General features: G+C 64.0%; 51 protein-coding genes and 1 pseudogene (2 of these 52 cut by a window edge). 25 read left to right on the plus strand and 27 right to left on the minus strand.

The window, feature by feature from the left end; translation table 11 throughout:
• Both ACFWYE_RS22565 and ACFWYE_RS22570 read left to right on the plus strand, forming a co-directional pair.
• Positions 1 to 766, plus strand: the 3' portion of a protein-coding gene (locus tag ACFWYE_RS22565) for a CocE/NonD family hydrolase (RefSeq protein WP_379114429.1). 1,079 nt of this gene lie to the left of the window's left edge; only the last 766 of its 1,845 coding nucleotides appear in the window; the start codon falls outside the window, past its left edge; its stop codon occupies positions 764 to 766.
• Between the two features lie 38 nt (positions 767 to 804).
• Positions 805 to 1,752 carry an amidohydrolase family protein gene (locus ACFWYE_RS22570; protein ID WP_379114431.1) on the plus strand — a complete coding sequence of 316 codons (948 nt, stop codon included), beginning with the start codon at positions 805 to 807 and terminating at the stop codon, positions 1,750 to 1,752.
• A 43-nt stretch (positions 1,753 to 1,795) separates the two neighbouring features.
• Here ACFWYE_RS22570 and ACFWYE_RS22575 read toward each other — a convergent pair whose 3' ends face one another.
• From ACFWYE_RS22575 to ACFWYE_RS22590, 4 genes are all read right to left on the minus strand, one after another.
• Complete coding sequence (locus ACFWYE_RS22575; RefSeq protein ID WP_379114433.1) at positions 1,796 to 2,185, minus strand: VOC family protein; 390 nt, start codon at positions 2,183 to 2,185, stop codon at positions 1,796 to 1,798.
• A 109-nt stretch (positions 2,186 to 2,294) separates the two neighbouring features.
• On the minus strand, positions 2,295 to 3,302 hold the full coding sequence (locus ACFWYE_RS22580) for a magnesium and cobalt transport protein CorA (RefSeq protein ID WP_379063131.1): 1,008 nt from the start codon (positions 3,300 to 3,302) through the stop codon (positions 2,295 to 2,297).
• A gap of 140 nt (positions 3,303 to 3,442) precedes the next feature.
• On the minus strand, positions 3,443 to 4,168 hold the full coding sequence (phoU, locus tag ACFWYE_RS22585) for a phosphate signaling complex protein PhoU (protein WP_379063133.1): 726 nt from the start codon (positions 4,166 to 4,168) through the stop codon (positions 3,443 to 3,445).
• A gap of 117 nt (positions 4,169 to 4,285) precedes the next feature.
• Entirely contained in the window at positions 4,286 to 5,548 is a 1,263-nt protein-coding gene (locus tag ACFWYE_RS22590) for an ATP-binding protein (RefSeq protein WP_379114435.1), read from the minus strand.
• 264 nt (positions 5,549 to 5,812) lie between these two features.
• Here ACFWYE_RS22590 and ppk2 point away from each other — a divergent pair, with 264 nt between their 5' ends.
• The 3 genes from ppk2 to ACFWYE_RS22605 all read left to right on the plus strand — a co-directional run bounded on the left by ppk2 (position 5,813) and on the right by ACFWYE_RS22605 (position 9,705).
• Complete coding sequence (ppk2, locus tag ACFWYE_RS22595; RefSeq protein ID WP_379114437.1) at positions 5,813 to 6,724, plus strand: polyphosphate kinase 2; 912 nt, start codon at positions 5,813 to 5,815, stop codon at positions 6,722 to 6,724.
• A gap of 308 nt (positions 6,725 to 7,032) precedes the next feature.
• Entirely contained in the window at positions 7,033 to 8,745 is a 1,713-nt protein-coding gene (locus ACFWYE_RS22600) for a peptidoglycan D,D-transpeptidase FtsI family protein (protein WP_379063139.1), read from the plus strand.
• Positions 8,746 to 8,901: 156 nt separating this feature from the next.
• The gene (locus ACFWYE_RS22605; RefSeq protein WP_379114570.1) at positions 8,902 to 9,705 is read left to right on the plus strand and encodes a transporter substrate-binding domain-containing protein; all 804 of its coding nucleotides are present in this window, start codon (positions 8,902 to 8,904) and stop codon (positions 9,703 to 9,705) included.
• A 23-nt stretch (positions 9,706 to 9,728) separates the two neighbouring features.
• On the opposite strand, the gene ACFWYE_RS22610 is transcribed toward ACFWYE_RS22605, so the two are convergent.
• A complete protein-coding gene (locus ACFWYE_RS22610; RefSeq protein WP_379114439.1) occupies positions 9,729 to 10,142 on the minus strand; it encodes a tellurite resistance TerB family protein in 414 nt (137 codons plus the stop codon).
• 204 nt (positions 10,143 to 10,346) lie between these two features.
• Between ACFWYE_RS22610 and ACFWYE_RS22615 the strand changes: the two genes are divergently transcribed.
• Positions 10,347 to 10,805: a pyridoxamine 5'-phosphate oxidase family protein gene (locus tag ACFWYE_RS22615; protein WP_379114441.1), complete on the plus strand. Its 459-nt coding sequence runs from the start codon at positions 10,347 to 10,349 to the stop codon at positions 10,803 to 10,805.
• 99 nt (positions 10,806 to 10,904) lie between these two features.
• On the opposite strand, the gene ACFWYE_RS22620 is transcribed toward ACFWYE_RS22615, so the two are convergent.
• Both ACFWYE_RS22620 and ACFWYE_RS22625 read right to left on the minus strand, forming a co-directional pair.
• A complete protein-coding gene (locus tag ACFWYE_RS22620; protein WP_379063147.1) occupies positions 10,905 to 11,117 on the minus strand; it encodes a hypothetical protein in 213 nt (70 codons plus the stop codon).
• Positions 11,114 to 13,498: an FdhF/YdeP family oxidoreductase gene (locus ACFWYE_RS22625; RefSeq protein ID WP_379114443.1), complete on the minus strand. Its 2,385-nt coding sequence runs from the start codon at positions 13,496 to 13,498 to the stop codon at positions 11,114 to 11,116. The genes ACFWYE_RS22620 and ACFWYE_RS22625 overlap by 4 nt, the downstream gene beginning before the upstream one ends.
• 360 nt (positions 13,499 to 13,858) lie before the next feature.
• On the opposite strand from ACFWYE_RS22625, the gene ACFWYE_RS22630 reads away from it, so the two are divergent.
• Entirely contained in the window at positions 13,859 to 14,935 is a 1,077-nt protein-coding gene (locus ACFWYE_RS22630; protein ID WP_379114445.1) for a D-alanine--D-alanine ligase family protein, read from the plus strand.
• Between the two features lie 13 nt (positions 14,936 to 14,948).
• Here ACFWYE_RS22630 and ACFWYE_RS22635 read toward each other — a convergent pair whose 3' ends face one another.
• The 6 genes and pseudogenes from ACFWYE_RS22635 to ACFWYE_RS22660 all read right to left on the minus strand — a co-directional run bounded on the left by ACFWYE_RS22635 (position 14,949) and on the right by ACFWYE_RS22660 (position 19,593).
• Positions 14,949 to 15,950 (minus strand): NADP-dependent oxidoreductase, encoded by a 1,002-nt coding sequence (locus tag ACFWYE_RS22635; RefSeq protein WP_379114446.1) that lies wholly within the window; start codon positions 15,948 to 15,950, stop codon positions 14,949 to 14,951.
• A 98-nt stretch (positions 15,951 to 16,048) separates the two neighbouring features.
• Entirely contained in the window at positions 16,049 to 17,236 is a 1,188-nt protein-coding gene (arsK, locus tag ACFWYE_RS22640; protein ID WP_379114572.1) for an arsenite efflux MFS transporter ArsK, read from the minus strand.
• Positions 17,233 to 17,643, minus strand: a complete 411-nt coding sequence (gene arsC, locus ACFWYE_RS22645) for an arsenate reductase (glutaredoxin) (protein WP_379114448.1) — start codon at positions 17,641 to 17,643, stop codon at positions 17,233 to 17,235. The genes arsK and arsC overlap by 4 nt, the downstream gene beginning before the upstream one ends.
• Positions 17,640 to 18,700 (minus strand): annotated as a pseudogene (gene arsB, locus ACFWYE_RS22650) (ACR3 family arsenite efflux transporter). Before arsB ends, arsC begins: the two are co-directional and overlap by 4 nt.
• Before the next feature lie 3 nt (positions 18,701 to 18,703).
• Positions 18,704 to 19,243, minus strand: a complete 540-nt coding sequence (locus ACFWYE_RS22655; protein ID WP_379114450.1) for an arsenate reductase ArsC — start codon at positions 19,241 to 19,243, stop codon at positions 18,704 to 18,706.
• On the minus strand, positions 19,240 to 19,593 hold the full coding sequence (locus tag ACFWYE_RS22660; protein WP_379063164.1) for an ArsR/SmtB family transcription factor: 354 nt from the start codon (positions 19,591 to 19,593) through the stop codon (positions 19,240 to 19,242). Before ACFWYE_RS22660 ends, ACFWYE_RS22655 begins: the two co-directional genes overlap by 4 nt.
• 42 nt (positions 19,594 to 19,635) lie before the next feature.
• Here ACFWYE_RS22660 and ACFWYE_RS22665 point away from each other — a divergent pair, with 42 nt between their 5' ends.
• Positions 19,636 to 20,154: a DUF6428 family protein gene (locus ACFWYE_RS22665; protein WP_379063166.1), complete on the plus strand. Its 519-nt coding sequence runs from the start codon at positions 19,636 to 19,638 to the stop codon at positions 20,152 to 20,154.
• A 191-nt stretch (positions 20,155 to 20,345) separates the two neighbouring features.
• Positions 20,346 to 21,998: a lysine--tRNA ligase gene (locus tag ACFWYE_RS22670; protein ID WP_379063168.1), complete on the plus strand. Its 1,653-nt coding sequence runs from the start codon at positions 20,346 to 20,348 to the stop codon at positions 21,996 to 21,998.
• On the opposite strand, the gene ACFWYE_RS22675 is transcribed toward ACFWYE_RS22670, so the two are convergent.
• The gene (locus tag ACFWYE_RS22675) at positions 21,961 to 23,025 is read right to left on the minus strand and encodes a thermonuclease family protein (RefSeq protein ID WP_379114451.1); all 1,065 of its coding nucleotides are present in this window, start codon (positions 23,023 to 23,025) and stop codon (positions 21,961 to 21,963) included. The genes ACFWYE_RS22670 and ACFWYE_RS22675 overlap by 38 nt on opposite strands.
• A 9-nt stretch (positions 23,026 to 23,034) precedes the next feature.
• The gene (locus tag ACFWYE_RS22680) at positions 23,035 to 23,679 is read right to left on the minus strand and encodes a helix-turn-helix transcriptional regulator (protein WP_379063171.1); all 645 of its coding nucleotides are present in this window, start codon (positions 23,677 to 23,679) and stop codon (positions 23,035 to 23,037) included.
• Between the two features lie 173 nt (positions 23,680 to 23,852).
• Here ACFWYE_RS22680 and ACFWYE_RS22685 point away from each other — a divergent pair, with 173 nt between their 5' ends.
• From ACFWYE_RS22685 to ACFWYE_RS22705, 5 genes are all read left to right on the plus strand, one after another.
• Entirely contained in the window at positions 23,853 to 24,908 is a 1,056-nt protein-coding gene (locus tag ACFWYE_RS22685; protein ID WP_379073183.1) for a helix-turn-helix domain-containing protein, read from the plus strand.
• An 89-nt stretch (positions 24,909 to 24,997) separates the two neighbouring features.
• The gene (locus ACFWYE_RS22690) at positions 24,998 to 26,092 is read left to right on the plus strand and encodes an efflux RND transporter periplasmic adaptor subunit (protein ID WP_379114453.1); all 1,095 of its coding nucleotides are present in this window, start codon (positions 24,998 to 25,000) and stop codon (positions 26,090 to 26,092) included.
• Positions 26,089 to 26,787, plus strand: a complete 699-nt coding sequence (locus ACFWYE_RS22695; protein ID WP_379114455.1) for an ABC transporter ATP-binding protein — start codon at positions 26,089 to 26,091, stop codon at positions 26,785 to 26,787. The genes ACFWYE_RS22690 and ACFWYE_RS22695 overlap by 4 nt, the downstream gene beginning before the upstream one ends.
• A complete protein-coding gene (locus ACFWYE_RS22700) occupies positions 26,784 to 27,926 on the plus strand; it encodes an ABC transporter permease (protein ID WP_379114457.1) in 1,143 nt (380 codons plus the stop codon). The genes ACFWYE_RS22695 and ACFWYE_RS22700 overlap by 4 nt, the downstream gene beginning before the upstream one ends.
• Positions 27,927 to 27,931: 5 nt before the next feature.
• Complete coding sequence (locus ACFWYE_RS22705; RefSeq protein WP_379114459.1) at positions 27,932 to 29,131, plus strand: ABC transporter permease; 1,200 nt, start codon at positions 27,932 to 27,934, stop codon at positions 29,129 to 29,131.
• 21 nt (positions 29,132 to 29,152) lie between these two features.
• Here the strand turns inward: ACFWYE_RS22705 and ACFWYE_RS22710 are convergent, their stop codons facing one another.
• The gene (locus ACFWYE_RS22710) at positions 29,153 to 30,076 is read right to left on the minus strand and encodes a sterol desaturase family protein (RefSeq protein ID WP_379114460.1); all 924 of its coding nucleotides are present in this window, start codon (positions 30,074 to 30,076) and stop codon (positions 29,153 to 29,155) included.
• Between the two features lie 255 nt (positions 30,077 to 30,331).
• On the opposite strand from ACFWYE_RS22710, the gene ACFWYE_RS22715 reads away from it, so the two are divergent.
• Entirely contained in the window at positions 30,332 to 30,916 is a 585-nt protein-coding gene (locus ACFWYE_RS22715; RefSeq protein WP_379114462.1) for a winged helix-turn-helix domain-containing protein, read from the plus strand.
• Between the two features lie 11 nt (positions 30,917 to 30,927).
• Positions 30,928 to 31,737, plus strand: a complete 810-nt coding sequence (locus ACFWYE_RS22720) for an SRPBCC domain-containing protein (protein WP_379114463.1) — start codon at positions 30,928 to 30,930, stop codon at positions 31,735 to 31,737.
• Between the two features lie 57 nt (positions 31,738 to 31,794).
• On the opposite strand, the gene ACFWYE_RS22725 is transcribed toward ACFWYE_RS22720, so the two are convergent.
• The 7 genes from ACFWYE_RS22725 to ACFWYE_RS22755 all read right to left on the minus strand — a co-directional run bounded on the left by ACFWYE_RS22725 (position 31,795) and on the right by ACFWYE_RS22755 (position 40,391).
• Positions 31,795 to 32,337, minus strand: a complete 543-nt coding sequence (locus ACFWYE_RS22725) for a thioesterase family protein (protein WP_379114465.1) — start codon at positions 32,335 to 32,337, stop codon at positions 31,795 to 31,797.
• A 153-nt stretch (positions 32,338 to 32,490) separates the two neighbouring features.
• A complete protein-coding gene (locus ACFWYE_RS22730) occupies positions 32,491 to 34,710 on the minus strand; it encodes a 3-hydroxyacyl-CoA dehydrogenase NAD-binding domain-containing protein (RefSeq protein WP_379114467.1) in 2,220 nt (739 codons plus the stop codon).
• A 22-nt stretch (positions 34,711 to 34,732) separates the two neighbouring features.
• Complete coding sequence (locus tag ACFWYE_RS22735; protein ID WP_379114469.1) at positions 34,733 to 35,941, minus strand: acetyl-CoA C-acetyltransferase; 1,209 nt, start codon at positions 35,939 to 35,941, stop codon at positions 34,733 to 34,735.
• A 101-nt stretch (positions 35,942 to 36,042) separates the two neighbouring features.
• The gene (locus tag ACFWYE_RS22740) at positions 36,043 to 37,215 is read right to left on the minus strand and encodes an acyl-CoA dehydrogenase family protein (RefSeq protein ID WP_379114471.1); all 1,173 of its coding nucleotides are present in this window, start codon (positions 37,213 to 37,215) and stop codon (positions 36,043 to 36,045) included.
• Positions 37,216 to 37,285: 70 nt separating this feature from the next.
• On the minus strand, positions 37,286 to 39,082 hold the full coding sequence (locus ACFWYE_RS22745) for an acyl-CoA dehydrogenase C-terminal domain-containing protein (RefSeq protein ID WP_379114473.1): 1,797 nt from the start codon (positions 39,080 to 39,082) through the stop codon (positions 37,286 to 37,288).
• A gap of 216 nt (positions 39,083 to 39,298) precedes the next feature.
• Positions 39,299 to 39,793: a hypothetical protein gene (locus ACFWYE_RS22750; RefSeq protein ID WP_379114475.1), complete on the minus strand. Its 495-nt coding sequence runs from the start codon at positions 39,791 to 39,793 to the stop codon at positions 39,299 to 39,301.
• Positions 39,794 to 39,923: 130 nt separating this feature from the next.
• Positions 39,924 to 40,391 (minus strand): MerR family DNA-binding transcriptional regulator, encoded by a 468-nt coding sequence (locus ACFWYE_RS22755; protein WP_379114476.1) that lies wholly within the window; start codon positions 40,389 to 40,391, stop codon positions 39,924 to 39,926.
• Positions 40,392 to 40,843: 452 nt separating this feature from the next.
• Here ACFWYE_RS22755 and ACFWYE_RS22760 point away from each other — a divergent pair, with 452 nt between their 5' ends.
• Entirely contained in the window at positions 40,844 to 44,566 is a 3,723-nt protein-coding gene (locus ACFWYE_RS22760) for a peptidoglycan-binding protein (RefSeq protein WP_379114478.1), read from the plus strand.
• Between the two features lie 82 nt (positions 44,567 to 44,648).
• Here ACFWYE_RS22760 and ACFWYE_RS22765 read toward each other — a convergent pair whose 3' ends face one another.
• From ACFWYE_RS22765 to ACFWYE_RS22775, 3 genes are all read right to left on the minus strand, one after another.
• Complete coding sequence (locus ACFWYE_RS22765; RefSeq protein ID WP_379114480.1) at positions 44,649 to 45,602, minus strand: isoaspartyl peptidase/L-asparaginase family protein; 954 nt, start codon at positions 45,600 to 45,602, stop codon at positions 44,649 to 44,651.
• A gap of 332 nt (positions 45,603 to 45,934) precedes the next feature.
• Positions 45,935 to 47,515 carry an ABC transporter substrate-binding protein gene (locus ACFWYE_RS22770; protein WP_379114482.1) on the minus strand — a complete coding sequence of 527 codons (1,581 nt, stop codon included), beginning with the start codon at positions 47,513 to 47,515 and terminating at the stop codon, positions 45,935 to 45,937.
• Between the two features lie 59 nt (positions 47,516 to 47,574).
• The gene (locus ACFWYE_RS22775) at positions 47,575 to 48,147 is read right to left on the minus strand and encodes a MarR family winged helix-turn-helix transcriptional regulator (RefSeq protein ID WP_379114484.1); all 573 of its coding nucleotides are present in this window, start codon (positions 48,145 to 48,147) and stop codon (positions 47,575 to 47,577) included.
• A 197-nt stretch (positions 48,148 to 48,344) separates the two neighbouring features.
• Here ACFWYE_RS22775 and ACFWYE_RS22780 point away from each other — a divergent pair, with 197 nt between their 5' ends.
• The 8 genes from ACFWYE_RS22780 (at position 48,345) to ACFWYE_RS22815 (ending at position 56,030) form a co-directional block, all read left to right on the plus strand.
• Positions 48,345 to 49,046 (plus strand): creatininase family protein, encoded by a 702-nt coding sequence (locus tag ACFWYE_RS22780; RefSeq protein WP_379114486.1) that lies wholly within the window; start codon positions 48,345 to 48,347, stop codon positions 49,044 to 49,046.
• 133 nt (positions 49,047 to 49,179) lie between these two features.
• On the plus strand, positions 49,180 to 50,151 hold the full coding sequence (locus ACFWYE_RS22785; protein ID WP_379114487.1) for an ABC transporter permease: 972 nt from the start codon (positions 49,180 to 49,182) through the stop codon (positions 50,149 to 50,151).
• Position 50,152: 1 nt separating this feature from the next.
• Positions 50,153 to 51,067 (plus strand): ABC transporter permease, encoded by a 915-nt coding sequence (locus ACFWYE_RS22790; protein WP_379063213.1) that lies wholly within the window; start codon positions 50,153 to 50,155, stop codon positions 51,065 to 51,067.
• The gene (locus ACFWYE_RS22795; protein ID WP_379114489.1) at positions 51,064 to 52,749 is read left to right on the plus strand and encodes a dipeptide ABC transporter ATP-binding protein; all 1,686 of its coding nucleotides are present in this window, start codon (positions 51,064 to 51,066) and stop codon (positions 52,747 to 52,749) included. The genes ACFWYE_RS22790 and ACFWYE_RS22795 overlap by 4 nt, the downstream gene beginning before the upstream one ends.
• Before the next feature lie 358 nt (positions 52,750 to 53,107).
• Entirely contained in the window at positions 53,108 to 54,031 is a 924-nt protein-coding gene (locus ACFWYE_RS22800) for a sulfite exporter TauE/SafE family protein (protein WP_379063217.1), read from the plus strand.
• On the plus strand, positions 54,031 to 54,879 hold the full coding sequence (locus ACFWYE_RS22805; protein ID WP_379114491.1) for a TIGR02186 family protein: 849 nt from the start codon (positions 54,031 to 54,033) through the stop codon (positions 54,877 to 54,879). The genes ACFWYE_RS22800 and ACFWYE_RS22805 overlap by 1 nt, the downstream gene beginning before the upstream one ends.
• 5 nt (positions 54,880 to 54,884) lie before the next feature.
• Positions 54,885 to 55,547: a hypothetical protein gene (locus ACFWYE_RS22810; RefSeq protein ID WP_379114492.1), complete on the plus strand. Its 663-nt coding sequence runs from the start codon at positions 54,885 to 54,887 to the stop codon at positions 55,545 to 55,547.
• Between the two features lie 132 nt (positions 55,548 to 55,679).
• Positions 55,680 to 56,030, plus strand: a complete 351-nt coding sequence (locus tag ACFWYE_RS22815) for a DUF2200 domain-containing protein (protein WP_379114493.1) — start codon at positions 55,680 to 55,682, stop codon at positions 56,028 to 56,030.
• Between the two features lie 81 nt (positions 56,031 to 56,111).
• Here ACFWYE_RS22815 and ACFWYE_RS22820 read toward each other — a convergent pair whose 3' ends face one another.
• Positions 56,112 to 56,626, minus strand: partial view of a VOC family protein gene (locus tag ACFWYE_RS22820; protein ID WP_379114494.1) — the 3' portion only. 1,003 nt of this gene lie beyond the right edge of the window; only the last 515 of its 1,518 coding nucleotides appear in the window; its start codon lies off the right edge, out of view; the stop codon is at positions 56,112 to 56,114.

Raw genomic sequence — 56,626 nt, forward strand, 5'->3', positions numbered from 1 at the left:
CAACGGGCTCGACGCCGACAAGCCGGTGCGCATCTTCGTCATGGGCGCCAATCGCTGGCGCGAGGCGGACAGCTGGCCGCCGGCGGAAGCCGAGACCGTTGCGTTCTACCTGCACAGCCGGGGCCAGGCCAACACCCGCTTCGGCAATGGCAGCCTGACGACAGGCAAGCCCGAGGGAGAACAGACCGCCGACCAATATCGCTACGACCCTGCCGATCCGGTGCCGAGCCTTGGCGGACATTCGTGCTGTTCGCCCGACAGCGCGCCGATCGGTCCTGCCGATCAGGCGAGCGTCGAGGACCGTGCGGACGTGCTTTATTACGCAACGCCGCCGCTGGAGCAGGACATGGAGGTGACGGGGCCGGTCAGTGTCGAACTCCATGCCAGCTCGTCGGCCGTCGACACGGATTTCACCGCCAAGCTTGTCGATATCCATCCCGACGGCAAGGCTTACAACCTGGCCAATGGCATCATCCGCGCCAGCATGCGCGACTCGCTCGAGCGCCGTACGCCGCTCGAACCCGGCAAGGTCACCCGATACACGATCGACCTCGGTCCGACATCAGCGGTGTTCCAGCGCGGCCATCGCATCGCGCTCGAAATCTCCAGCTCCAATTTCCCGCATTACGACCGCAACCTGAACAACGGAACGCTCGACGGTACAGGAACTCCCGTGGTGGCCGAGCAGCGCGTCCTGCACGACGCCGCCAATCCGTCGCGGCTGCTGCTCTCCGTCATGCCGAAACCGATCACCGCGGCGCAGTAAGGCGTTTCGCAACAGCCATTCAACAGGATGATCAGACCATGCGAATAGATGTGCACGCCCATGCCTGGAGCAGCGACTATCTGGACCTGCTCGAGGGTTTCGGCAGAAGCGAAGTCGCTGCCTACCGGCAGCTCGGCGCCGGCGTGACGGACAACGAGCTCGCCGCCCGCTTCGCCATGCTCGATGCCGTCGGCATCGACCTGCAGGTGCTGACGGCCACGCCGCTGTCGCCGCATTTCGGGGACGAGGCAACCGCCGTCACGGCGGCACGGCAGATCAACGACGAATATGCCGCGCTGGTCAGGCGCCATCCCGACCGGTTCCGGGCGATCGCCTCGCTGCCCCTGCCCCATATCGACGCCTCGCTCGCCGAGCTCGACCGGGCGATCTCGCAACTCGGCATGCTGGGTGCCTGCATCACGACCTCGGTGCTCGGCCGTTCGATCGCCGACGAGATGTTCGAGCCGCTCTACCGCGAGCTCGACCGCCGGCAGAGCGTGCTGTCGGTCCACCCTGCCGGCCACGGCGCGCATTCGCCGCTGATCACGGAACATCAGCTGACCTGGTCGATCGGCGCGCCGGTCGAAGACACGGTCGCCGCCATGCACCTGATCCTCAAGGGCATCCCCAGCCGCTTCCCCGGCATCAAGATCATCATCCCGCATTTCGGCGGGCTGCTGCCGATGACGATGGAAAGGATCGACCAGCATGTCGCGTGGGAAGCACCACAGACCCCGGAGAAGCCGAGCTTGGCCGCCCAGCGCCTGTGGTACGACACGGTCGGACACGACCACGTGCCGGCGCTGCGGGCGGCGGTCGACACCTTCGGCGCCGAGCGGCTGCTGTTCGGCACCGACTTCCCCTTCCAGCCCGGCGCATTCTTCGCAACGAGCGTCGACTACATCAAGCGGGCGGGACTGCCGGAACGAGACGTGGAAACGATCCTCGACCGGAATGCGGCTGAGCTTTTGGGAATAAGGCAGTAGGGCAATAGGGCAGTAGGTGGTGCGCCACTACTCCCCTACTGCCTTACTCCGCCACGAACTCGACCTTGATCCGGTCCGGATCCTCGACGAACAGGGCGTAATAATCCTTGCCGCCATTGGCGAACGGATATTTCTCGTCATAGAGGCTGGGGATGTCGTGTTCGATGCAATACCGCCTGAGCGCATCGACGGCATCCCTGCCCTTGACCTTGAAGGCGAGATGATTCAGCCCGACGCCGCAGCGATGGTACCGGCGCTGCCGATGTTTTTCGGCGACCTGCACGAAGGTCAGATAGGCATCGTCTCCGTTGCCGAGGGTGAAACCGTCGTCCCAATGACCCGTTTCCTCATAGCCGATCCTGGCCAGGATGTTGGCCCAGAACGCATGCGACGCCGCAAGGTCCGAGACGTAGATTTCGACGTGGTGAAGCATTGGGGTCCCTAGGAGGCAGTCGGCAATCGGCAGTCGGACGTAAACCAGCAAACGGGGGAGATGACGCAGCCGTTGTTACCCGACTGCCGACTGCCTGCTCCCCTCTCGTTCACAGCCACCCATTCTTCCTGAAGCGCCAGTAGAGGAAGACGCAGATGCCGGCGATGGCGGCCAGCACCGTCGGGTAGCCATATTCCATCTTCAGTTCCGGCATGTCGGTGAAGTTCATGCCGTAGATGCCGGCGAAGGCCGTGGGCACCGCCAGGATGGCGGCCCATGAGGCGAGTTTCTTCGAGATCGCCGTCTCCTGGCTCTGGCCGACCAGCAGGCTGGCCTCGAAGGCGAAGGCCAGCACCTCGCGCAGGGAATCGATCTTCTCCTGCACGGTGCGGATGTGGTCGGTGACATCGCGAAACAGCGGATGCATGTCGGCATCGATCTGCGGCAGTTCGGAGCTGGTCAGCCGGCGGCAGACCTCGACCAGGGGAAGTGCGGCGTTGCGCAGCCGCAGAAGGTCGCGGCGCAGCATGTAGAGGCGCTCGATCGCCTTGGCGTCCATGGGTTTCACCAGCACGCCGTCCTCGATCTCCTCGACCTCGTCCTCGATCTGCTCCAGCACCGGGAAGTAGTTGTCGACGATGAAATCGAGGATGGCGTAGAGAACGAAATCCTCGCCCTTGGCCAGCGATGTCGGGCAGCTTTCCCAGTGCTGCCGCACCGTGGCGTAAGAGGTGGAAGGGCCATGGCGGACACTGACCAGATAGCCCTTGCCGATGAACAGGTGCGTCTCGCCGAAGCTGACGCGCTTGTCCACCAGTTGCGCCGTGCGGGCGACGATGAACAGGGCATCGCCATATTGCTCGAGTTTCGGCCGCTGGTGAGCGTGCTCGGCATCCTCGATGGCCAGCTCATGCAGGCTGAACTGCGCCTGCACGCGCCGCAACAGGTCGCGGTCGGGTTCGAGCAGGCCGATCCAGACGACATGGTCCTTCTTGCGGGACCATTCCCCGGCTTCCTCGATCGGGATGTCGGCGACACGCCGTCCGGCGACATAGACACTCGATGCGACGATGCGGGAATCCTGCGGCCCCGGCGTGAAATCGCGAACATGGTCCATCGTCGCCTCCCGAGGAACCTCAGTCTTCGGCGTAGAGTGAACCTGTGTCTGCGGAGTGGCAAGAGGCAGTCGGCAGTGAACCGTGCTTCAAACACCGAGTTCGCAAAAGGTACTATTTTCGACTGCCGACTGCCGACTGCCTATTTTGCAAGTTCCGGCTGCTGCACCACCACCCGATCGGTCTTGTCTTCCTTCGGGCGGTCGGCCGGCATCTGGTCGCCGGTGACGATGTAATAGATGGTCTCGGCGATGTTGGTGGCGTGGTCGCCGATGCGCTCGATGTTCTTGGCGCAGAACAGGAGATGCGTGCAGGAGGTGATGTTGCGCGGATCTTCCATCATGTAGGTCAAGAGCTCGCGGAACAGCGAGGTGTACATGGCGTCGATCTGCTCGTCGCGGTCGCGCACCAGGCCGATCTTGTCGACCGAGCGCGAGGCGTAGACGTCGAGCACTTCCTTCAGCTGGATAAGGGCAAGGTTGGCCAGCGCCTCCAGCCCGCGATAGAGGCTTGTGGCGTCGCGGCCGTCCGTCACCGACATCACCCGCTTGGCGACGTTCTTGCCGAGGTCGCCGACGCGTTCGAGGTCGGCGGAGATGCGGATGGCGCCGACGATCTCGCGCAGGTCGGTCGCCATCGGCTGGCGGCGCGCGATGATGAGGATGGCCTTGTCGTCGATCTCGCGCTGGCCTTCGTCGAGCACGATGTCGTCGCGGATCACCTTCTGGGCGAGATCCTGATCTGCATTGACGAGGGCAGCCACCGCCTGTTCGACCATGCGTTCCGCGTGACCGCCCATGGCCGCAATGCGCTTGGCCAGGAACTTCAGTTCCTCGTCATAAGCGCTGACAATATGCACGGACTGCATGGGCATTGCCTTCTGGAAGGTGCGGTGATTCGCTTGTCAATTGACTGCTGATACGCCAGCCATGTGACAGTACGACGAAACGCTTTCCCCAGAGATAGTCTGCATTTGCGCTAAAATCTAGTTTGCTGGCAAATGGACCGTGAATGCAGCTCCTTTGCCGAGTTCCGAGCGGATCGACATGCGCGCGTGATGGCGGGTGAGGATGTGCTTGACGATGGAGAGGCCGAGGCCGGTTCCCTTCTGGGCGCGGCTGGTTTCGACATCGACGCGATAGAAGCGCTCGGTGATGCGGGGAATGTGTTCTTCGGCGATACCGGGGCCGAAATCGCGAATGGTGACGTCGATGGTCGGCTCGGCGGCATTTCCTCCGGGCGCCACGCTGACCGCGACGCGACCGCCGGACTGGCCGTATTTGCAGGCGTTCTCGAGAAGATTCTCGAACACCTGGAACAGCTCGTCGCGATCGCCCGGCACGGCGAGCTCACCTTCGGCGAAGTCGCGCTCGACGACGAGGTTGCTGTCCCTGGCCAGGGGGCTGAGGGAATCGATGACGCTTTCCAGCGTCTGGCGCAGATCCACCCGCGCGCCGGGCTTGAGATAGGGTTTCATCTCCAGCCGCGACAGCGACAGCAGATCGTCGATCAGGCGCGCCATGCGGCTGGTCTGGTTCTGCATGATCTGCAGGAACTGCTCGCGGGCGGCGGGATCGTTGCGGGCCGGTCCGCGCAAGGTTTCGATGAAACCCGAGATCGAGGCGAGCGGCGTGCGCAACTCGTGGCTGGCGTTGGCGATGAAGTCGGCGCGCATGCGGTCGATGCGGCGAGCCTCGCTCTGGTCCTTGAACACCAGAACGAACAGGTCGGTGCCGTGTCCGACGGAGGAAGCGCTGACCCGGTAGACGCGCTCGACCGGCAATTTTTCGAGATAGTCGAGTTCGTCGGAAGCGACCTTGCCGGAGACGACACTGTCGAGCAGCGCCTGCATTTCCGGCGCCCGGAACTTCAGCGGCAGCGACAGGCCGGGCGACATGCCGCCGAAAGCGACAAAGGCTGCGGCATTGGCATGCACCACCGTGGTGTTGCGATCGAAGATGATGAGCGGATCGGCGACGGCGGCGGCCAGATATTCACCGGAAAGGCGCTGCAGGCCTTCGGTTTCCACCTCCCTCGCCTTCTCGGCGATGCGCGCACTAGGCTTGGCGCTGAAAAGCGCTGCAAACAGAAGCAGGACGGCCAGTGGCAGGGCCCAGGCCCGGCCCGGCCCGAAGCCGTAGGCGACCGTCACGGCCGCAAGACCCGCCAGCAGATACCAGCGTGCCTCCCACAGCCTGACCGTCAAGCTCGTCCTCGAATGGCGATCCTCACCCGCAACGTCGCTCATATGCACTCCAATCCATCCGGGCGGCCTACCGCAATTCCAGTAAAAGTTTGTGACGGTTTACCGTCCGGAATTGCATAATAAAGAATAGAGCGTTTCCGCGTTTCCGTGAAAAACGGAAACGCTCTGGTCCGGAATTGCATAACAAAGAACCAGAGCGGTTCAGCGGTTCCGTAAAAAACGGAAACGCTATCGTGCCAACTTCCCGCTGGACCCCATTACTGGCTCCCCATAGCATGAGTCTGAAAGTTGGAGAGGTTCGTATCGATGAAAAAAGAAAAGCCCGTCGCCCCGGTTGCCAGCATTCCGATCCCGGAACCGCTGAAGATTCAGATCGACGGCAAGGAGCGTCTGTTCGACATCGATGCGCCGGAACTGCCGGAATGGATCGAGGAGAACAAGCTGTCGGCGGGCGGCTATCCATACGACAAGAAGATGAAAAGCGAGGATTATGCCGAGACGCTGGAACAGCTGCAGATCGAACTGGTGAAGGCGCAGGCCTGGCTGCAGGCGACCGGCCAGCGGGTGATGGCACTGTTCGAAGGGCGCGACGCCGCCGGCAAGGGCGGCACCATCTTCGCGCTGCACCAGTTCCTCAATCCGCGCAGTGCGCAGAACGTGGCGCTGACCAAGCCGACCGAGACCGAAAAGGGGCAATGGTACTTCCAGCGCTACGTCAACCATTTCCCGACCGCGGGTGTGCTCGTGTCGTTCGACCGCTCCTGGTACAACCGCGCCGGTGTCGAGCCGGTGATGGGTTTCTGCACGCCGCAACAGCACGAGGACTTCCTCGACGAGGTGCCGCATTTCGAGAAGATGATCGTCAATGACGGCATCCATTTCTTCAAGATCTGGCTCGACATCGGCCGCGAAACGCAGCTGGCGCGGTTCCACGACCGCCGCCACAGCCCGCTGAAGAACTGGAAGTTCTCGCCCATCGACATCGCCGGCGTGAACAAATGGGACGATTACACCAGGGCACGCGACGAGATGTTCAAGCGCACGCATGCCAAGCACGCGCCGTGGATCATCGTGCGTGCCAACGACAAGCGCCGCGCCCGCCTCGCCGTCATCCGCCGCATCCTGCTCAGCCTGCCCTATGACGGTCGCGACCTCGACGTGATCGGCAAGGAAGACAAGAAGATCATCGGCGAAGGGCAATCTTTCGTGAAGAAGTGACGAGAACAAGGGGCAGGGAAACGGGGGAGCTGGAAATACATTTTCGATGTATTTCCAAAAATACAGTAAGACGACTTCGCCTCACTGCCTCAGCTTCCCTCTCCCCAACCCAAGCTCAGCTCCTCGGTCGTTAACCATATTACATAAGTTATATCAATTTAGTCCGCAGCACCCCGCCAGAACCTAAAGGTTAATTTAACTTTTAAGATTTTTTTCACTGATTAAACCCTAGAACGACTCGTTCGCCATACATTTCATTAACGAAATCAAAGACGCTGTCGCACAAACAGCGCGTGGGGTCGCGTCGCATGTCTGGGGTCTGGAAAGGCTGGCTGAAGCGGAGGTTCGCCGCCATATGCGCGCCCAGCAATCCTCTGGTGGTTGAGGGGAGGCGTGGCGCGCCACGCCGCCGGGTGGTCTTCGTCGCGGCCGGCTTCCTAGCGGTCTACGCGGCGATGAGCGGCCGGCTCGTCCATCTGGGCATGCAGAGCCTGCCGGAAAGCGGCGGCCCTGCCGTCCGCCCCACGGCATCCCGGCCGGACATCATCGACCGCAACGGCGCGCTGCTGGCGACCGACATCAAGATGTCTTCGTTGTTTGCAGAGCCGCGCCGCATCGTCGATGCGGACGAAGTCATCGAAAGACTGTCGACCGTTCTTGCCGATCTCGACGTGGAGGATACCTATGCCAAGCTGAAAAGCGGCAAGGGCTTTGTCTGGCTGCGCCGCCAGCTCACACCCAGGCAGCAGGGCGACATCATGGCCCTCGGCCTGCCGGGCATCGGCTTTCGGACCGAGAAACGGCGCTTCTATCCCGGCGGACCTGTCGCGTCCTATATCGTGGGGCTGACCAATCTCGACAATCGCGGCATCTCCGGCCTGGAAAAATACATCGACGACCAGGGACTGGCCGATCTGCAGCAGCTGGGCATGGCAACCGCCGCAAGCCTCGCCCCGGTCAAGCTGTCCGTCGATCTGCGCGTGCAGCACATCGTGCGTGACGAGGCGCTCCAGGCCATGACCCGCTTTCGCGCCATCGCCGCAGGGGCCGTCGTGATCAATGCCAAAACGGGTGAAGTCGTTGCCATGGCGTCTGTCCCCGACTTCGACCCGAATAATCCAGTCGATGCCCAGAGCCCGGACAAGCTGAACCGCATGTCCGCCGGTCTTTACGAAATGGGCTCCACCATCAAGAGCTTCACCACAGCGATGGCGCTGGACTCCGGCAAGGTCGACCTCAACAGCACTTTCGACGCCAGTCGTCCGCTCAGGATCGGCCGCCAGATCATCAGGGATTTTCGCGGCAAGGGCAGAGTACTGACCCTGCCGGAGGTGTTCCTCTATTCATCCAACATCGGCTCGGCGCGCGAGGCGGATGTGGTCGGCATCGAGGGGCATCGCGAATTTCTCAAGCGCCTCGGTCTGCTCGACCGAACGCGGACGCAACTGCCGGAGGTCGCCCAGCCGACCGAGCCACGCGTCTGGAAGAAGGTGCATTCGATCACCGCGGCCTTCGGGCACGGTTTCTCGACAACGCCGCTGCAGACCGCCGTCGGCGTGGTTGCGCTGATGAATGGCGGCCGGCTTATGCCGCCGACTTTCCTGCCTCGAGGCTTGCAGGAAGCCCTCGCCGTCTCTGAACAGGTGGTCAAGGACAAGACCAGCCGGGACATGCGCTACATCTACAAGCTGAACGGCGAAAAAGGGTCCGGCAGGTCGGCGGCGGTCCCCGGATATCGTGTCGGCGGCAAGACCGGCACCGCGGAGAAGGTGGTCAATGGGCGCTACTCCAAGGACAGGAATTTCAACGCCTTCGTCGCCGCCCTGCCCATGGACGACCCGCAATTCGTGATCCTGACCATCGTTGACGAGCCGAAGCGGGAGAACTCGGAGCGTGCCGCCACCGCCGGCTTCAGCGCGGGCCCGATGGCGGCAAACATCATCCGCCGCGCGGCTCCCATGCTCGGCGTCATGCCCAGGTTCGAGGTGGAAGCCGCAGCGGAAAATATCAGCATCGAATAGGCAGTCGGCAGTCGAAATGTGCGCGAGGCGACGCGCCTGCAAATTGTTTTTTGGCCGACTGCCTATTGCCGACTGCCTACCCCCCCATTGTATGAAAAGCAGAACAGGAGGTTCGATTTGAAGCTGCGTCGGTTAGCCCTGACTGTTCTGGCGGCCATGTTGGCCTGCGGCCCGGCCGCGCGCGCGGCAGAACCACAGCCGCCAATGCTTTGGGACGCCAATGAGCGGCTGCCGAAACCCGACCTCACGAAACTGGCGCGGCTGCGTTTCCTGACCACCACCGATTTCCCGCCTTTCAACTTCCTGGACACCGCCGGCAAGCTGTCCGGCTTCCATGTCGACCTCGCCCGCGCCATCTGCGCCGAACTTGCCGTTGCCGACAAATGCCAGATCCAGGCGCTGCCCTGGGCCGAACTAGACGATGCGCTGGCCAAGGGCGACGGCGAGGCGATCATGGCCGGCGTCGCGGTGACGCAGGAGAACCGCGAGAAGTACGCCTTCTCGCGCTCCTACCTGCAGTTTCCGGCGCGCTTCGTCATGCCGAAGGCCAAGGCCGTGACCGAACCACTTTACGAGAAGCTCAAGGGCAAGCGCGTCGGCGTGGTGGCAAGCTCGGCGCATGAACGCATGCTGCGTGACGATTTCCCGGAGGTGACCACGGCGCCGTTCCCGACCGAAGCGGCACTGTTTGCCGACATCAAGGCCGGCAAGATCGATGCTGCCTTCGGCGACGGCATGCGCTTCGGCTTCTGGCTGGCGGGTTCGGATGCCGCCGACTGCTGCCGTTTCGCCGGCGGGCCTTACCTGGCGCCGGAATATCTCGGCACCGGCCTGGCCATTGCGGTCAAGCCGGACGACAAGGACCTCGCCGCGGCACTCGACTACGCGCTGCAGCAGATCGCGCTGAAGGGCACCTTCGCCGAACTTTATCTGCGCTACTTCCCGGTGAGTTTCTACTGACACTTATCCGAAAGCGCTTCCGCTCAGGTCAGCATGCGATGACGGGCCTTGGCCGAGCGCTCGATGGCGGCGACCGTCAGCGTGTCGAGGTCGAGCGCGCGGCGGATGAGCTGCAGCACGCGCACTTCCTCCATGCGCATTTCGAGGTCGACGGCGGCAACCTCGAAGGCGGCTGCATAGGCTGTGTCGTGGAGCCGTTCCGGCAAGGCCCTGGCCGCCTTGGTGAGCACGCCGTCGAGCCCATCCTTCTCATGCAGCAGTTTCTGGCACTTCTGCGCGATCGCGATCAGCTTGTTGTGGCTGAAGTCCTCGAAGACCGGCCATGACGAGACCACATTGCCGATCCGCGCCAGTTCCACATCGGTCATGTCGCGGTCCGAAGCCGAGGTGATCACCATCAGGTGGATCAGGGCTTCATGCGGATTGAGGCCGGGCATCATGTCTCCATTCGGTTTGCCATGGAGCAATTCCAGGAAAAGTGTGTGACGGTTTCCATCCGGAATTGCCTAAAAACGAAAGCTGGAGCGTTTCCGCCCTTCACGAAAAACGGGAACGCTCCAGAGCGGATTGAAGCGGGAAGAAAAAGGCGGCAACAAGGAAGATCGCCCTGCGGACGCCATAACTGTCAGGAGATTGCGCGGATGATGCGAGCTTTCGATCCCGATGTCGTGCTTTCCCTGCCGCTGATGGCGAACCTGGCGACGGTTGCCGATGACGGCGCCCCGCGCAATGCGCCGGTCTGGTTCATCTGGGAAGAAGAGGCGCTCTGGATGCTCGGCGACGAAGGCGGCAGCTCGGTCAGCCGCCTGCAACGAGAACCGCGATGTGCGGTGGAGATCGTGCATTTCGACAATCCCGCCGGCGTCCTGTTGCATTGCGGCCTGCGTGGATCGGCCACGATCGAGGCCTCGTCGCCGGCCCGGTTCCGTCGCCTGCTTCTGAAATATCTCGGCGCGCAGGAACACTGGAACGAATGGTTCCTCGACACCGTCGCCAAGACGGAGGACCCGACAAACCGCATGATCAGGCTGGCTCCCGAGAGCGTCTTCACCAACAACGTATCGTTTTTCAGGACCGGCCCTGATTACGCCTGGCCATGAGACGCGTTCGGATCTGAGATGATCGCAGTTCCGTCGGTCGCCGAGACGATTTCACAGCTTCGCAAGCCGAAATGGTGACAGACCTGCGAACAGCCACCCTCACGGGTGCCAGCTGTCCTCTCCCTCGCCGTTGTAATAGAGGGTGCCTTCGGGCGTGCTGACAGCGCCCGGATCCGCGCGCTTCATGTTGGCAAGGCTGTCTTTCGGCGGCTTGTTGCCGGCCGCATCCATGGAGAACTTCAGGTTGGGATCGTCCGGCGCACGGCCGACGGCCGTCATTGCGGGATCGGACCAGTGATACGTCTCACTCATGACATCCTCCTCTCTTGATGGCGCGCCTCGCCTGGAAATCGGTTTCCCACGACGCCGGCCTTTTCGACGACCAGTTCGGCCTCGCTGCTTTCCTCCGCCGTGCGGATGCGGACAGGGATCGACTTGTAGGCCGGCGTGCGGCTTTCCGGATCATGGTGTTCGAGCGCCACGAGCGGCTGCGCTTCCGGATAATAGGCGCCACAGCATCCGTCGGGCAGGTTGTATTCGACAAGCGTCAGCCCGCGCACGATGCGATGATCGCCGGCATGGTCGAGCGCGGTCAGGATGTCGACGACATCGCCCTCGACAAAGCCGAGACGCTGCAGTTCGCGGGCGTTGATGAACAGCACGTCGCGACGACCGAACACGCCACGATAGCGGTCGTCGAGCGCATAGACGGTGGTGTTGAACTGGTCGTGGGATCGCAGCGTGGTCAGGTTCAACACTGCCGGATCGCTGCTGGCAACATCTTCCTGGAGGCCGGGCGCGACCAGGAAATTGGCCTTGCCGCTCGCGGTCTTCCACACACGCTGTGCGGCCGCATTGGGCAGGTTGAACCCGCCCGGAACCGCCACCCTGGCATTGTAGTCGCGGAAATCCGGGAAGACGGCCTCGATCTTGTCCCTGATCAGATCATAGTCGGCGGCCATCGCGTCCCAGTCCACCGCGCCCTTCCCCTGCAGGGTCGCCTTGGCGATCTGCGCGACGATCCAGGGTTCCGACCTGACATTGCCACTCGGCGGCTTGATGAAACCCCGCGAGGCATGAACCATCGACATGGAATCCTCGACCGTCACGAACTGCTGGCCGCTCGCCTGTTCATCGATGTCGGTGCGGCCGAGACAGGGCAGGATGAAGCTCTCGCGGCCGACCAGCAGATGCGTGCGGTTGAGCTTGGTGGTGATGTGGGCGGAAAGGTCGAGCTTGCGGAACGCCTCGGCACAGGCCTGCGGATCAGAAGAGGCGATGGCGAGGTTGCCGCCCAGGCAGATCACCGCCTTGGCGGAACCGTCGCGCATCGCCGCGATCGCATCGATGACGGAATGGCCGTGTGCCCGCGGCGGCTCGAAACCGAACACCTGCCCGAGCCGGTCGAGGAAGGCTTCGCCCGGGCGCTCCCAGATGCCGACGGTGCGATCGCCCTGGACATTGCTGTGTCCGCGCAGCGGACAGAGCCCGGCGCCGGGTCGGCCGATATTGCCTTTCAGAAGCAGGAGGTTGACGAGTTGCTGGACGTTGCTCGTGCCGGTCCTGTGTTGGGTGATGCCCATGCCGTAGCAGATGATGGTGGCCTTCGATCGTGCGTAGGCCTCCGCCACGCTCTCCAGGTCCGCCCTGGAGAGACCGCTGGCCTTCTCGATGTCGGCCCAGCCTGTGGCCGCCACATCGTCGGCAAAGTCGTTGAAGCCGAATGTGTGTTCGTCGAGGAAGCCGTAGTCGAGGATCGGCTCAAGTCCGGCGGGCTGCGTCAACTGGTCCATCGCCAGCAGCGCCTTGCAGATGCCCTTGATCGCCGCGGCGTCGCCGCCGACCTTGACCTGGAAATAGGTGTTGGCGATGGGGGTCGAGGTCAGCGTCACCATCTCCACGACCGACTGCGGCGATTCGAACCGCTCCAGCGCCCTTTCCTTCAATGGATTGAGGACGATGATCTTTGCACCCCGCTTCTTCAGCTGCCGCAGGGTGGCCATCATGCGCGGGTGGTTGGTGCCCGGATTGTGACCGATCGACAGGATCAGGTCGGCATGGTCGAAATCCTCCAGGCTGACCGTGCCCTTGCCGACACCGATCGACTTCGGCAGGCCGACCGAAGTCGCTTCGTGGCACATGTTGGAGCAGTCGGGGAAATTGTTGGTGCCGTAGAGCCGGACGAACAATTGATAGAGAAACGCGGCCTCGTTGGAGGCGCGTCCGGACGTGTAGAACTCGGCCTGATCGGGATGGTCGAGCGCATTGAGGCCTGCGGCGATCCCGGCAATCGCCTCATCCCAGGCGACCGGCTCGTAGTGATCGGTATCGGGATTGTAGCGCAGCGGATCGGTGATGCGGCCCTGGTCCTCCAGCCAGTAGTCGGATTTCTGCCACAGCTCGCGGACGCTGTATCGCTTGAAGAAGTCCGGGCCGATGGTCTTGGTGGTCGCCTCCCAGGCGACCGCCTTGGCGCCGTTCTCGCAGAATTCGAAGGATGCGGTGTGTTTGGGATCAGGCCAGGCACAGCTTGGGCAATCGAAGCCGTCAGGCTTGTTCTGGCTCATCAGCGCGCGGGCCCCGCGCGCGACCACCTGCTGGTCCTTGAGGGCGAGAGCCACCGCTTTCAGCGCCCCCCAGCCGCCGGCCGGCCCCTTGTAGTCGGTTATGCCTTCGGGACGTTTTTTCGTCATTGACGGGTCTCCTGCGATTTTACCCATCGCGGATCGCGGCGTGCTGCAATTCCGCGTACGAAACTTTTGCCTTTGGCGATGCCTCTGCGGTTGCCTGTTCGCTTCAAGCCGCCGCTAAATTATTTCTCCCTTGGATATCAATTCCTTATCCGGAAACATCCGCCTGATCCGATCATTCTGCTTACCCTGACTCGGTGATGCAACGTCAAAATGAAACCAATGCGGAAATGTCCAATCCAGTCATGCCGATGTAAAATCGGGTTCCCGCAGCATCGCCCAAATTGAGCCTCAGACGTACCGCACACCCTGACGAGATCCGGTTCGCGGCCGTCACCGCGCAGTGCTTTCAGGGGGATGGCTATGGTCGACGTATCGGGAAGATTGCGCATTGCCGTGCTGTTCGGCGGCCGCTCGGCCGAGCATGACGTCTCGCTGCTTTCCGCAGCCAATGTCATGAAGGCGCTGGCCCCGGAAAAATACGATCCCGTTCCGATCTTCGTCACCCGCGACGGTCTGTGGCTGTTGAGCGCCTACGAAAACGGCACGCTGGCAACGCCATCCAGCGGCACCGAAATCTGTCTGCTGGCGGGAAGACACGGAAGGGCAATCGCCTTGCCCAAGGACGACGTGCCCTACGAAGCCCCGAAGATCGACATCCTGTTTCCCGTCCTGCACGGCCTTCCCGGCGAGGACGGAGCGGTGCAGGGACTGGCCGAGGTGGCCGGCGTGCCGCTCGCCGGATGCGGCATACCGGGCTCTGCCAACGCGCTCGACAAGGACATCGCCAAGCGGCTGTTCAACGCGGCGGGTGTACCTGCCGCGCGGTCGGTGACGATCCGTCGCGGCGCCGCACCGGCCTTCGATGGACTGGAAAAGGCGCTCGGCCTGCCGATCTTCATCAAACCGGCCCGCCAGGGTTCGTCGGTCGGCATCAACAAGGTCTCGACACAGGCGGACTATGAGACAGCCCTGTCCGAGGGTTTCCGCCATGACGACAAGCTTTTGGCCGAGGAATTCATTCGCGGCCGCGAGATCGAATGCGCCGTGCTGGAGAACCCCGACGGCACGCTGTTCGTGTCGCGAACCGGCGAGATCACCCCCGCCGCAAGCCATGGCTTCTATAGCTACGACGCCAAATACATCGACGCCGACGGCGCGGCGTTGAAGGTGCCGGCAGACATCCCCGCGGATCTCGAGGACGAAATCCGCGCCCATGCGGCGACGGCGTTTCGTGCACTCGGCTGCGACGGCATGGCGCGCGCCGATTTCTTCGTCACGGCGGACAGGCGCGTCTTCATCAACGAGCTGAACACCATCCCCGGCTTCACCGACATCAGCATGTATTCCAAGGTGATGGCGGTGAGCGGGGTCAGCTATCCGGAGATCATCGACCGGCTGGTGGCGCATGGCATGGCGCGCGCCGGACGTTCTCTCTGAAAGCCGGTCGGTCTTACATGCGCACCACGACCTTGCCCTTGGCGCGCCCGGCTTCCAGATAGGCAAAGGCATCGGCGATCCCGGCGAAAGGGAATACCCGGTCAATGACCGGCTCCAGCTTCTTCCGCTCGATCAGCTGTGCGAGTTCGGCAAGCTCGCTGCCGCTCGGATGCATGAACAGATAGCGGTACGAGACGCCGTGCTTCCTGGCTTCGGCACGCAGGCTGAACGATGCGAGCCAGAACAGCGCGGCCAGCCCCATGCCCCGGCCAAGGTCCTTCAGCGCGGTCTGGGGCTCCGGCATGCCGGCGATCGAAACCACCTTGCCGCCGCGTTTCACCACCTTGAATGTCTGCCTGAGCGTCTCGCCGCCGAGCAGATCGAAGGCGCCATCCATGTCGCGCACACGATCCTCGAACTTCTGCGTGGTGTAGTCGATGACCACGTCGGCTCCCAGCCGCTCGACAAGCGCCTTGCCGCGTGGCGACGCCGTGGTGGTGACTTCGGCGCCCAGATGTTTGGCCAGTTGAATGGCGAAGGTGCCGACGCCGCCCGCCCCGCCGGGAATGAAGATGCGGCTGCCCTTCCTCGCGCCGAGCTCATCGCGCAGCGCCTGCAGCGCGGTGAGCCCGGCCAGCGGAACGCCGGCGGCGCTTTCGAAATCCAGCGATGCCGGCATGAGGGCAACGAGGTCGGCGGGAACAACCGCATAGTCCGCGAAGGCACCCATGGCGGCCTTCGGCATACGGGCGAAGATCCGGTCTCCTTTCGCGAACGATGTCACGCCCGCGCCGGGTTCCTCGACGACGCCGGCCAGCTCGTTGCCCATGATGGCCGGCAGCGGATACCGCTGGATGACCTTCAGCTTGCCTTCGCGCGTCTTGAAATCGACCGGATTGAGACCCGCAGCATGAACACGCACCAGCACCTCGCCACGGGCGGGGCGTGGCCGCGGCATCTCGCGCAGCTCGGCGGCTTCGGCACCGCCATATCCCGTCAGAACAAAGGCCTGCATTGCGCACCCCATCGATCGTTGGCTCCTGCGCACTTCTAGCATGCGACGGGCTGGCCCAGAATGTCGGTAACATGTGATCAAGTGCCGGCCGGGACTGATCAGCCTCGCCGGATCATCAGGAAGGCCAGCACGGCAATTGCTCCGGCGGCGACGGCGACGGCGAGCGAAGGGATGACCCCGATCCGGATCATGCCGAATGCCAGCGCGAACGGGGCGACTGCCGAGACGACGAGGCGCGCGGAATTCACCCTGCCCTGCAGCCTGCCATAGCCCTCGCTGCCGAACAGATGAAGCGGCAGTGTGCCCGACACGATGCTAAGCAGCCCGTTGCCCAAGCCGAATAGGATGGCAAAAATCATGGCGCCGGCAACCGACGGCGCCGACCATGCCAGCGCCGCCACGCCGACCGGCATCAAGGTGGCGGCAATCACGGCCAGCGTCACCGGCGACAGGTTACGGCCGAACCCCATGTTGACGAGGCGGCTGGTGACTTGCGCCGGCCCGAAAAGCGTGCCGACGAGGGCCGCCGACGCGCCAAGGCCGAGGCCCGAGAGCAGTGGCACCATGTGCACCAGGATGGCGGCTCCAACCAAGGCCTGCAGTGCAAAGCCGGTGACCATCAGGACGAAGCCGAGCCGTCTTCGCTGCGGGGGCAAACGGCCGAGCACCGGCGTCGACGTCGACGTTCCATCCGCCCGATTTCGGGCAAGGGCACCGGAGAGCCGCCAATGCAGCGGCAGACAGATCAGCAGGTTGAGAGTAGCGAAGACTAGATAGACTTCCTGCCACGAGAAGTGGCGATGCAGCGCGGTGGTGACAGGCCAGAAGACGGTCGAGGCAAATCCGCCGATCAGGGTGAGATAGGTGATGCTGCGTGCGGCGACATGCGGGCGCAATTGCACCAGAAGTGCAAATGCCGCGCCGTACTGGACAAGGTTCGATGCAAGTTCCAGGGTAATCAATGCCGCGACGAAGACGGTGCCATTGGGAGCTGCCGCGCAGGCTGCCAGTGCCATTGTCGCCAGAAGCGAACCGGCCGACATCAAGCGCCCGGCGCCATATTGGTCGATCAGCCGGCCGAACCAGGGCGCAGCGAAGCCACCCGCCAGCAATGCCACGGACAGCGCGCCGAACACCCATTCCAGGGGCCATCCGAAATCCCGCGCCATATCCGGCGCCAGGATCGAGAAGCTGTAATAGAGCGTGCCATAAGCGATGATCTGGGTGACACCGAGCGAGATGACCGCAGCCACGGGTATTCGCTCATCTGTCCCGCTCACGGTCAGGCCTTGCGGGAGTGATGCACGACTTCGCCGTCTTCCTTGGTGAAGGCGGAGACGGGTGTGTCGAGCAGATCGAGCACAACCTCAGACGGCCGGCAAAGCGCGGTGCCCTTCTCTGTCTCGACAATCGGCCGGTTGATCAGGATCGGGTACGCCAGCATGAAGTCGATCAGGTCATCGTCCGACCATTTGGGGTCGGCAAGGCCGAGTTCGCCATAAGGCGTGTCCTTCTCGCGCAGCAACTGCCTCGGCGTGATCTGCATGGCCGCCATCAGTTCGACCAGCCGCTGCCAGGACGGCGGATCGACGAGGTATTCGATGACAACAGGCTCTTCACCACTGGCCTTGATCATCGCCAGGGTGTTGCGGGACGTGCCACAGGCAGGGTTGTGATAGATCGTGACGGTCATCGCGCCCTTCCGGTTTCCGTGACAGGAGCAGGCTTCAGGCCCCGCTCATACCAGCCTTTGCTGCGGTTCACGATCCAGACGACCGAGAGCATCACCGGCACCTCGACCAGCACGCCGACGACGGTGGCGAGTGCGGCACCCGAGTTGAAGCCGAACAGGCTGATGGCCGCGGCGACCGCCAGCTCGAAGAAGTTTGAAGCTCCGATCAGTGCCGAGGGACCGGCAACGCAATGCTGCTCGCCGCTGATGCGGTTGAGCAGGTAGGCGAGCCCGGCGTTGAAATAGACCTGGATCAGGATCGGTACGGCCAGCAGCGCGATGATCAGCGGCTGCGCGATGATCTGTTCACCCTGGAAGCCGAAAAGCAGAACCAGCGTTGCCAGCAATGCGACGAGAGAGACCGGCTGCAGCGTAGCAAGCAGCCGGTCCAGCGCCGACTGCCCGCCCTTGGCCAGCAGGCGCCGGCGCACGAACTGGGCGGCCACGCCGGGATGATGATGTAGAGCACGACGGACAGCACCAGCGTGCCCCATGGCACCGTGATCGCCGAAAGGCCGAGCAGCAGGCCGACGACCGGCGCGAAGGCCACAACCATGATGGCGTCGTTCAAGGCTACCTGAGACAGCGTGAAATGCGGTTCGCCCTTGGTCAGGTTCGACCACACGAAAACCATTGCCGTACAGGGGGCGGTTGCCAGAATGATCAGCCCGGCAATGTAGGAATCGATCTGGCCGGCCGGCAGATAGGGCCGGAACAGCCAGCCGACGAACAGCCAGCCGAGCAGCGCCATCGAGAATGGCTTGACCGCCCAGTTGATGAACAGCGTCACGCCGATGCCGCGCCAATGGCGACCGACTTCGCCGAGTGCCGCGAAATCGATCCTGAGCAGCATCGGCACGATCATCAGCCAGATCAGCAGAGCCACCGGCAGGTTGACCCTGGCGATCTCGGCCGAGCCGACAAGCTGGAACAGGCCTGGAAAGAGATGGCCGAGCAGGACGCCCGCGACGATGCACAGGCCGACCCACAGGGTCAGGTAGCGTTCGAATGTGGTCATCGCTCAGGCCGCCGGCGCGTTCTGGTGCAGGCCTGCCGATGTCGCGCCCTCGGTCGAACCGATCCGTTTCAAATGATGCTGAAGGGCGAGACGATCGATCGAGGCGTGCGGCAGGTTGAGGAAAGCGTCGATGCGGTTCTTCATGTAGCGCGCCGCGGTGGAGAAGGCGCGTTCCCTGTCGATGTCGGAGCCTTCGACGGCGGCCGGATCCTCGATGCCCCAATGCGCGGTCATCGGATTGCCAGGCCAGACCGGGCAGGCTTCGCCGGCGGCACTGTCACAGACGGTGAAGACGAAATCCATCTCCGGTGCGCCGGGCACAGCGAACTCGTCCCAGCTCTTGGAGCGGAACCCTTCGGCCGGATAATCCAGCGCGGCGAGCACCTTGAGCGCGAACGGGTTGACGGTGCCCTTCGGCTGGCTGCCCGCCGAATAGGCCCTGAACCGGCCGGCGCCTTCCCTGTTGAGGATGCTTTCCGCCAGGATCGAGCGCGCGGAATTGCCGGTACACAGGAACAATACGTTGTAGACGCGGTCGCTCATTGAACAATGTCCTTGGACGGGGTGCAGCAGGCGGCTGCGGTGACAACAGGGGCGCAGACTTCCGGATGGCCGCCGCAGCAATCCTCCATCAGGAACCGGATCAGGCCGCTCAGCGCCTCATATTCGGCGCTGTAGATGATCGAACGCGCATCGCGCCTTGCCGCGGCAAGGCCTGCCCGCTCCAGTTCCTTCAGATGAAATGACACGTTGGAGGCCGACACTTCGGCCTTCTCGGCAATGGCCCCGGCGGCAATGCCCTGGGGGCCGGCCACCACCAGCATGCGCAGGATGCGCAGGCGGGTCTCCTGCGACAGGGCACCGAAGGCTGCGAGGGCTTGACGTTCATCCATATTTCAATAATCCTAAAAATATCGAAATGAGGAATAGCGCAGATGAATGCTCCTGGCAACGTCAATGTTTCGGTGGCAGCCGACGACATCACGATCGGTGAATTGCTGGAGGTACTCGACCGGCATCCATCGAGCCCGCTCACCTTCCGCTGCGAAGGGCGCCGGCTGCGCAAGGGCTATCATGTGACGGAGGTGAAGGCCGGAACCTTCGCCGGTCTCGACTGCGGCGCCAATCCGGAAGCCTGGACGGAAATCTTCGTGCAGTTGTGGGACGTCGATGACGCGCCTGAACAGATGACGGCCAAGAAGTTCGCCGCGATCATCGGCAAGGTCGCCGACCACCTTTCACTTGACCGGAGCGCCCGGCTGACCTTCGAGGTGAGCGATGGCGTGCAGCCCATGCAGTTGCACCGAGCCGCCGCGCCGTCGATCGGCGCCGGCGAAATCGTCGTGGCGCTTTCGCCACGCCCGGCAAGCTGCAAACCACGCGATCGTTGGCTGGCTGAGCAGCAGGCCGCGGGTTCCTGCTGCGGACCGGCAGGTTCGCCGTGTTGTCCGTAGCGACATCAAGGAAAAATACCCGAAATCGTTGGCGCCCCGGTGCGTCACGGAGCGAAGCGCCATCGGCCTGATCCGCTCCATATCTTTGCCTCGAGCATGATCCTGGTCCGAAAAGTCTTCAACTTTGCGGGATCATGCTCTAGAGCAGACCGTCCGGCAGCGTGGCCGGGCTTGTTTTCAGGGCATCCATAATGGCCATATCCAATTCGATCGATCTCAATCCCGAACTCCTTGCCGCCGCCGTCGAGAGCAAAGCATGGCCGTTCGAGGAAGCCAAAAAGATCGTCGAACGCTACAAAGGCCGTGAATTCCCGGAGACCGTGGTGTTCGAAACCGGCTACGGCCCGTCCGGCCTGCCGCATATCGGCACCTTCGGCGAGGTGGCGCGCACGACCATGGTGCGCCATGCCTTCCATGTGCTGACCAGAGGCGAGGTCAAGACCAAGCTGCTCTGCTTCTCCGACGACATGGACGGCATGCGCAAGATCCCGGAAAACGTGCCGGACCGCGCCGCGCTCGAACCTTACCTGCAGATGCCGCTCACCGTCGTGCCGAACCCCTATGGCGGCGACTACAAGAGCTTCGGCGACCACAACAACACCATGCTGCGGCGCTTCCTCGACACGTTCGGCTTCGACTACGAATTCGCCAGCGCGACGGAGTACTACAAGTCGGGTCGCTTCGACGACATGCTGCTGCGCGCAGTCGAGAAGTACGATGCCATCATGAAGGTGATGCTGCCGACGCTGGGCGAAGAACGCCAGGCGACCTACAGCCCCTTCCTGCCCATCTCGCCGAAGAGCGGGCGCGTGCTCTACGTGCCGATGAAGCATGTCGACGCCAAGGCCGGCACCATCACCTTCAACGACGAGGACGGCACCGAGACGACGCTGCCGGTAACCGGCGGCAAGGTGAAGATGCAGTGGAAGCCGGATTTCGGCATGCGCTGGGCCGCCCTCGGCGTCGATTTCGAGATGTTCGGCAAGGATCACCAGACCAATGCCGGCATCTACGACAAGATCTGCAACATTCTTGGCGGCCGCGCGCCGGAGCATTTCGTGTTCGAGCTGTTCCTCGACGAGCATGGCCAGAAGATCTCGAAGTCGAAGGGCAACGGCCTGACCATAGACGAGTGGCTGACCTACGCACCGACCGAAAGCCTCGGCCTCTACATGTACCAGCGGCCAAGGCAGGCGAAGAAGCTCTATTTCGACGTCATCCCGAAGGCTGTGGACGAGTATTATTCCTTCCTCTCCGCCTATCCGCGCCAGGAATGGAAGGAGCGGCTCGGCAACCCGGTCTGGCACATGCATGACGGTCATCCGCCGGTCATCGACATGCCGGTCTCGTTCGCGCTGCTGCTCAACCTGGTCAGCGCCTCGAATGCCCAGAACAAGGACGTGTTGTGGGGCTTCATCTCGCGTCATGCACCGGGCGTGACGCCGGCCACGCATCCCGAGCTCGACAAGCTGACCGGCTATGCGATCCGTTATTTCGACGACTTCGTGAAGCCGACCAAGGTCTACCGCGCCGCCGACGATGTCGAGCGCGACGCGCTGGCCAGGCTGTCGGAGGCCCTGGGCGCCCTGCCTGCCGGCTCGAACAGCGAAACGATCCAGAACGCGGCGCTCAACGTCGCGCGCAAGATCGAACGCTACCAGGACCATGCCAAGCAGAGCCCGGAAGGCGGCCCCGGCGTGTCGGTCGCCTTCTTCCAGATGATATACCAGGTGCTGATCGGCCAGGAGCGCGGCCCGCGCTTCGGCTCGTTCGCCGAGCTCTACGGCATCGCCGAGACGCGCGACCTCATCGCGCGGGCGCTGGAGGGAAAGCTCGCAGCGTAGGATCGCCGCCGGGCGCCGGTCCGGCCGGAGCCTGCCAGATCGACGGCGAACTGTTCGGCGACGCGGGCGCATCCAGGCCCGAACTGTCGATGATCGAACTCGGTACCGCTTCCGGCGCCGAAACAGGTGGCGGGGCTGGCGGCAGGCCAGTCCCCTCCGGCGCCTTGCCGAAGATGCCCCGCTTCTCCGCCTTCGCCTTTTCGCCGGCCTCCGCATAAGGACCGCCGGCGGCGGGCCGGGCCCAGCCATTGCTCACCAGCCACTCGCCGACATCGACCTTGCCGATGTGGCAAGGCGCGGAGATCAGGTCGCGCCCACCTTCCGGTGGCACCACGCAGTTGACGGCGCGCTGGCGGATGAGGGCGCGGAAGGCTCCGCGCGCGCGTGCGCCGCAAGGCCATGATTTGCCGGCTTCGTCGGTGCAGGTCTCGTCCTCCGGCATGATGTCGACGCCCGAGACAGCGACCGAATAGCCCTTGGCTTCGATGCGGCCCGCGGCCGGCGCCACCGCCTGGTAGAGCGGCGTGCCTTTCCACTTATCCGGCATCGGCGGCTTCTTCGGCTGCGCCAGCGAAAGCTTGCTCAGCGGCGCGCGCGGTTCGATGCGCTGCAAGGCGCCGGGATCGCCCGGCGGCGCCGCCATCATCGGGTCGATCGCCCTTGATGCCGCCTCCGCCTGCTGCTGGATGGTCTCCGCCGTGGCTTGCTGCGTTGCGGCCTGCGTCTGACCCGACTGCTGTGGTGCCGCCGGCATTCCTGACTGTTGCGTCGTCGACACGCCCGGTTGAAGCGGCTTCTCCGCTGGCGCCTGTCCGGTCGCGGGCTCGGGCTCCGGCGGTGGAGCCGCGTCGTTGTCCACTCCAGCCGGCTGGTCGGCAGGAGGGTCGCCCAGCATGTCGAGCGTCGGCACGTCCTCGTTCGATATCTCGACCTTGGCGCCCTCCCCGGTGATGCGCCCACCCGCGACGATGGCAGCGGCGGAAGCCCCAAGCATCAGGATGGCAACGACTGCGGGAAGCGGTCTCATGCCGCCATCCTACTGGCTTGCCCAGACGATGCGGGCCACCCACTCCACCTCGACCATCTGCAGGTCGCGGTTGGGGTGATCCGGGTTCAGCGAGAGCAGCGAGATGGTGCGCGCCGTCTGGCGCTCCAGCACCTTGGCCATGACCTCGCCGGAGCCGGTCTTGACGACGACGCGGTCGCCGCGGCGCACGGTGGCACCCGGCTCCACGATCAAAACGTCGCCATTGCGGTAAAGCGGCAGCATCGAATCGCCCTGGACCTTCAAGGCATAGGCCGTATCGGTGGATTGCGCCGGCAATTCGACCAGATCCCAGCCTTGTCCAACCGGGAAGCCGGCATCGTCGAAATAACCGCCGGCGCCGGCCTGCGCGAAACCGACCAGGGGCACGGCAGCGCCTGAACCGTGCGGCCGGGCAGGAGATTGCCCGCCCTGGATCAGCCCCATGAATTCGTCGAGCGTCGCGCCCGTCGCTTCCATGATCTTGGCGAGCGACTCGGTGGAGGGCCAGCGCGGGCGCCCGTCCGACGACTGCCGCTTCGATTTGTTGAATGCCGTCGAGTCGAGGCCGGCGCGCCTGGCGAGACCAGAGGCCGACAGCGAATAACGCTCCGCCAGGGCATCTATCGCGGCCCAGACACGATCATGCGAGAGCACGGCCCGCTCCCTTCGAAGAGGAAAAAATACCTTTCCGTTGTAGCCACGCGAATCGGGCTTGTCCACCGCAAGCGTTGTCAAACCTGTCAGCAGCGCGGGCAACGCAACCGCTCGTTACGATTCCGGGTGCTGAAACACGATCAAGGTCGCGAAAAGCCGTTTCATGGACGATGATGACGCCGACCGCTTCGCCAACAGCCCGTGCAGCCTTCATGCTTTTCATCCCGCTTCCCTTCGTCGTTGCCATCCTGCTGCTGATCCTCTTCGTCACCGTCGTCCGGCGCGATGACGATGCGCCGCCGAACATCCCCTTTCTCGTCCTGATCCTGGTTGCAGTGCTGCAATCGGTGCTGCTGGGACTGCGATGGGGGTACGGCATCGGCAGTGTCGGCATCATCCTTCCGGTCGTTGCGGCCACCGTGCCGCCGCTGGTGTATGCGGGCGTGTCCGGGCTGGTGCGCGGGAGTGCCCTTTCGACACTCCCGCGCCTCGGTTTCCATCTCATTCCGGCAATCGCCATCGTGCTGCTCATGGTTTTCTGGCGAAATGCCATCGACCTGGCGATCGCGTCGATCTTCACCGGCTACGCCATCGCGATATTGCTGCTGACGCGGCTGGGCACCGACGCGCTACGCCTGGCGCCTTTCGAGAATGCCGGGCCTGCCTATCGGGCGATCCTGTTTGCGGCGTGTGCCCTGCTCCTGTCGGCGATGATGGATGTTTTCGTCCTTGCCGACTTTGCCTGGACACAGGGAACGCATGCCCCGCTCCTGATCACGATCGCGAATCTCGCGGTGCTGGCGGTGCTGGCGATCGCGGTCGCAACCGCAGGCCGCCGCGGCATGCCGGTGCAGCCGTCCGAAACTCAACAGCGGCTGGAACTGGTGGAGGACAAAGAGACCCTTGCCGCGGTCCAGACCCTGATGGAGACCCGGCACATCTATCGCGATGTCGACCTCAATCTCGACAGGCTGGCCCGCAAGACGGGAATCCCGGCGCGGCAGATTTCCACGGCCATCAATCGGGCGACGGGCAAGAACGTCTCGCAATATGTCAACGACCACAGGATCGCGGAGGCATGCAGCCTGCTCACCGATACCGCGAAGCCGGTGACCGAGATCATGTTCGACGTGGGCTTCCTGACCAAGTCCAACTTCAACCGCGAATTCCGCCGCGTCACCGACAGGACGCCGCTGGCCTGGAGGCAGACGAAGGCCGGGGCTGATTGAGGGCGACGGACTGAATCGCGATCGAGGACGACCGGAAACGCGTTCCAGGTCTCTTTTGCCGCCACGCCGGCCATGCTGGCGGCATGAACATGATCACAGAACACGAACGCAAACTCGCCGCAGCGCTCACGCCGTTGTCACCCTTTCCGGACAGTGGTGCGGCGCGACCGGGAATGTCCCGGCGGCTGGTCCGTCTCCTGGGCCTTTCCGCGCTGGCGGCGGCAGCTGCCATCGCCTTCCTCCAGCCGCAAATCTATCGCGCTATCGAAACCGGAGGCCCGACAGCGGGCCAGCCGCATGAGGCGGCCGGCGCCTCGACGCCCGTGGAGAAGCCAGCTCCTTCGAAGGCTGCGCCAACGAAAGGGCCTGTCAGTGCACCGGCCGGCCGCGAGATCAGCGGCTCGGGTTATGTGGTCGCGCCCCGCATCACCACCGTCTTTTCCAAATACGAAGGCAGGATCATCGGCGTTGCCGTCCAGGCGGGAGACCTGGTGGCGGCCGGCCAGATCCTCGTGACGCTCGATGACGCAGGCGCCCGCTTCGCGCTCGAACGAGCCAGGGCAGCAAGAGCCACGGCCGATCTCTTGCTTGCCGCCCGCACCATCGACCTCGACCAGGCACGCGCCTCCCTTGGCCGCACCGAAACACTTGCAGCCCGTGACACGGCTTCGAAGCAGCAGCTGGAAGAGGCGCGCAGAACCGTCGAACGCGCGGAGAACGCCGCGGCACAGGCCCGCCAGGATCTCGCAACGGCGGAACTTGCCATCCGCGTCGCCGAGGAGCCCGTCCGCGAACTGACGGTGCGCGCGCCGTTCGCCGGGACCGTGACGCGGCTCGATGCCCATGTCGGCGACACCGTGCTCGCCCGTGTCGACAGCGTGCGCGAGAACCAGAGCCTGCTCACGATCAGCGACCAGACGACCATGGTGATCGATGCCGATGTCGCGGAGACCGGCATGGCCGACCTGCAGCGAGGACTGCGTGGCGAGGCGGTTCTCGACGGTTTTCCCGATCGCCCCTTTGCGATCGAGGTGCAACGTGTCGCCCCTGTCGCCTCGATCGAAAAGGGCACCGTCAGCCTGCGCCTCGCGCTCACCGATCCGCCAGCCGGTATCCGGCCGAACATGGCCGCGCGCATTCGCCTCCAACTCACCGACAGCAAGACCGGAGCAGACAGCCAATGACCCACGATTCCTACATAGTGCTTGCCGGCATACGCAAAGGCTATCGCATCGGCGGCGAGCCGATGCCGATCTTCAGCGGGCTCGACCTCGTCATCCCGCGTGGCGACTTCGTTGCGATCATGGGCCCTTCGGGATCGGGCAAGTCGACACTGCTCAACATGCTGGCCGGGATCGACGTGCCGGATGCCGGCAGCCTCAGCATCGGCAACCACCGGCTCGACCAGATGGGCGAGAGCGCGCGCTCGTCCTGGCGGGCGCACAATATGGGCATCGTCTTCCAGTTCTATAATCTGCTGCCGATGCTGAACGCAGCGGAGAATGTGGAGCTGCCGCTGCTGCTGAAACCCCTGTCGGCAAGCGAACGCCGCGCGCGGGTCGGCAAGGTGCTCGATCTGGTCGGGCTTGCCGGCCGCGAGAAGCAGTATCCCGCCATGATGTCGGGCGGCCAACAGCAGCGTGTCGGCATCGCCCGCGCCATCGTCTCCGATCCCGGCCTGCTTCTCTGCGACGAGCCGACCGGTGATCTCGACCGGAACTCGGCCGACGATGTGCTGGAGATGCTCGGCTTCCTCAACCGTAGCCTGGAAAAAACCATCGTCATGGTGACGCACGACCCGCAGGCGGCACGTTCCGCCAGGAGGACGCTGCATCTCGACAAGGGCCAGTTCGTCGAAGAGAAGAGGGCCGCCTCATGACTTTCTTCGGTCTTGCCCGCAAGAACGCCTGGCGAAAGCCGCTGCGTACCGTGCTGCTGATGATCTGCGTCGCGATCGCCTTCCTCATTTACGGCCTGACCGCAAGTTTCCTGGCCGGTTCGCAAGGGGCTTCCGCCGCCAGCGAGGACATATTGGGCGTGATGAGCGCCGGGGGCCGTGGACAGGCGCTGCCGATGTCGCACCTCGCCCGCATCGCCGCTGAACCCGGCACCGGCGCGGTCGGCTACATGGCGCGCATGCGTGGATTTTCCGGCAGTGAGAAAAATGTCATCGCAGTCAGCGCCGTCGAGCAGCAGGCGCTCATGGCCGTCAACGGCAAGGAACTCGGACTGACGCCAGCGTTGATCGCAACACTGGATCAAGGCCGCGAGCGGGTGCTGGTCGGCCGCGCGCTGGCCGAGGCTCAAGGCTGGTCGGTCGGCCAGCGCATCGCCATCACCGCTCTCCAGATGGCCAGGCAGGATGGCGGCCGCGACTGGCGCTTCGAGATCGCCGGCATCTTCGAAGGCGCTGGCGCCAGCACCGACACCTATTTCGTCATTGCCCGATACGACTATGTCAACGCGGCCCGGGCCAAGGGCAGGGATACGGTCGACGCCTTCATCGTTCGCCCGGGTGACGGCATCAAGGCAAGTGCGCTTGCTGCCCGCATCGACGCCCTGTTCGCCAACTCGGCCGCACCGACCCGAACGCAGTCGGAAAAGCAGTTCCTGGAAGCCTTCCTGCGCCAATATGCCGACATCGGGCTGATCGTCGACCTGGTCACGGGGACGGCCTTCATCACGCTGCTGATGATCGTCGTCAACACCATGGTCTTCGCCGTGCGCGAGCGCACTTTCGAGATCGGTGTGCTGAAGACGCTGGGCGTCTCCAATCTCAGGATCTTAGCCCTTGTGCTCGGCGAGACGCTGTTCATCTGCATCATCGGTGCGGGCGTCGGTCTCGCCCTGGCCAAGCTCGCGACGGTGCTTGTCGGACCGGTTGTCGGCCTCGTCTTCTCGCCGCCGGTGCTGGCCAAGGCGACAGCGATCGCTCTCCTGCTCGGCTTCGCGACCGGCCTGTTGCCGGCCATCAATGCCATGCGCACCCCCATCGTCAAAGCCTTCAGAGCGAGGTAGCCGCCATGTCCACCCAGATCAGACAGACGCTCGTGATGACGCGGGCCAATTTCGGCAGCCTGCGGCGCCGCCTGGCGATCTCGTTGTCGATGGTGCTTTCGGTCGCGCTTGTCGTCGCCGTCCTTGCCGGGTTCCTGGCGATGGCCAGGGGTTTCGAAAGGGCACTGACCAGCACAGGTTCGCCGCTGGTCGCCGTTGTCCTCGGCGGCGGCACGAACCAGGAGACCGGATCCGATATTCCCGCCGATGCGATCCGCGGCGTCGAGTCGCTGACGGGGGCAACGACCGCGGATATTGTCCGGGATGCGAACGGGACACCGCTTGTGTCCCGCGAGCTGGTGGTGCCGGTGGATGTCGCCGGCAGGCAGACCTCGACGGCCGCGCTTCGCGGCATGGATGCCAATGGTCCCTCGATCCGCGAAGGCATCACGCTGCAGGCGGGCCGACTGTTTACACCCGGCGCCCGCGAGATCATGGTCGGCGCTCGCATAGCGGCCGACTTCACGGGCTTTGCGATCGGCGACACGGTTCGGCTGGGGACCGTGGACTGGACGGTTGTCGGCCATTTCACGGCCAGCGGCAGTGCTTTCGAATCCGAGATATGGGGCGACCTCGACGCGGTTCGCGCCGGCTTCGACCGGCAGGGACAGGTGCAAAGCCTGCGTTTGCGCCTCGCCACGCCTGCATCGCTCGCAGTGCTCAAGGCAGGCCTGGCGACCATAACCTCGACACCGCTCGTCGCCATCTCCGAAGCTGATCTCTACGCCGCGCAATCGGGGCGTACAGCCAGCCTCATCCGCTTGTTCGGCTGGCCGGTCGCGCTCTTGATGGCGATCGGCGCGACAGCCGGAGCACTCAACACGATGATGAGCTCGGTCTCCGACCGGACCATCGAGATCGCCACCGTTCGTGCGCTCGGCTTCGGCAGGCTGCCGGCTTTCCTGGCGACATGGTTCGAAGCGGTCGCACTTGCTGCTGCCGGCGTGATGCTGGGTATTCTCGCTTCATGGCTGCTGTTCAACGGCTGGGAGGCCAGCACCGTCGGTGCGAACGACGCCAGCATGGGCTTCCGGCTGGCGGTAGACGCGGATGTGATGGTTCCCGCCGGCCTGCTCGGCCTGACGATCGGCATCATCGGCGGCGCTCTCCCGGCAATCGCGGCAACCCGGCTGCCACTGACGGCGGCCCTGCGGGCACGCGGGTAGTGCAGCACCGTGGCAGGACACCTAGTCGATGTCGACCTTCGCCATACCCGATCCCGGCAAGGCCGCATCGCGCCCGGATATGCTGCCGATTCGCCTGCGCGCTATGCCGATCTGCTCCAGCGTCAGGCGCGTCCATTCCAGCGCCGGCCACAATGTCAGGCGCACGACGTCGTTTTGCGGGACATTGTCTGCACCCATGGCTGCGGTGCAGGGGCCAGGCACATGATAGGTGCCGAATACCCGGTCGAAGAAGGGAAACACGTTGGCGAGGTTCTTGCCGTAGGCCTCGGGAGCATTCGCGTGATGCCAGCGATGAAAGCGCGGCGAAGCGATCAGCAGGCGAAACGGTCCGTGATCCCAATCGACATCGACGTGAACGTAGATCGTATGCAGCACCAGGATGACGGCGCCCATGCCGATGGCGTCGGCGGGAAGGCCGAGCCATGTCAGCAGGATGGTGTAGGACCCCCACATGACCAGCGTCTCGAGCGCATGGATGCGATAGGCCGTCAGCGCATTCACATGCGGATCGGAGTGATGGATCGCGTGCACCGGCCACAGCCATTTCATGTGCATGAGCCGGTGGTTCCAGTAATTGGCAAAGTCATGCGCCACAATGGCGACGAGCATGAGAGCCCAGACCGGAAAAGCGGACCAGGCCGATGTCGGGATGCTTGGAATGCCTGCCAGCGCATAGAGCGCCTTGATCTGGTCCGAAAGCAGCCAGATGGCCGGAGCCAGGATGAGATTGATGTTGAAGATGGCGATCGTCGCGGCCACGCTGCGAACCGCAACCCGGGACCACGAAAGCCGCCATCCCTTGCGCGCTATGTCGAGGACCAGCAGCAGGACCAGGAATGCGAAGACGCATTGATTGGCGGGCGATCTGATCGCCGTCGGCCAGACCCCGATCATCGTCTCCAGGAATTCGACGATCTGCTCCACGCCCTGCCTCCCACCGCAACAGCAGTGCCGCCGCGAAACCAGCCCTGGAGCGCAATTTAGCGGGCCTTGCTTAAGGGGGTCTGAATGTCACTCGGCAGTCGGCATGCGGTCAAATACCGACCATGCAACACCGGCTGCCGACTGCCTCACTTGCCCTTCGAAGGCTTTCGCGGTTTCACCCGGCGCCCGAGCAGGTACTGATCGAAAGCCATGTTCCGCATTGACAAATTTTTTTGTCAATGCAAGTCTGAACCGATGATCGAAGTGGAAGTCATCGAAACCGCCGTTGTGGCCACAGCCGTCCTCGATCCGATCCGATCCAGGCTTCTGGCGGAACTCACGCAGCCCGCCTCCGCGGCAACCCTGGCGGCACGGGTGGGTCTTGCCCGCCAGAAGGTCAATTATCACCTTCGTGCGCTGGAGGAGCACAAGCTGGTTGTCCCGGTCGCGGAGCGGCATTGGGGCGGCCTTACGGAGCGGCTGATGATCGCGACCGCTTCCTCCTACGTCGTTTCACCGGCGGCGCTCGGACCGATTGGAGCCGATCCGTCACGGAACCAGGATCGGCTCTCGGCCGGCTACCTCATCGCGCTCGCGGGGCGCGCCATCCGCGAAGTCGGAGATCTGTGGCGCAACGCCCGTGTGAAGGGCAAACGGCTTGCCACGCTGTCGATCGATACGACCATCCATTTCCGGTCACCCGCCGATCGCGCGGCCTTTGCAGCCGATATGACCAATGCGATCGCCGCGCTGGCGGCACGCTATCACGACGACACGGCACCCGGGGCACGCCCCCACCGGCTCGTGGTGGTGGCCTACCCTGCTCCCGGCGATACCTGAAAGGAAGTCCGATGCCGATCAAGAAGGACGAAACCGGCAAGCGCTGGGTCGAGATGGAGTTGAGCGTGCCCGGCACGCCCGAACAGGTGTGGCAGGCGATCGCGACGGGTCCCGGCTATACGGCCTGGTTCACCCCGACCGCCATCGATGGGCGCGTCGGGGGCGCGCTCCGGTTCGACATGGGCGAGAACGGGGAATCCAACGGAGAGGTGACCCTCTGGGAGCCTCCCTTCCGGTTCGGTTATGTCGAACGCGACTGGGCCGAGGGCGCGCCATCGCTGGCAACAGAAATCACGGTGACGGCCAGATCGGGAAACCGCTGCATCGTGCGCATGGTCCATTCGCTGTTCGCTTCGACCGACGACTGGGATGACCAGATCGAAGGCTTCGAGAGCGGCTGGCCCGGTTTCTTCGAGGTCCTGCGCCTCTACCTCTCGCTTTTCTCCGGCGAGAAAGCGGCGGTATCTGCAGCGATGGCGCGTGTGGAAGCGCCCCAGCTTGACGTCTGGAAACGTCTGGTTGATGGCCTTGGCCTGGTCGGGGCCAACGCCGGCGAGACGAGGACGGCTTCGCGAACGCCAGAGCAACTGTCAGGTGTTGTCGAGCGCGTGCAGCAGAGCGACACGGAACGCTACATGCTTCTGCGCCTGACACAACCATCGCCCGGTATTGCATTGATCGGAACATATGGCATCGGGGATGCCACCAGCGCCGGCATAACCTTGTACCTCTATGGCGACGACGCCGGGCAACGCGTCGCGGAGGGCGCTCCTGGATGGAAGGATTGGCTCCGCGAGACCGTCGGGCAGGCTGCACATTGAAAGAAGAGGCAGTGGGGCAATTTACTCCCGTACTGCCCCTGTTCCGCCAGTGCCTCGCTAACTGCCCTTCGCCGCCGCCCTCAGTCCCTGGTGCGAAGCCATGAAGGCTTTCTCGGCTTCGGTCGGCGCACGCGGCGAGGCGTCATAGCCGAGCGCCTCGACCAGATCCTGGATGTCGACGAAATGCCTGGCCTTGCGGTCATAGACACCGGCGGTGGTCTTCATCAGGGCCGCGGTCTCGCCGTTCTCCAGCACGAAACGATGCGCGCCGAGCACCTGGGTGCCGTCCCAGGTCTCGATCGAGGACACGACCTGGAAATTGCGCCACAGCTTGATCTCGCGCACATAGACGGTCTGCAGCCCGCCCAGCATCGGCGCCCAGCCGCGCTGCCTCGCCAGCGCTATCAGGCCGGCGCGGATGAAGATGTCGATGCGACCAAGATCGGCCAGCATCATGTAGCGCGCATTGTTGAGATGGACGTTGAAGTCGATGTCGGTCGGCAGGCAGCGGAAAGTGAGCCGGCTTTCATCTCCGACGCGGTAGGAGCCGCGCGACTTCGCCGTCAGCGCCATGCGCGCAAAACGTGCCCAGACATACATGCTGTTACTTTCTTCCTTCTCCCCGTTCACGGGGAGAAGGTGGCCCAAAGGGCCGGATGAGGGGCAGCACCAATGATTGCAAGGCAGGTGCGGCCCCTCACCTGCCTGCCGGCATCCTCTCCCCGCAGACAGAGAGAGGAACGCTGTTCCCGCTTACGCGGCTTCCTTGACCTCGCCCTTCGCATAGGGGTCGAAGCGCTGATAGAAGGTCTCGCCCTTCTCGGCCATGTCGAGAAGCAGCTTCGGTGCCTTGAACTGCGCGCCATACTTCTTCTGCAGGCCCTTGGCGATCTTCACGAAAGCCTTGGCACCGATGCTGTCGATGTAGGACAGCGCGCCGCCCGTGTAGGGAGCAAAGCCGAAAGCCAGGATCGAGCCGACATCCGCTTCGCGCGGGTCGGTGACGATGCCTTCTTCCATGACGCGTGCGGCTTCGAGCGCGATGGTGACCAGCAGGCGCTGCTGCACCTCCTCATAGTCGACCTTGTCGGGATCGAGCTGCGGGTAGAGGTCCTTCAGGCCCGGCCACAGCTTCTTCTTGGCCGGCTTCGGCGGATAGTCGTAGAAGCCCTTGGCGTTCTTGCGGCCGAGGCGCTCATGCTTGTCGACGAGCGCGTTGATCAGCGCGAACTGGTCCTTGTCGACGGCCTTTTCGCCGAGGTCGCGGATGGTCTGCTTCATGATCTTCTGCGCGAGGTCGATCGCCGTCTCGTCGGTCAGCGCCAGCGGGCCGACCGGCATGCCGGCTGCCTTGGCGGCGTTCTCGATCATCGGTGCCGGGATGCCTTCGATCAGCATCTGGAAGGCTTCCGACATGTAGCGCAGCACGCAGCGGTTGACGTAGAAGCCGCGCGTGTCGTTGACGACGATCGGCGTCTTCTTGATGGCGCGCACATAGTCGATCGCGGTGGCGATCGCCTTGTCGCCGGTCTTCTTGCCGAGGATGATCTCGACCAGCATCATCTTGTCGACCGGCGAGAAGAAGTGCAGGCCGATGAAGTTCTTCGGCCGCGACGAGTTCTTGGCCAGCGCGGTGATCGGGATGGTCGAGGTGTTGGAGGCGAAGATCGCCGACGACTTCAGCACGGCTTCCGCCTTCTCGGTGGCGCCCTTCTTGACTTCCGAATCCTCGAACACCGCCTCGATGACGAGATCGCAGCCGGTGAGATCGGCGTAGTCGGCCGTCGGCGTGATCAGCGACAGCAGCTTTTCCTTCTCCTCAGGCTTGGCACGGCCCTTCTTGACCTGCTCGGAGATCAGATTGTCGGAATGCGCCTTGCCCTTCTCGGCCGATGGCAGGTCGCGGTCGAGCAGCACGACCGGGATACCGGCCTTGGCGGTGACATAGGCGATGCCGGCGCCCATGAAGCCGGCGCCCAGCACGCCGATCTTCTTGAACTTCGCATCCGGAATGCCTTCGGGACGGCGTGCGCCCTTGTTGAGCTCCTGCAGCGACACGAACAGCGAGCGGATCATCGCCGCCGCTTCCTTGGTCTGCAGGATCTCGGTGAAGTAGCGCGTCTCGATCTTCAGCGCGGTGTCGAAAGGCACCAGCAGGCCTTCATAGACGCATTTCAGGATCGCTTGTGCCGCCGGATAGTTGCCATAGGTCTCACGACGCAGGATGGCGATGGCCGGCGGCCACAGGTTCGCGCCGGCAACCGAATAGACCGGGCCGCCCGGCAGCTTGAAACCCTTCTCGTCCCAGGGAGCGACCGGTTTCAGGCCGTTGCGGATCATCGCCTTGGCGGTGTCGACCAGCTTGGCCGGCTCGGCGATCTCGTGGATCAGGCCCATGGCCTTGGCCTTCTGCGCGGTCAGGTTCTTGCCGGAGGTCAGCATCTCCAGCGCGCCCTGCGTGTCGGTCAGCCTCGGCACGCGCTGCGTGCCGCCGGCGCCCGGGAAGATACCGACCTTCACTTCCGGCAGCGCCATCTTGACCTTGTCGGAGTCCGCGGCGACGCGGCCATGGCAGGCCAGCGACATCTCGAAGGCGCCGCCCATGCAGGTGCCGTTGATGGCCGACACAAACGGCTTGCCGCAGGTTTCGAGCTTGCGGAACAGGCCGGTCATGAAGCCGACATTGGTGAACAGCGTCTGGGTGGCCTTTTCCTTGTCCTTCACCTTCTCCTTGGCGAAGAGGCCCAGCATCTGCTGCAGCATGGTGAGGTCGGCACCGCCGGAGAAAGTCTCCTTGCCCGAGGTGATGACCGCGCCCTTGACCGCGGCATCGGCCACGACCTGGTCGATGATGGCGTTCAATTCACGCATCACCTCTTCGGTGAACACGTTCATGGAGCGGCCGGGCATGTCCCAGGTGACGAGCGCGATGCCGTCGCCGTCGATGTCGACCGAAAAGTTCTTGTAGCTCATTGTCTTCTCCTTCCGGCCGAAATCAGACGCGCTCGATGATCGTGGCGGTGCCCATGCCCGCGCCGATGCACAGCGTCACCAAAGCGGTGTTGAGGTTGCGGCGCTCGAGCTCGTCGAGCACGGTGCCGAACACCATGGCGCCGGTGGCGCCGAGCGGATGGCCCATGGCGATGGCGCCGCCATTGACGTTGATCTTGTCGTGCGGAATGCCGAAGGCCTGCATGTAGCGCAGCACGACCGAGGCGAAGGCCTCGTTGAGCTCGAACAGGTCGATGTCCGACAGCTTCATCTTGGCGCGCTTCAGCAGCTTCTCGGTGACGTCGACCGGACCGGTCAGCATGATCGCCGGCTCGGAGCCGATGTTGGCGAAGGCGCGGATGCGGGCGCGCGGCTTCAGGCCCATCGCCTTTCCGCCCTTCTTCGACCCGAGCAGCACGGCGGCAGCGCCGTCGACGATGCCCGACGAGTTGCCGGCATGGTGGACGTGGTTGACCTCTTCCAGCTCCGGATAACGCTGCACGGCAACCGCGTCGAAGCCGCCCATCTCGCCAGGCATGATGAAGGACGGGTTGAGAGAGGCCAGCGACTGCATGTCGGTCGACGGGCGCATGTGCTCGTCATGGTCGAGGATGGTGAGGCCGTTCTGATCCCTGATCGGCACGACCGAGTTCTTGAAATAGCCCTTCTGCCAGGCATTGGCGGCGCGCTTCTGGCTCTCGACCGCATAGGCGTCGACGTCGTCGCGCGAGAAGCCATGCTTGGTGGCGATGAGGTCGGCCGAGATGCCCTGCGGCACGAACCAGCCGGGGAAGCCGACCGAAGGATCCATGAACCAGGCGCCGCCCGAGGCGCCCATGCCGACGCGGCTCATCGATTCGACGCCGCCGGCGATGACGATGTCGTCGGCGCCCTGCGCGATCTTGGCCGCACCCAGATTGATGGCATCGAGGCCGCTGGCACAGAAGCGCGACAGCTGCATGCCCGGCGCCTTGGTGTTGTAGCCGGCCTCGAAGGCGGCGGCGCGCGGGATCACCGAACCGGCTTCGCCGACCGGGTCGACGCAGCCGAAAATGATGTCGTCGACCGCGCCAGTGTCGAGCTCGTTGCGGTCGCGCAGCGCTTCCAGCACCTTGGCGCCGAGACGCACCGCCGGCACCTCGTGCAGCGATCCGTCCTTCTTGCCCCTGCCGCGCGGCGTGCGCACGGCGTCATAGACATAAGCGTCAGCCATTTTCGTGCTCCTTACTGGTTGGATCGGCCGCTCAAAGCGTCCGATCGGGCTCTCTGGATCGGCTGCTCAAGGCACCGATCGGGTATGTTGTGACCGGCTGCTCAGAGCGAGCGGCCGATCAACATCTTCATGATCTCGTTGGTGCCGCCGTAGATGCGCTGCACGCGGGCATCGCGATACATGCGGGCGATCGGGTATTCGTTCATGTAGCCATAGCCGCCATGCAACTGCAGGCATTCGTCGACGACCTTGCACTGCAGGTCGGAGAGCCAGTATTTGGCCATCGAGGCGGTGACCGGGTCGAGCCCGCCATTGAGATGGCGCTTGACGCAGTCGTTGTAGAAGACGCGGCCGATGGTGGCCTCGGTCTTCAGTTCCGCGAGTTTGAACTGGGTGTTCTGGAACTCCACCACCGCCTTGCCGAACGCCTTGCGTTCCTTGACGTAGTCGACGGTGACTGCGAGCGCGCGCTCGATCATGCCGACGGCCTGGGCGCCGATCAGCAGGCGCTCCTGCGGCAGCTGCTGCATCAGCTGGACGAAACCCTGGCCTTCCTCATGGCCGAGCAGATTGGCGGTCGGCACGCGCACGTCGTTGAAGAAGAGCTCGGAAGTGTCGTTGGCTTTGAGGCCGATCTTGTCGAGGTTGCGGCCGCGCGTGAAACCCTCGACCTCGTCGGTCTCGACGACGATCAGCGAGGTGCCCTTGGCGCCCTTGGTCGGGTCGGTCTTGGTGACGACGATGATGAGATTGGCGTTCTGGCCGTTGGTGATGAAGGTCTTGGACCCGTTGATCAGGTACTGGTTGCCATCCTTCTCGGCCCGCGTCTTGATGCCCTGCAGGTCGGAGCCGGCGCCCGGCTCGGTCATGGCGATGGCGCCGATCAGCTCGCCGGTCGCCATCTTCGGCAACCACTTCTTCTTCTGCTCTTCCGAGCCGTAGTGCAGGATGTAAGGGGCGACGATGGCGTTATGCAAAGCGATGCCGAAACCGTCGACACCGACATGGCCGAGCGCCTCGGCGATGACGCTTTCATGCGCATAGGTGCCGCCAGAACCGCCATACTCCTCCGGCATGGAGGCGCAGAGCAGGCCGGCCGCACCAGCCTTTTCCCAGGCGGAACGGTCGACGATCTCGTTCTTCTCGTATTCGTCGTAATGCGGCTTGATCTCTTCCGACAGGAAGCGGGTCGACATGTCGTAGAGCATGGCGACCTCGTCGCCGGCCCAGCCGGCCCTCGGCAAGGACAGGATATCGGCGGGATTGGTTGCCATGGTCTGCTCCCTTCTGACCGCACTCAAGATATAGGGCGTCTGTTCAAGGCTGAACAGACGCCGGGATCACTCAGAACGCGTCAGCCGACAGCGCCATCATGGAATCGGCGCCCGAGGAGATGCGAGCGAGATGCGCCGCCGTCTCCGGCATGATGCGATCCATATAATAGCGTGCCGTAACCAGCTTGTTGTCATAGAAAGATGACGAGCCGTTGGCGCCTTCGGCAAGCTTGACCTGCGCGGTCCTGGCCATCTGGCCCCACATGTAGCCGAGCGTGACGAGGCCTAAGAGATGCAGGTAGTCGGTCGAGGCCGCGCCGGCATTGTCGGGGTTCTTCATGCCGTTCTGCATCAGCCACATGGTGGCGGCCTGCAGATCGTTGAGGCCCTTCTTCAGCGCCTTGGTGAAGGGCGCCAGCTTCTCGTCGGAGCGGTTTTCCTCACAGAATTCGCCGACTTCCTTGAAGAATGCCTGGATGGCACGGCCGCCATTGGCGCCGAGCTTGCGGCCGACCAGGTCAAGCGCCTGGATGCCGTTGGCGCCTTCATAGATCATGGCGATGCGGGCATCGCGCACGAACTGGCTCATGCCATGCTCTTCGATGTAGCCGTGGCCACCGAACACCTGCTGCGCCATCACCGCATGCTCGAAACCCTTGTCGGTGAGCACGCCCTTCACCACAGGCGTCATCAGGCCCATGTGGTCGTCGGCCGCCTGGCGGTCGGCGTCGTCGCCGGAGCGGTGGGCGATGTCAGACTTCAGCGCGGTCCACAGCGTGAAGGCACGGCCGGCTTCGTTGAAGGCGCGCATGGTCATCAGGTTGCGGCGGATGTCCGGGTGCACGATGATCGGATCTGCCTTCTTGTCGGGCGACTTGGCGCCCGAGATCGAACGGCCCTGCAGGCGCTCCTTGGCGTAGGCGACGGCGTTCTGGTAGGCGACCTCCGACTGCGCCAGGCCCTGCAGGCCGACGCCGAGACGCGCCTCGTTCATCATGGTGAACATCGCCTTCAGGCCGCCATTGGCCTCGCCGAGCAGCACGCCTTCCGCCTCGTCATAATTCATGACGCAGGTGGAATTGCCGTGGATGCCCATCTTCTCTTCGATCGAGCCGCAGGAGGCCGCATTGCGCTCGCCTGGATTGCCATCGGCATCGAGCTTGAACTTGGGCACGATGAACAGCGAAATGCCCTTCACGCCTTCCGGCGCACCCTCGATGCGGGCCAGCACCAGATGGATGATGTTGTCGGACATGTCGTGCTCGCCGGCCGAGATGAATATCTTCTGGCCGGAAATCCTGTAGGTGCCGTCGCCGTTCGGCACCGCCTTGGTGCGCAGCAGGCCGAGATCGGTGCCGCAGTGCGGCTCCGTCAGGTTCATGGTTCCGGTCCACACGCCTTCGATCAGCTTCGGCGCGAAGGCGGTCTTTTGCTCGTCGGTGCCGTGGGTGAGGATGGCGGCGATCGCACCCTGGGTGAGGCCGGGATACATCAGCAGCGCGAGGTTGGCCGAGACCATGTATTCGGCGACCGCGGTGTGCACGGCATAAGGCAGGCCCTGGCCGCCAAATTCGGCGGGCGCCGCAAGCCCCATCCAGCCGCCTTCGCAATATTGCCGATAGGCTTCCTTGAAACCCTTCGGCGTCGTCACCGAGCCGTCGTCGTGGCGCACGCAGCCTTCCATGTCGCCGGTGCGGTTGGTTGGCTGGATGACGTTTTCGGCAAGCTTCGCGCCCTCGGCGAGGATCGCCTCCAGCACGTCGCCGGACGCATCGGCAAAACCGGGAAGGTTGCTGTAACGCTCGAAACCGAGCACCTCGTTCAGAACGAACAACGTATCGCGGACAGGCGCCTGATAGATCGGCATTGCGTCTTCCTCCACAAAATCAACGCGCCCGCACCAAAACGGCTTTCGGGCCGACTGTAGTGTCTGGATAACAAATATTGACGTTTGCGTAAACGTCAATCTGCGCGGGCAACCACTTTTTTAGGATGGTTTTCGGGCGAAGAGCAGGACAATGCATCGGGACGCGTCATTCAATGCGCGACGGGTCTGGCCGGCATGGGTGAATCCATGCGGGATCTAGAACCAAATCAACACCGCGAACATTCTCATCGACTCCGTGTAGATCAAGATCGTTGTACCGGCGTGCCGATACAATGACCCTGGCGATGACATGATTTTCAGATATTGTTTTTCCATATTGGCCGGAATCCCCTCGCCGCACGAGAAAGAAGTCGGCAATCCATTCCCTAGCCAGCCCTGGGGGACGGGAGTTGGGTGGACATCGGGCAATTGTGCCACAGCGCCTTGACCATCGACTCCATCGCGGAGCTTGAAGATCGCCACGCCGCAAACATCTCGGAAAAAGCCTGTGTCATAAGTCATCGCAATCAGCTCTGATTGCTTGAGAGCATCAGGAACATCCTCAAGTGCGAGAGACTTCACCTCGGATTTCTGAGCCAATATGAAGCCCTGAAAAGCGAATATCGGCGCAGCAAGCAGCATCACCGCGAAAACAATCCAGCCACGCCCCTTCACTTTACCACAGGCTCCCACTTCGAGGTCCGGGATCAAGCATACCGCCGAGAAACTCAGCGCCTCGAAAACAGCCGGATGATGGCCATCATGCCTAAAACAAAAAGGCGCATCGCCGAAGCAATGCGCCTTCCATCTTGATGCAGATCGCCTACCGGCGATCCGGAAATCAGTTCGCGGCGGCCGAAGTCGAGGCGGCGCGGTCGGCGACCATCTGGCGGACGGAATTCATGGCGCCGCTCAGTTCGTTGATGGCGTCGTCGATCAAAGCGCGCTGCTTCTGCAGGCGCACGAGCTGCTTTTCCGACTTTTCCAGCGCCAGGCGCAGCTGCTTGGTGTTGGTGCCGGTCGGATCGTAGAGATCCATCATCTGCTTGACCTCGCGCAGCGAGAAACCGACCTTGCGGCCGAGCAGGATGAGCTTGAGGCGCACGCGGTCGCGATGCGTGTAGAGGCGGGTGGCGCCGTCGCGCTCCGGCTTCAGCAGGCCCTTGTCCTCATAGAAGCGCAGCGTGCGCAGCGTGACGCCGTATTTCTTGGCCATCTCGCCGATGCGCACCAGCTCTTCGGAGGTTTCGTTCGACATGATGTTGGAGTTGCCGGCTGCTTCGCCAGCGGTGTTCATCTGCACAGTCATCGACATTTCCCGTTTAGGCCCCGGCTATGGCGCGCGGCATCGGCTGCCTGGCTTCGCCCGTGGCGGAAGCGCTAGGGGGCTTTGCTTCCTGGTTTCGACATAGATTCGCAAGCCTTGCCGCACCGCACAACTTACGTTTACGTAAAGGTATATCTGTATCGTTGCGAAAATGCAAGTGGGGTGCCCCTACGCCATGCCCCAGGGGCAGGGGCGGAAAGCTTTTCTCAACGAATCCTGCGGCTTCTTAAGCTTGGTTAACGGGTTGTTTACCATGCTGGGCGAAAGGTGCGGCTGTCGGTCCGTGTCCATCCTGTCTCGCTTTTCACACGGGTTTTCATCGAAGCGCGAGCCTGCCCGGGAACACTCTTCCGCTGGCCGAGCCGTCTTCGGACCCGACTGGGTGGTTTGGGGAACTGCTGGCCGAGGCCAGCCAACTGCGAAACGGGCGCTCGATGAACAACAAGCGGTCCTATCTCGACAATCTGAACGCCGGGCGGCAGCGCCGGAGCTATGCCTCGCTGGAAGAGCTCAACCGTTCGATGGAAGCGCTGGAGCAGCGCCTGGACCGCAACCGCGAGGAGCCGTCTCGCCGGGAGGAGCCGCGCTACGGCCGCAGCCAGCCCTATGCCGACCGCTACGATGCGCCGCGCCAGCGCAGCTACGAAGAACAGCGCCCACGCGAGCGCGACTATGAAGGCGCGCGCGGCTATCAGCGCCCCTATGAAGAACCCCGCCCCTATCGCCAGCGCAGCGAGCGGCCCTACCAGTCGATCGCCCGCGACATCGAACGCATGCGCGGCCAGGAAGACGGCGTGGCGATGGTGAGCAAGATCGCCGGCGAACTGCGCGGCCTGCGCGAGGAATTGCGCCAGCAGATGAGCTCGGGCCTGCAGCGCGAATTCCAGGCGCTGCGCAAGGATATCCAGCGCGCCGCGCAGGAAGCTCCCTCTTCTCGCGACAGCGCCGAGCTCGGCCTCGAATTCGAACGCCTGTCGGGCGCCATCCGGGGTCTCGCCGAAAAGAGCGACGACAAGGGCGTGCACCTGCTCAGGCTCGAGCTGGAGCAGGTCCGCAACGCCATGGAAACACTGGCGCGCGAAGAGAGCGTGCAGGCCGTGGACCGCCGCTGGCAGGAATTCGATCAGCGCTGGTCGGCCTTCGAGAACCGCTTCGACGGCAATGCCGGCAATGCCGGCAAGCGTGACGGCGTCGATGTCACCGCACTCGCGGAACGGCTCGAACAGATCGGCGCCGCCGTCAACAAGCTGCCGGAATCGCTGTCGCTGCGCTCGCTGGAAGAAAAAGTGCGCACGCTGGCCGGCGCCGTCGACCATTTCGCCAGCCAGCAGGGCCGTCGCGGCGGCGACGTCTACGGCATGATCGACGAGCGGCTGGACGAAATCTCGCGCGCCATCGTCGCCTCCACCGTCGCAGCCCAGTCGAGCGCCTTCGACCCGGCCCCGTTCGAGCGCATCGAGCAGCGCATCGCAGCCCTTGCCAGCCAGATCGAGGAAGTGGCGGACGAGCGCCCACGTGGCGAGGTGATGGACCACCTCTTCCAGGGGCTGGAACAGCGCTTCGAGGCGCTGTCGGGCATCATCGAGCGCCGTCAGGACGACGCCATCCAGCAGGGAAACATGCTGTTCCGCGACCTCGAGCGCCGGCTGGACGATGTCGCCGACCGCATCGAGCGCCGTGCGCCCGAGCCCGACAATAGCGGCATCATGGACGCCATCGACGCGCGTTTCAGCGCGCTGGCGCAGCGCCTGGAAAGCCGCGGCCCCGACTTCGCCGGCCAGGATGCGATCCGCAGCCTGGAGAGCCGGCTAGACGACATCTCCAGCCGCCTCGACTCCAGCTCGGTGCAGGCAGCCGGCATCGATCCGGACCTGCTGCGCAGCCTGGAAGCCCAGGTTTCCGGCCTGGCCACGCATCTGTCGCGTCCCGGCGCGCCGCTGCCGGAATTCGAGGACATCGCGCCCCGCATCGAGAAGATCGAGGAATCGATCGCAACCAACCGCGACACCATCCTGGAGACGGCAAGGCAGGCCGCCGAAAACGCCGTGCGCGCGCTCGGCCTTTCGAACGGCGACACGGTCACCGTTGCCGGGCTTGCCGGCGACCTCAAGACGCTTGAAGACCTGACGCGCCGCTCCGACGAGCGCAACACCAAGACCTTCGAGGCCATCCACGACACGCTGCTCAAGATCGTCGACCGCCTCGGTTCACTGGAAGGCGCGCCGCCGATGGCGTCGCCGAAGATCACCGTTCAGGATACGCCGGCGCTCGACATGGACGAGCCGCTGCCGTTCCTGAACGAGCCCGAGACCCCGGCCATGCGCGGCGGTGCGCGCACGCCAGCGCAGGCCGCAGCCGATGCGGCACGCGCGGCACTCGGCGCTGAAGCGATCGCCGCGGACTCGGAAATCTCCGGCCAGAACAAGTCGATGTTCGGCGGCATAGCACGCGCCTTCAAGATGCGCCGCGAAAACGAGACAACGCAGCCGACGGCGCTCGCGGGCAATGCCGAGGTGCCGACGGTCGACCTCGACGAGCCGCTGGAGCCGAAGCTGCTCAACCGCCCGCTCGAACCGGGCTCGGGCGCGCCGGACCTCGGCGCCATCATGAAGCGGGTGCGCGACGAGCGCGGCCAACCCGCCAGGCAGAACACGACCGATGCCTCGAAGGCTGATTTCATCGCCGCCGCGCGCCGCGCCGCGCAGGCAGCTGCCGCCGAAGCGGAAGCGCTCAAGCAGCAGTCGGGCAAGGCCGGCGGCGTCAAGTCGTTCGGCCTCGGCAACCTGCTGAAAGCCCGCCGCAAGCCGATCCTGATGGCCGCCGCCGCGATCATGCTGGCGCTTGCCGGCCTGCAGCTCGGCAAGGCCTTCCTGTCCGATCCGGAGCAGGTATCATTCAACGAGGCCGCCCCGACGACGATCGAGGAAAAGACCGATGTCGCGACGGCACCCGTCCAGCAGGCACCGGTGATGGCCGAAGCACCGGCGCTGCCGATCCCCGCCGACGCGCCGCCGGTGCGCAGCGTCGACAACAAGGACGCGGCGGAGCCAGCATCCACCGCGGGCCTCGCAGCTCCGGAACCAAGGTCCAAGGACGACGCCGCCGTCCCGCAGGCCACGGACGCGCAGGCCGTGCCGGAAACCGTGGAGACAAAGGCCGAAGCCGCCCCGGCGACGCATGCGCTGATCGCCGCCCCGGTGACGCTGCCGACCGTCGACGTGCCTGGCATGCCGAAGTCCGAAGTCGCGACCGAAGACAAGACCGGCGCCGTGCAGTCCGCCTCGGTCAGCCCGTCGGCGAGCGGCATCGAGATCCCGCAGGCCATCGGCCCGGCAGCGCTGCGTGACGCGGCCGCCGCCGGCGACGCCAAGGCGCTGTTCGAAGTGGGCTCGCGTTACGCGGAGGCGCGCGGCGTCAAGGAAGACATGGCCACCGCCGCCAAATGGTATGGCGAGGCGGCCGAACGCGGCTTCGCCCCGGCCGAATACCGCATCGGCAACTTCTACGAGAAGGGCATCGGCGTCGAGCGCGACATCGCCAAGTCGAAGGAATGGTACCGCCGGGCCGCCGAGAAGGGCAACGCCAGCGCCATGCACAATCTGGCGGTGCTGTTTGCCATGGGCGCCGATGGCGCCGCCGACAACGACGCCGCGACCCGCTGGTTCAGCCAGGCCGCCGACCTCGGCATCAAGGACAGCCAGTTCAACCTCGGCATCCTCGCCGCCAAGGGTGCGGGCATGGCGCAGAACCTGGAGGAATCCTACAAGTGGTTCGCGCTGGTGGCCAAGGCCGGCGACAAGGACGCCGCCGCCAAACGCGACGAGATCGCCAAGGCATTGCGCCCCGAGCAGCTCGAACGCGCCAAGCAGGCCACCGAGCTCTGGAAGCCCAAGCCGCTCGACGAAGCCGCCAATTCCACCGAGATGCCGGCAGCCTGGCAGGATGCCCCGACCACCATCGCCGGCATCGACATGAAGAAGGCGGTGCAGAACATCCAGCGCATCCTGGCCAAGAACGGCTACGATGCCGGCGGCACCGACGGCGTCATGGGCGACCGCACCAAGAAGGCGATCATGGCCTTCCAGACCGACAACGGCCTGCCGGCGACCGGCTCGGTCGACGAGCCGCTGGTCAAGGCACTGCTGGCCAAGAAGTAAGGCTGCAGCGACGTTCAGCGACCCCTTCTACCCTTGCGGCAGAAGGGGACTGGCGTAACGCCGAGACGAGCCTCGTCCACGTCTACCCCAGGTCTTCCGGATACCGGTAGACCTGTGCATGCGAGGCGACGAAGAACGCGCCCTCGTCGTTCACCCAGCCGCGGAACATGCCGTCTGTGTTGTAAGGGGCAGCAACGGCACCCTTTGCATCCACCGCCACCAGACCCGCACCGACCTCTTTCAGGTCGTTCATGATCACCTTGCGCGTCGCCGCCTCCAGGCTTTCGCCGAGATAGTCGACGCGGGACGCGACCTCGTGCGCGGCGACGTGGCGGATGAAATACTCGCCCTTGCCGGTGCCTGAAACGGCGCAGACGCCGTTGCGGGCATAGGTGCCGGCGCCGATGATCGGGCTGTCGCCGACACGGCCATCCGGCTTGTTGTTGTAGCCGCCGGTCGAGGTGGCGGCGGCCAGATCGCCATGGCTGTCGAGCGCGACCGCGCCGACCGTACCGTGCTTTTCGGATTCGCTGGCCTTTGCGGCGGTGCCGGCCTCGACATGCGCTTTCATCGCAGCCAGCGCCGCCTTCCGGCGTTCGGTGGTGAAATAGCTCTGCGGCTCGACGGCCAGCCCGATGTCCTCGGCGAAGCTGTCGGCGGCGGGGCCAGTCAGAAGCAGGGGATCGCCCTTCTCCAGCAGGGCGCGTGCCGCCTTGACCGGGTTGCGGACATGCCGGGCGGCGCTGACGGCGCCGGCCGCCAGCGAGCGCCCGTCCATGATCGAGGCGTCGAGCTCATGCACGCCGTTCTCGTTGAGCGCGGCGCCATGGCCGGCGTTGAAATGCGGGCTGTCTTCCATGACGATGACAGCGGCCTGCACGGCGTCGAGCGCCCGGCCGCCGGACTTCAGCACCGCATAGCCGGCTTCCAGCGCGCGCCCGAGATCGCGGCGCGCGGCGATCCATTCTTCCTCGTTGAGATCGAGCTGCGCCATGACCCCGCAACCGCCATGGATCGCCAATGCGAATTTCGTCATCGTCCGTTACCTTCAAGGGGGAGTAGGCGGCCCGGCGGACCGTTTCTGGAGTTTCGCAATTCCTGGCGCAAAACCGCTGCGCACTTTTGCTGGAATTGCTCCTGGAGCGCGACCCCGAAAGCAGGAATCGATTTCGGGATCGCGCTTCAAGAAAGCCAGATCAGGAAGAATATCGAACCAACGCCTTCCTGATCTGGAGAGAATGCAAACGGGATGAACGGTATTCCGTTCTATCTCTTCGTTTTCGGCATGATCCTCGTTCGGCAAGCCCTCAGCTTCCTGCTTTGTTGCTTTCCGGCTGGATCATGCCTCCCATTGCATTCCCGGAACTTCTACTGCTTCGGCTTGGCGTCCATCGCCAGCGTGTCCTCGTCGGAACGCGGCGTGTAGGTGATCTTGTCCGCCTTCACGCCCCACGCCGAGACATTGACGGCCAGCGGCAGGTCGGGGCGATCGGTGGCGACGAGCAGGTTCGCCTTTTCGAGCAGTTCGCGGCGCTTGGCCTCGTCCATCTCGACGCCGGCGTCCTCGATCAGCTTGTCCATCTCGGGGTTGGAATAGCCACGTGTGTTGAAGGCACCCAGCGACTTTTCCTTGTCGTTGGTGTGCATCAGCGACGACAGCATGTAGTTCGCCTCGCCGGTCAGCGTGCCCCAGGACGCCATGTAGAGCGAATATTCGCCGCGCGTCTTGGCGGGATTGAACACCGCGGCCGGCACGCCGTTCACATCCGCCTGCACGTTGATCGCGGCCAGGAGCTGCGCCACCGTCGGCCCAAGCTCGGTCGGCAGACGGTCGTTGGCATAGTTCAGCGACACCTTGAAGCCATCGGGGAAGCCGGCTTCGGTCATCAGCTGCTTGGCCTTGTCGACGTCATAGGCCGCCGGCGCAATGTCCTTGTTGTAGCCGAAGATGTTGGCGCTCACGAGCTGGGTCGGCACGACGCCCATGCCTTCCAGCGCGACATCGGCGATGGTCTGGCGATCGATGACGAGGTCGAACGCCTCGCGCACGCGCGGGTCGAGGAAGGGGTTCTTGTCGAGCTTCTTGCCTGATTTGTCCCAGACCATCGGCGAGTCCGCGCGGAAGTCGAATTCGAGATAGGGGATGTAGACCGACTCGTCCTTGACCACGTCGATGGCCGGATCGGCCTCGAGATTGGCGAGGTCGGTGGCCGGCACCTTGGAGATCAGGTCGACCTGCCCTGCCTTGAGCTGGGCGACACGGGCCGCGTCATTGGGGATTTCCTTGCGGACCACCTTGTCCCAGGGCTGCGCGCCACCCCAGTAGCCGTCGAATTTCTCCAGCACGAGATCCTGCGTCGGCGCCCAGCTGACAAACTTGTAGGGGCCGGTGCCGATGGTGGCCTTGCCGGTGTTGAAACCCTCGGCCGCCGTCTCCTTGGTGGAATAGGCCGCGGCCGCCTTGTGCGAAACGATGAAGAGACGCACGAAATCGTTGGGCAGGGTCGGCGCCGAGCCATGCGTCTTGACGCGCACCGTCAGCGGGTCGACGACTTCGACGCCGGCGACGCGGCGCACATAAATGGTCGACGGGTTCGGCCCGGTGACGTTGGGGATGCGCTCGATCGAGAACTTCACGTCCTCGGCGGTGAAGTCCGAACCGTCATGGAACTTCACGCCCTCGCGCAGCTTGAATTCCCAGGTCGTCTCATCGACCGGTTTCCAGCTCACCGCCAGATTGGGCTCGACTTCAAGCTTGTTGCCGGACTTCAAGAGCGTGTCGAAGACATGCTTGGTGGCCTCGGCATTGGCCGAGGTGGCCGTGAAATGCGGGTCCATCGACGCCGGGCCGGACTTGGTGGCGATGGTCAGGTCGGCGGCGAGTGCCGGCAGCGACACCAGCAGCGTCGACACAAGCAGCGCCGAGCGCAGCAAGGAATGGGTAGTCATGGGGATCTCCTCTTTTTGTTGTTGAATGTCTCGTTGTCGCCGATATCGGTTCGGCGGGATCAGTCGGTCACCGCCTCGGCGACACTCATGTCGAGATCGCGCGGCCAGCTGCCGGTGGCGACGACCATCTTGGTCAGCAGGTCCGACAGGGTCAGCCGTTCGGCGGGCGACAGGCATTCGAGCATGGCGCGTTCATGCTCGAGCATCAGCTCCTTGACCGAGACCACGGCAGCACGGCCCTTCTCCGTCAGCGTCAGGGTGACGCGGCGCTGGTCGGACGGATCGATCTCGCGGTCGATCAGGCCAAGCGTCGCCACCTTGTTGACGGCGCGGCTCAGCGTGTTCTTCGGGAAGTTCGACGAGCGCACCACCTCGGTCAGCGTCAGGCCGTCGCCGAGATAGAGCGACCACAAGACCACGAATTCCGGACGCAGCAGGCCGAGCTGCTGCTGGATGCGGCCATAGACCGGATTGTTGAACTGCAGGGCCAGGAAGTTCAGCCGGAACGAGAGCCAGCAGGGATTGTCCCACAGTTTGGGAAACAGCGGATCGTCCTGCGGCAGATGCTGCGGCCCGGGTGTCTCCCGCCCCGCACGCGCCTCATGCAGGGCTGTGCTCAGCAATCGATCCATACAACCTCGCCCCTGAATTAGTCCCAAACGGAACGGTAATTGAAATTTTTGTTGCGTCAACCTCATATTTTTGTTCCTAATGGAACTTAATTGGAGATATCTCGCAGTTTTGTTGCTGACCCATGCCGCATCCCGGCGGGCCGGCGCACGACACCAATCGCGGCAGTACCGGCCGCTGACAAACGGAGTTTTCGGGAATGCGCATTCAGGACATGCACTGGGCTCAGGTCGAGGAACGCGCCAAGGTCGACGACCGCTGCGTCCTGCCGATCGGATCGGTCGAGCAGCATGCCTATCTCAGCCTCGCGACCGACATGATCCTGGCCGAGCGCATTTCGGTGGAGGCCGCCGCGCCGCTCGGCGTGCCCGTCTTCCCCTGCCTGCCCTATGGCATGGCCTCGGGCTTCGCCGACTTCCCCGGCACCATCACGCTGACGCTGCGCACCTATATCAGCGTCATCGAGGATATGCTCGACAGCGTCTACCGCTCCGGCTTTCGCCGCATCCTCGTCGTGAACGGCCATGGCGGCAACACGCCGATCGCCCCGCTGCTGTCGGAATGGATGAACGGCCATCGCGACACCTCGGTGAAGCTGCACGACTGGTGGCGTGCGCCGCAGACCATGGCCAAGGTGCAGGAGATCGACCCGGCCGCGAGCCATGCGAGCTGGATGGAGAACTTCCCCTGGACCCGCCTCGAAGGCGCGCCGGTGCCGAACTTCAAGAAGGATCGCATCGATTTCGCAGCCACCGGCCGCGTCGATGCCGGCCGCAAGCGCGAGCGCATCGCCGAGGGCAATTATCACGGCGTATTCCAGCGCCCGGACGCGGACATGTACGCGATCTGGGAAGTCGGCGTCGCGGAGACCCGCGACGAGATCGAGAACGGCTGGCATTGATGGATGGGCGCCCTCCGGCAGGTCCGGAGCTGCGTGACAACAGAGGTTTGGAGCATTTCCGCACCGAGAATGGCGGAAATGCTCAGGAGGAGGGGCAGATGACAGACAGCAAGCACCGTTACGGGGTCAGTGCATGACCTCCTTCGTGTTCAAGCGGCTCAGCCAGGCGGTCATCGTGCTGGTCGTCATGTCGATCCTGGTCTTCGCCGGGGTCTATGTGATCGGCAACCCCGTCGACGTGCTGATCTCTCCCGACGCCACCCAGGCGATCCGCGAACAGGTGATCGCCGAATACGGCCTCGACCAGCCGCTGTGGAAACAATATCTCGACTTCGTCGGCTCGATGTCGACCGGCGATTTCGGCCGCTCCTTCGTCTTCAACATGCCGGTCGGCGAGCTGATCTCGCAACGCCTGCCCGCGACGCTGGAACTGGCGGTGATCGCGGTGATCCTAGCCTCGCTGATCGGCGTTCCGCTCGGCATCTATGCCGGCTACCGGCCCAACAGCCTCGCTTCCCGCCTCATCATGGCAGGCTCGATCCTCGGCTTCTCGGTGCCGACCTTCTGGATCGGCCTGATGCTGATCATGCTCTTCGCCGTGCAGTTCGGCGTGCTGCCGGCAGGCGGACGCGGCCAGACCGCCAGCCTTTTCGGGATCCCCTTCTCCTTCCTCACGCTGGACGGCTGGAAGCACCTGCTGCTGCCCGTGCTCAACCTGTCGCTGTTCAAGATGTCGATGATGTGCCGGCTCGCCGCCGCCGGCACCCGCGAGGTGATGACCACCGACGCCATCAAGTTCGCGCGTGCCGCCGGCATCCCCGAGCGCACCATCCTGCGCAGGCACGTGCTGAAGCTTATCTCGATCCCGCTGGTCACGGTGTTCGGCCTCGAGCTCGGCTCGACACTGGCCTTCGCGCTGGTGACGGAAACCATCTTCAACTGGCCGGGCCTCGGCAAGCTGATCATCGATTCCATCGCCTCGCTCGACCGGCCCGTCATGGTCGCCTACCTGATGATGGTCTCGGTGCTGTTCGTCGTCATCAACCTCAGCGTCGATCTGGCCTATGCCGCCCTCGATCCGCGTCTTCGGCTGAAAGGACGCTGAGATGAGCGACATCACCGTCAAGGACAATTTCGACGCGGCACCGCCGGCTTCCGCCTGGCGCGACTTCTGGCGCATCTTCCTGCGCAACAAGGTCGCGGTGATCGCGCTGGCGATCGTGCTGGTCATTGCGCTGCTCGCCATCTTCGCGCCCTTCCTCACGCCGCAGGACCCCTATGACCTGCGCTCGCTGGTGCTGCGTGACGCGCGCCGCCCACCGGGCTTCGTCGGCGCCAATGGCATGCACTATCTGCTCGGCACCGACAGCCAGGGCCGCGACCTGCTTTCAGCGATCATCTACGGCCTGCGCATCTCGCTGGAGATGGGCCTGATCGCCGGCGCGGTCGCCTTCACCATCGGCGCCATCGTCGGCTGTTTCGCCGCCTATGCCGGCGGTCGCTTCGAGACCTTCATCATGCGGCTGGTGGACGTGCAGCTGTCCTTCCCGGCCATCCTGCTCGCCTTCGTCGTCGCCGCGCTGCTGGGACAGGGCAAGGGGCAGCTCATCCTCGCGCTGGTCTTTGCCCAGTATGCCTATTTCGTGCGGACCGCCCATGGCGCGGCCTCGGCCGAACGGCAGAAGGACTATGTGCAGGCGGCGCTCTCCATTCCGATGAGCGGCTGGTTCGTGGTGACCCGGCACATTTTGCCGAACTCGCTGCCGCCGCTGATCGTCGTCGCCACGGTGCAGGTCGCCTCGGCGATTTCGCTGGAAGCGACGCTGTCCTTCCTCGGCGTCGGCCTGCCGCCAACGGAACCGTCGCTCGGCATGCTGATCGCGAACGGCTTCCAGTATCTGCTGTCCGGCCGCTACTGGATTTCGATCTATCCGGGCGTCGCCCTCATCATCCTGATCATGGCGATCAACCTGGTCGGCGACCAGGTCCGCGATCAACTCAATCCACGGCTGCGCAAATGACCGAACTGCTCAAAGTCGACAACCTGCGCACCTATTTCGAAACCGAGCGCGGCACCGTCAAATCGGTCGACGGCATCTCCTTCGAGGTGCGCAAGGGCGAGATCTTCGGCCTGGTCGGCGAATCCGGTTCGGGCAAGTCCATCACCGGCTTCTCGCTGATCGGCCTGCTCGACGCCAATGGCAAGGTGCAGCCGGGCAGTTCCGTCAGGCTGGAGGGCCGCGAGATCGTCGGCCTGCCGGACCAGGAGCTGCGCAAGATCCGCGGCCGCGAGATCGCGATGGTCTTCCAGGACCCGATGATGACGCTGAACCCGGTGCTGAAGATCGTCGACCAGATCGCCATGGCGATCCGCGCCCATGAAAAGGCCAGCGATCAGGACGTGCGCCGCCGCGCCATCGAGGCGCTGGCGCGCGTGCGCATCGTCGAGCCCGAGAAGAAGATCGACCAGTATCCGCACCAGTTCTCGGGCGGCATGCGTCAGCGCGTCGCCATTGCCATCGCCCTGCTGCACAAGCCCAGGCTGGTGATCGCCGACGAGCCGACGACGGCGCTCGACGTCTCCGTGCAAGCCGACATCCTCAAGGAGATGAAGGCGCTGGTGGCCGAGCTCGGCGTCTCGATGATCTGGATCAGCCACGACCTGGCGACGGTCAGCCAGATCTCGCAGCGCATCGCGGTGATGCGCCGCGGCAAGATCGTGGAAACCGGCAGCGTCACGCAAGTGCTCGGGACGCCGCAACATTCCTATACGCAAGGGCTGCTCGACGCCCTGCCCTCGCGCGCCAGGCCCGGCGAACTGCTGGCCTCTGCCGCGACCGAAAGTTCCGGCCCGATCGTGCTCGACGATCTGGCCAAGGCCGCTCCCAAGGCTGCCGACGGTGCGTTCGTCCAGGTCGACGATGTCGACATGGTCTTCGAACGCCCCGTCGGCCGCGTCGGGCGTTTCGCCCAGAAATTCGGCATCAGCCAGCCGACCCATGCCGTCCACGCCGTCAAGGGCGCCACCTTGACCATCGCCCAGGGCGAGGTGCTCGGCCTCGTCGGTGAAAGCGGCTCCGGCAAGTCGACGCTCGGCCGCATCGTCTGCGGGATCTACACGCCGACGGCGGGCAAGGTCACCGTCGCGGGCAGGAAGGTGCGCGAAGGCCAGCGCAAACTGGGCACTGGCGTGCAGATGATCTTCCAGGATCCCTATGCCTCGCTCGATCCGCGCCGCACCATCTTCCAGTCCGTCGCCGAGGGGCCGCTGGCGCATGGCCTCACCACGCGTCGCGACGCCCGCGCCTATGTCAACCGCTGGCTGAAGGCGGTCGCTTTCGATCCCGCGCTCGCGGACCGCTATCCGCATCAGTTCTCCGGCGGCCAGCGCCAGCGCATCGCGATCGCACGCGCGCTCGCCATGCAGCCGGAACTGATCGTCTGCGACGAGCCTGTCGCCTCGCTCGATGTCTCGATCCAGGCGCAGGTGATCAACCTTCTGATCGAACTGCGCCGCACGCTGAACCTGACGCTGCTGTTCATCAGCCACGACCTGTCCGTGGTGCGTCACCTGTGCGACCGGGTCGTCGTCATGCATCACGGCAGGATCGTCGAGGAAGCGGAAGTGGGCCAGCTTTTCGAAGCACCGCAGCAGGCCTACACCAGGATGCTGCTCGACGCGGTACCGCGACTGGCCGTGTAGAAAAAGCTCCGGGGCCAAAGCGCCGCGCATCACAAATCAGTGGCTCGACCGGAGCAAGACCTGCGTCCGTTCCGGAATGGATCCCATCCCTGGAGACACAGGAACAGCGGCAGATCGTGCTGCTTTCGCATCACGCCGCGCAAATCGCGCCAAAGACGTCGCCTTCGCGACGCCTTGTCATCAAATTGCCTGTTAGCCTCCCGTAACTGCTTGAATGGGTTTTTGTTTCGGTACCCTGACCGGGCTTTTTCCTGTCACGTTGCCGGCGCAAGAACGAATTAGCTTTTGGGTGTTATAGCAACAGAAGTTCTCCCGCCGAGAGGCAGGGCCAAGAAACTGGATTGATCGAGACAGACGGGTGAGCATTTATCTCCCGATCGCGGAAATATCCGTCAACATCCTCGTGCTGCTCGCCATGGGCGCGGCGGTGGGTTTCCTGTCGGGCATGTTCGGCGTCGGCGGCGGGTTCCTGATCACGCCGCTCTTGATCTTCTACAACATCCCGCCGGCGATCGCCGTTGCTACCGGCGCCAACCAGGTCATCGCCTCGTCCGTCTCCGGCGTGCTGTCGCACATGAAAAGGGGGACGCTCGACTTCAAGCTGGGCGGGGTGCTGCTGGCCGGCGGTGTCGTCGGCTCGACGGTCGGCATCTACGTATTCGGCCTGCTGCGCGAGATCGGCCAGCTCGACCTGTTCATCTCGCTCCTCTACGTGGTGCTGCTCGGCACTGTCGGCGGACTGATGCTTTTGGAAAGCATCAACGCGCTGCGCGCCACGCGCGGCGGTGCGGCACCCGTGCTGAAGAAATCCGGCCAGCACAACTGGATCCACCGCCTGCCGCTCAAGATGCGCTTCCGCGCCTCCAAGCTGTTCGTCAGCGTCATTCCCGTGCTGGGCCTCGGTGCCGCGATCGGCTTCCTGTCGTCGATCATGGGTGTCGGCGGCGGCTTCATCATGGTGCCGGCGCTGATCTATCTGCTGAAGGTGCCGACCAATGTCGTCATCGGCACCTCGCTTTTCCAGATCATCTTCACCTCGGCCTACACCACGCTGGTGCATGCCACCACCAACCAGACGGTGGACGTGATACTCGCCTTCGTGCTGATGGTCGGCGGCGTTGCCGGGGCACAGTATGGCGCCAAGGCCGGACAGAAGCTGCGCGGCGAGCAATTGCGCGCGCTGCTGGCGCTGCTGGTGCTGGCAGTGGCGCTGCGCCTCGCCTTCGACCTGTTCGTGACGCCCCCGAATCGCTATTCGCTTTCGGCGCTGGGGCTGAGCTGATGGCAGTTCAGACCCTGCCGGTTTCGCCTTCGCTTCGCCACACCGGCATCATCCCCAGCCGCAAGGGCCGGACCCTTTCGAGTGTGCTGCTGTTCCTGATGCTGATCGCCGCCTTTCCGGCTGCCGCGCAGTCGCCGCACCAGGAAAACATCCAGATCGGGCTTTCCACCGACAGGGTGATGATCACCGCCGGCTTCACCGGCGCCGACCTCACCATCTTCGGCGCGCTGGAGGATGTCGACCCGCAGATCGCCCGCCAGGGGCGCTACGATGTCATCGTGGTGCTGGAAGGACCGGCGCGACCCGTCGTGGTGCGGCGGAAGGACCGCGTGCTGGGCGTGTGGATCAACCTGGATTCGGAGACCTTCGAGAACGTGCCGGTGTCCTATTCGGTCGCCACGACAAGACCATTCCAGGACATCACCGAACCCGGCAGCTACAAGCAGCTCTCGCTTGGTGCCAACAACATCTTCATGCAGCCGGCCGACGAGAGCCAGAACCCGGCCACCATCGCGGAATTCACGGCGGCACTGCGCGAACGCAAGGCCGCGACGGGGCAATACAGCGAGAATGTCGGCGGCGTGCAGTTCCTGTCCCAGAATCTGTTCCGCGCCACGGTCAGGCTGGCACCCAGCGTGCCCGTCGGCACGCACAAGGCGCGCGCCTTCCTGTTCAAGAACGGCCTGTTCGTGAAGGAAAACTCGGCCCAGCTCGAAATCCGCAAGTCCGGTTTCGAACAGTCGATCTTCCGCGCCGCGCACAACTATTCCTTCCTCTACGGCTTCTTCGCCATCAGCCTGGCCATGATCACCGGCTGGCTCGGCCGCGTCATCTTCCGCAAGGATTGAGATGAATGGCTCGCCGCAACTTCAAGCGCCTGACCGCTTCGCTGCGGGCTTTCCTTCAGACCGGCGAACTTGCCCCCATCACACCCGGCCTGACGCTGCTTGATGTCGCGGCCCTGATCGGGCCACCGGCCTGGTGGGTGACCGACTGCCACGACTTTCCGGTTCCTCTCCATTGGGGTTATTCCACTCTGGAGATCTCCTTCTCGCTCGAGCCGCCGCACCCGATCGAGTCTCTGGCGATCAAGCCGCCGCACAAATGGGGGAGCCGTTTTCACAGCTTCTGCCCGCTTTTGCGCTTGTCGATGGACGGAATTTCAATGGAGGGCCGGCCATCCGACCTTCTGCGCGCCGGCATATGGAACCTCGACAGCATCGAGGTCGGTATCCTCATCGATCCAGAGAACTCAAAACTCTGCATCCGCGGAAGCGGGATCGAGGTCCTGTATGTCGTGCCCGATCTGGATACGCAGCATCACTCCCAGCCCGGGGAAGTCGAGAGTGCAATCGCTCTGCTGGAAGAACACGCGTTTCTCCACGGGCTGTATCAAAGTCACGGCAGCATTTCGAACGTGCGATGGCCAGAAGAATCCTGGCAGGAGATCTCGGCGCGGGAATATCTGGAGACCATGGAAAGGAGCCAGAGAGCCGGCGTGCACGGCCTCTGCTGACGTTGATACCCTGCAAGGCATCGCTGGCGGCGGGTTCCCAGGCAGGCCGCCGCTTCCAAGCGCAGACGATTGTCCCCGGCTTGATCCCCGCCCCATTCGGCCCGATGATCTCAGACCGGATCGGGAGAGCGCATGGCAAACCATCGCATCTATTCCATGAGTGTGGCGAGCGTCTATCGGCTTTACGTCGCCAAGGTGGAACGCAAGGGACGCACGCAGGCGGAGGTGGACGAGATCATCCGCTGGCTGACGGGCTATGGCCAGCGGGCGCTTGACGACCATTTGGCGAAGAACACGGATTTCGAGGATTTCTTTGCCCAGGCACCCACGCTCAATCCCGCGCGTTCCCTGATCACCGGCATGATCTGTGGCATACGGGTGGAAGAGGTCGAAGAACCCGTCATGCGGGAAATCCGCTACCTGGACAAGCTGGTCGATGAACTCGCCAAGGGCAGGAAGATGGAGAAGATCCTGCGCCGATAGCCGGTGGTTTTGCCGCGAAGGCAAAGCGATTGCGTGCATCGCCAAGATGTTGCGGACGCCGACCCTTCAAGTCGTCGTGCCTCAATCCTTCCCGAGCCAGTCCCGTGCCATCGCTTCGTCGTCGGCCGTCAGCTGATGGCCGGCGGCAACCATGCGATATTCGGTGCCGGCGCCGTGTTTCGCCAGCCAATCGGCAAGCGCCGGCGCACCGTCGCCGAACGGGTCCTGCTCACCGCTTATGACCAGGGCCTCGCTTCCGCTCAGGTCGGCCTCGGGCAGCGGGTCGAGCACCGGCACGGCCCTGAGCAGGATGGCGCGGCGGATCACGGCCGGATGCAGGCCCATGACGGCAGCGGCAAAGTTGGCGCCGTTCGAATAGCCGAGGAAAACAATGTGCGCCGGATCCAGCCCGTAGCCCGAGATCGCGCCGGCCATGAAAGCCTCGAAGGCCTCGGCCTCGGAGCGGATGTCGGCCTGGTCGAACACCTTCGGCGACAGGCGCCGGAAAAAGCGGGCGATGCCTTCCTCGTGACTGCGTCCGCGCACGCCCAGCAACGTGGCGCGCGGCGCGATGCGATGCGCCAGAGGCATCAGGT

The organism is Mesorhizobium sp. NPDC059025 (assembly GCF_042739655.1).
Lineage (GTDB): Bacteria > Pseudomonadota > Alphaproteobacteria > Rhizobiales > Rhizobiaceae > Mesorhizobium.

Bases quoted from the DNA above. Each gene is read 5' to 3' on its own strand.
- ACFWYE_RS22570 (WP_379114431.1), top strand. From the start codon at position 805: ATGCGAATAGATGTGCACGCCCATGCCTGGAGCAGCGACTATCTGGAC.
- ACFWYE_RS22575 (WP_379114433.1), bottom strand. From the start codon at position 2,185: ATGCTTCACCACGTCGAAATCTACGTCTCGGACCTTGCGGCGTCGCAT.
- ACFWYE_RS22580 (WP_379063131.1), bottom strand. From the start codon at position 3,302: ATGGACCATGTTCGCGATTTCACGCCGGGGCCGCAGGATTCCCGCATC.
- phoU (WP_379063133.1), bottom strand. From the start codon at position 4,168: ATGCAGTCCGTGCATATTGTCAGCGCTTATGACGAGGAACTGAAGTTC.
- ACFWYE_RS22590 (WP_379114435.1), bottom strand. From the start codon at position 5,548: ATGAGCGACGTTGCGGGTGAGGATCGCCATTCGAGGACGAGCTTGACG.
- ppk2 (WP_379114437.1), top strand. From the start codon at position 5,813: ATGAAAAAAGAAAAGCCCGTCGCCCCGGTTGCCAGCATTCCGATCCCG.
- ACFWYE_RS22600 (WP_379063139.1), top strand. From the start codon at position 7,033: ATGTCTGGGGTCTGGAAAGGCTGGCTGAAGCGGAGGTTCGCCGCCATA.
- ACFWYE_RS22605 (WP_379114570.1), top strand. From the start codon at position 8,902: ATGTTGGCCTGCGGCCCGGCCGCGCGCGCGGCAGAACCACAGCCGCCA.
- ACFWYE_RS22610 (WP_379114439.1), bottom strand. From the start codon at position 10,142: ATGCCCGGCCTCAATCCGCATGAAGCCCTGATCCACCTGATGGTGATC.
- ACFWYE_RS22615 (WP_379114441.1), top strand. From the start codon at position 10,347: ATGATGCGAGCTTTCGATCCCGATGTCGTGCTTTCCCTGCCGCTGATG.
- ACFWYE_RS22620 (WP_379063147.1), bottom strand. From the start codon at position 11,117: ATGAGTGAGACGTATCACTGGTCCGATCCCGCAATGACGGCCGTCGGC.
- ACFWYE_RS22625 (WP_379114443.1), bottom strand. From the start codon at position 13,498: ATGACGAAAAAACGTCCCGAAGGCATAACCGACTACAAGGGGCCGGCC.
- ACFWYE_RS22630 (WP_379114445.1), top strand. From the start codon at position 13,859: ATGGTCGACGTATCGGGAAGATTGCGCATTGCCGTGCTGTTCGGCGGC.
- ACFWYE_RS22635 (WP_379114446.1), bottom strand. From the start codon at position 15,950: ATGCAGGCCTTTGTTCTGACGGGATATGGCGGTGCCGAAGCCGCCGAG.
- arsC (WP_379114448.1), bottom strand. From the start codon at position 17,643: ATGACCGTCACGATCTATCACAACCCTGCCTGTGGCACGTCCCGCAAC.
- ACFWYE_RS22655 (WP_379114450.1), bottom strand. From the start codon at position 19,243: ATGAGCGACCGCGTCTACAACGTATTGTTCCTGTGTACCGGCAATTCC.
- ACFWYE_RS22660 (WP_379063164.1), bottom strand. From the start codon at position 19,593: ATGGATGAACGTCAAGCCCTCGCAGCCTTCGGTGCCCTGTCGCAGGAG.
- ACFWYE_RS22665 (WP_379063166.1), top strand. From the start codon at position 19,636: ATGAATGCTCCTGGCAACGTCAATGTTTCGGTGGCAGCCGACGACATC.
- ACFWYE_RS22670 (WP_379063168.1), top strand. From the start codon at position 20,346: ATGGCCATATCCAATTCGATCGATCTCAATCCCGAACTCCTTGCCGCC.
- ACFWYE_RS22675 (WP_379114451.1), bottom strand. From the start codon at position 23,025: ATGAGACCGCTTCCCGCAGTCGTTGCCATCCTGATGCTTGGGGCTTCC.
- ACFWYE_RS22685 (WP_379073183.1), top strand. From the start codon at position 23,853: ATGACGCCGACCGCTTCGCCAACAGCCCGTGCAGCCTTCATGCTTTTC.
- ACFWYE_RS22690 (WP_379114453.1), top strand. From the start codon at position 24,998: ATGATCACAGAACACGAACGCAAACTCGCCGCAGCGCTCACGCCGTTG.
- ACFWYE_RS22695 (WP_379114455.1), top strand. From the start codon at position 26,089: ATGACCCACGATTCCTACATAGTGCTTGCCGGCATACGCAAAGGCTAT.
- ACFWYE_RS22700 (WP_379114457.1), top strand. From the start codon at position 26,784: ATGACTTTCTTCGGTCTTGCCCGCAAGAACGCCTGGCGAAAGCCGCTG.
- ACFWYE_RS22705 (WP_379114459.1), top strand. From the start codon at position 27,932: ATGTCCACCCAGATCAGACAGACGCTCGTGATGACGCGGGCCAATTTC.
- ACFWYE_RS22715 (WP_379114462.1), top strand. From the start codon at position 30,332: ATGATCGAAGTGGAAGTCATCGAAACCGCCGTTGTGGCCACAGCCGTC.
- ACFWYE_RS22720 (WP_379114463.1), top strand. From the start codon at position 30,928: ATGCCGATCAAGAAGGACGAAACCGGCAAGCGCTGGGTCGAGATGGAG.
- ACFWYE_RS22725 (WP_379114465.1), bottom strand. From the start codon at position 32,337: ATGTATGTCTGGGCACGTTTTGCGCGCATGGCGCTGACGGCGAAGTCG.
- ACFWYE_RS22730 (WP_379114467.1), bottom strand. From the start codon at position 34,710: ATGAGCTACAAGAACTTTTCGGTCGACATCGACGGCGACGGCATCGCG.
- ACFWYE_RS22735 (WP_379114469.1), bottom strand. From the start codon at position 35,941: ATGGCTGACGCTTATGTCTATGACGCCGTGCGCACGCCGCGCGGCAGG.
- ACFWYE_RS22740 (WP_379114471.1), bottom strand. From the start codon at position 37,215: ATGGCAACCAATCCCGCCGATATCCTGTCCTTGCCGAGGGCCGGCTGG.
- ACFWYE_RS22745 (WP_379114473.1), bottom strand. From the start codon at position 39,082: ATGCCGATCTATCAGGCGCCTGTCCGCGATACGTTGTTCGTTCTGAAC.
- ACFWYE_RS22755 (WP_379114476.1), bottom strand. From the start codon at position 40,391: ATGACTGTGCAGATGAACACCGCTGGCGAAGCAGCCGGCAACTCCAAC.
- ACFWYE_RS22760 (WP_379114478.1), top strand. From the start codon at position 40,844: ATGAACAACAAGCGGTCCTATCTCGACAATCTGAACGCCGGGCGGCAG.
- ACFWYE_RS22765 (WP_379114480.1), bottom strand. From the start codon at position 45,602: ATGACGAAATTCGCATTGGCGATCCATGGCGGTTGCGGGGTCATGGCG.
- ACFWYE_RS22770 (WP_379114482.1), bottom strand. From the start codon at position 47,515: ATGACTACCCATTCCTTGCTGCGCTCGGCGCTGCTTGTGTCGACGCTG.
- ACFWYE_RS22775 (WP_379114484.1), bottom strand. From the start codon at position 48,147: ATGGATCGATTGCTGAGCACAGCCCTGCATGAGGCGCGTGCGGGGCGG.
- ACFWYE_RS22780 (WP_379114486.1), top strand. From the start codon at position 48,345: ATGCGCATTCAGGACATGCACTGGGCTCAGGTCGAGGAACGCGCCAAG.
- ACFWYE_RS22785 (WP_379114487.1), top strand. From the start codon at position 49,180: ATGACCTCCTTCGTGTTCAAGCGGCTCAGCCAGGCGGTCATCGTGCTG.
- ACFWYE_RS22790 (WP_379063213.1), top strand. From the start codon at position 50,153: ATGAGCGACATCACCGTCAAGGACAATTTCGACGCGGCACCGCCGGCT.
- ACFWYE_RS22795 (WP_379114489.1), top strand. From the start codon at position 51,064: ATGACCGAACTGCTCAAAGTCGACAACCTGCGCACCTATTTCGAAACC.
- ACFWYE_RS22805 (WP_379114491.1), top strand. From the start codon at position 54,031: ATGGCAGTTCAGACCCTGCCGGTTTCGCCTTCGCTTCGCCACACCGGC.
- ACFWYE_RS22810 (WP_379114492.1), top strand. From the start codon at position 54,885: ATGGCTCGCCGCAACTTCAAGCGCCTGACCGCTTCGCTGCGGGCTTTC.
- ACFWYE_RS22815 (WP_379114493.1), top strand. From the start codon at position 55,680: ATGGCAAACCATCGCATCTATTCCATGAGTGTGGCGAGCGTCTATCGG.